This is a genomic window from Streptomyces sp. GB4-14 (genome assembly GCF_022696125.1).
GTDB lineage: Bacteria > Actinomycetota > Actinomycetes > Streptomycetales > Streptomycetaceae > Streptomyces > Streptomyces werraensis.
The window spans coordinates 4320668-4377970 of the sequence record NZ_RZHO01000002.1 but is presented as its reverse complement, the minus strand read 5'-3'; the positions used below and the strand labels follow the sequence as shown (position 1 = coordinate 4377970).

At 72.4% G+C, this 57303-nt stretch carries 49 protein-coding genes and 2 tRNA genes (2 of these 51 only partly in view); 26 read left to right on the top strand and 25 right to left on the bottom strand.

Features of this window, described 5'->3' with window-relative positions; genetic code table 11:
* The 3 genes from folC to ELQ39_RS21310 form a co-directional block, all read right to left on the bottom strand.
* Positions 1-918, bottom strand: the 5' portion of a protein-coding gene (gene folC / locus ELQ39_RS21320) for a bifunctional tetrahydrofolate synthase/dihydrofolate synthase (protein WP_242593451.1). 603 nt of this gene lie to the left of the window's left edge; the window shows 918 of its 1521 coding nt (coding positions 1-918); it begins with the start codon at positions 916-918; the stop codon falls past the left edge of the window.
* Positions 919-972: 54 nt separating this feature from the next.
* Positions 973-2013 (bottom strand): acyltransferase, encoded by a 1041-nt coding sequence (locus ELQ39_RS21315; protein ID WP_225643786.1) that lies wholly within the window; start codon positions 2011-2013, stop codon positions 973-975.
* A 145-nt stretch (positions 2014-2158) separates the two neighbouring features.
* On the bottom strand, positions 2159-4783 hold the full coding sequence (locus tag ELQ39_RS21310) for a valine--tRNA ligase (protein ID WP_242593450.1): 2625 nt from the start codon (positions 4781-4783) through the stop codon (positions 2159-2161).
* 136 nt (positions 4784-4919) lie between these two features.
* Between ELQ39_RS21310 and ELQ39_RS21305 the strand changes: the two genes are divergently transcribed.
* Together ELQ39_RS21305 and ELQ39_RS21300 are read left to right on the top strand one after the other, a co-directional pair.
* Positions 4920-5921 (top strand): hypothetical protein, encoded by a 1002-nt coding sequence (locus ELQ39_RS21305; protein ID WP_242593449.1) that lies wholly within the window; start codon positions 4920-4922, stop codon positions 5919-5921.
* 37 nt (positions 5922-5958) lie between these two features.
* Positions 5959-6903, top strand: a complete 945-nt coding sequence (locus tag ELQ39_RS21300) for a hypothetical protein (protein WP_242593448.1) — start codon at positions 5959-5961, stop codon at positions 6901-6903.
* Between the two features lie 65 nt (positions 6904-6968).
* Here ELQ39_RS21300 and clpX read toward each other — a convergent pair whose 3' ends face one another.
* The 5 genes from clpX to ELQ39_RS21275 form a co-directional block, all read right to left on the bottom strand.
* Positions 6969-8255, bottom strand: coding sequence for an ATP-dependent Clp protease ATP-binding subunit ClpX (clpX, locus tag ELQ39_RS21295; RefSeq protein ID WP_019527658.1), 1287 nt, complete (start codon positions 8253-8255; stop codon positions 6969-6971).
* Between the two features lie 183 nt (positions 8256-8438).
* A complete protein-coding gene (locus ELQ39_RS21290) occupies positions 8439-9146 on the bottom strand; it encodes an ATP-dependent Clp protease proteolytic subunit (protein WP_337662526.1) in 708 nt (235 codons plus the stop codon).
* 109 nt (positions 9147-9255) lie between these two features.
* Positions 9256-9861, bottom strand: a complete 606-nt coding sequence (locus ELQ39_RS21285; protein ID WP_006133589.1) for an ATP-dependent Clp protease proteolytic subunit — start codon at positions 9859-9861, stop codon at positions 9256-9258.
* 300 nt (positions 9862-10161) lie between these two features.
* A complete protein-coding gene (tig, locus tag ELQ39_RS21280; protein ID WP_225628031.1) occupies positions 10162-11547 on the bottom strand; it encodes a trigger factor in 1386 nt (461 codons plus the stop codon).
* A gap of 164 nt (positions 11548-11711) precedes the next feature.
* Positions 11712-11788: transfer RNA gene (locus ELQ39_RS21275), tRNA-Pro, on the bottom strand.
* Between the two features lie 166 nt (positions 11789-11954).
* Between ELQ39_RS21275 and ELQ39_RS21270 the strand changes: the two genes are divergently transcribed.
* Positions 11955-12025, top strand: a tRNA-Gly gene (locus ELQ39_RS21270).
* A gap of 143 nt (positions 12026-12168) precedes the next feature.
* On the opposite strand, the gene ELQ39_RS21265 is transcribed toward ELQ39_RS21270, so the two are convergent.
* Entirely contained in the window at positions 12169-12363 is a 195-nt protein-coding gene (locus ELQ39_RS21265; RefSeq protein ID WP_006133597.1) for a hypothetical protein, read from the bottom strand.
* A gap of 624 nt (positions 12364-12987) precedes the next feature.
* Between ELQ39_RS21265 and ELQ39_RS21260 the strand changes: the two genes are divergently transcribed.
* Positions 12988-14181 carry an acyltransferase family protein gene (locus ELQ39_RS21260; RefSeq protein ID WP_242593447.1) on the top strand — a complete coding sequence of 398 codons (1194 nt, stop codon included), beginning with the start codon at positions 12988-12990 and terminating at the stop codon, positions 14179-14181.
* Here ELQ39_RS21260 and ELQ39_RS21255 read toward each other — a convergent pair.
* The gene (locus ELQ39_RS21255; RefSeq protein WP_190000955.1) at positions 14178-14621 is read right to left on the bottom strand and encodes an HD domain-containing protein; all 444 of its coding nucleotides are present in this window, start codon (positions 14619-14621) and stop codon (positions 14178-14180) included. The genes ELQ39_RS21260 and ELQ39_RS21255 overlap by 4 nt on opposite strands.
* A 41-nt stretch (positions 14622-14662) precedes the next feature.
* Positions 14663-15841: a PP2C family protein-serine/threonine phosphatase gene (locus tag ELQ39_RS21250; RefSeq protein ID WP_190000626.1), complete on the bottom strand. Its 1179-nt coding sequence runs from the start codon at positions 15839-15841 to the stop codon at positions 14663-14665.
* Between the two features lie 165 nt (positions 15842-16006).
* On the opposite strand from ELQ39_RS21250, the gene ELQ39_RS21245 reads away from it, so the two are divergent.
* Complete coding sequence (locus ELQ39_RS21245; RefSeq protein ID WP_242593446.1) at positions 16007-17254, top strand: GNAT family N-acetyltransferase; 1248 nt, start codon at positions 16007-16009, stop codon at positions 17252-17254.
* A 49-nt stretch (positions 17255-17303) separates the two neighbouring features.
* Here the strand turns inward: ELQ39_RS21245 and ELQ39_RS21240 are convergent, their stop codons facing one another.
* Positions 17304-18125, bottom strand: a complete 822-nt coding sequence (locus tag ELQ39_RS21240) for an Fpg/Nei family DNA glycosylase (RefSeq protein WP_190000628.1) — start codon at positions 18123-18125, stop codon at positions 17304-17306.
* A gap of 37 nt (positions 18126-18162) precedes the next feature.
* Entirely contained in the window at positions 18163-18648 is a 486-nt protein-coding gene (locus tag ELQ39_RS21235) for a ribose-5-phosphate isomerase (RefSeq protein WP_190000629.1), read from the bottom strand.
* Positions 18649-18852: 204 nt separating this feature from the next.
* Between ELQ39_RS21235 and ELQ39_RS21230 the strand changes: the two genes are divergently transcribed.
* Complete coding sequence (locus tag ELQ39_RS21230; protein ID WP_242593445.1) at positions 18853-20325, top strand: amino acid permease; 1473 nt, start codon at positions 18853-18855, stop codon at positions 20323-20325.
* Between the two features lie 88 nt (positions 20326-20413).
* Here ELQ39_RS21230 and ELQ39_RS21225 read toward each other — a convergent pair whose 3' ends face one another.
* Positions 20414-20998, bottom strand: coding sequence for a biotin transporter BioY (locus ELQ39_RS21225; RefSeq protein WP_242593444.1), 585 nt, complete (start codon positions 20996-20998; stop codon positions 20414-20416).
* A gap of 302 nt (positions 20999-21300) precedes the next feature.
* On the opposite strand from ELQ39_RS21225, the gene ELQ39_RS32720 reads away from it, so the two are divergent.
* From ELQ39_RS32720 to ELQ39_RS21185, 9 genes are all read left to right on the top strand, one after another.
* The gene (locus ELQ39_RS32720; protein WP_356803470.1) at positions 21301-21384 is read left to right on the top strand and encodes a putative leader peptide; all 84 of its coding nucleotides are present in this window, start codon (positions 21301-21303) and stop codon (positions 21382-21384) included.
* 81 nt (positions 21385-21465) lie between these two features.
* Positions 21466-22674 (top strand): ROK family transcriptional regulator, encoded by a 1209-nt coding sequence (locus ELQ39_RS21220; RefSeq protein ID WP_242593443.1) that lies wholly within the window; start codon positions 21466-21468, stop codon positions 22672-22674.
* Positions 22675-22896: 222 nt separating this feature from the next.
* Positions 22897-23961, top strand: coding sequence for an ABC transporter substrate-binding protein (locus ELQ39_RS21215; protein ID WP_242593441.1), 1065 nt, complete (start codon positions 22897-22899; stop codon positions 23959-23961).
* 5 nt (positions 23962-23966) lie between these two features.
* Positions 23967-24815 (top strand): ABC transporter permease, encoded by an 849-nt coding sequence (locus ELQ39_RS21210; RefSeq protein ID WP_242593438.1) that lies wholly within the window; start codon positions 23967-23969, stop codon positions 24813-24815.
* Positions 24791-25510 (top strand): ABC transporter ATP-binding protein, encoded by a 720-nt coding sequence (locus ELQ39_RS21205; RefSeq protein ID WP_242593436.1) that lies wholly within the window; start codon positions 24791-24793, stop codon positions 25508-25510. Before ELQ39_RS21210 ends, ELQ39_RS21205 begins: the two co-directional genes overlap by 25 nt.
* Before the next feature lie 65 nt (positions 25511-25575).
* Complete coding sequence (locus ELQ39_RS21200; protein WP_242593434.1) at positions 25576-26946, top strand: LLM class flavin-dependent oxidoreductase; 1371 nt, start codon at positions 25576-25578, stop codon at positions 26944-26946.
* A gap of 16 nt (positions 26947-26962) precedes the next feature.
* Entirely contained in the window at positions 26963-27874 is a 912-nt protein-coding gene (locus tag ELQ39_RS21195; protein WP_242593432.1) for a TauD/TfdA dioxygenase family protein, read from the top strand.
* A 139-nt stretch (positions 27875-28013) separates the two neighbouring features.
* Positions 28014-29393 (top strand): amino acid permease, encoded by a 1380-nt coding sequence (locus tag ELQ39_RS21190; RefSeq protein WP_242593430.1) that lies wholly within the window; start codon positions 28014-28016, stop codon positions 29391-29393.
* A 168-nt stretch (positions 29394-29561) separates the two neighbouring features.
* A complete protein-coding gene (locus ELQ39_RS21185; protein ID WP_225643810.1) occupies positions 29562-29717 on the top strand; it encodes a hypothetical protein in 156 nt (51 codons plus the stop codon).
* A gap of 6 nt (positions 29718-29723) precedes the next feature.
* Here the strand turns inward: ELQ39_RS21185 and ELQ39_RS21180 are convergent, their stop codons facing one another.
* A complete protein-coding gene (locus ELQ39_RS21180) occupies positions 29724-30371 on the bottom strand; it encodes a mycothiol-dependent nitroreductase Rv2466c family protein (RefSeq protein WP_190000638.1) in 648 nt (215 codons plus the stop codon).
* Positions 30372-30508: 137 nt separating this feature from the next.
* On the opposite strand from ELQ39_RS21180, the gene pepN (ELQ39_RS21175) reads away from it, so the two are divergent.
* Both pepN (ELQ39_RS21175) and ELQ39_RS21170 read left to right on the top strand, forming a co-directional pair.
* On the top strand, positions 30509-33085 hold the full coding sequence (gene pepN, locus ELQ39_RS21175) for an aminopeptidase N (protein WP_242593428.1): 2577 nt from the start codon (positions 30509-30511) through the stop codon (positions 33083-33085).
* A gap of 258 nt (positions 33086-33343) precedes the next feature.
* Positions 33344-34396, top strand: coding sequence for a hypothetical protein (locus tag ELQ39_RS21170; RefSeq protein ID WP_190000640.1), 1053 nt, complete (start codon positions 33344-33346; stop codon positions 34394-34396).
* 76 nt (positions 34397-34472) lie between these two features.
* Here the strand turns inward: ELQ39_RS21170 and ELQ39_RS21165 are convergent, their stop codons facing one another.
* Positions 34473-35630 (bottom strand): serine hydrolase domain-containing protein, encoded by a 1158-nt coding sequence (locus ELQ39_RS21165; RefSeq protein WP_242593426.1) that lies wholly within the window; start codon positions 35628-35630, stop codon positions 34473-34475.
* A 122-nt stretch (positions 35631-35752) separates the two neighbouring features.
* Complete coding sequence (locus ELQ39_RS21160; protein ID WP_242593424.1) at positions 35753-36211, bottom strand: NUDIX hydrolase; 459 nt, start codon at positions 36209-36211, stop codon at positions 35753-35755.
* Between the two features lie 294 nt (positions 36212-36505).
* Here ELQ39_RS21160 and ELQ39_RS21155 point away from each other — a divergent pair, with 294 nt between their 5' ends.
* Positions 36506-39823 (top strand): S8 family serine peptidase, encoded by a 3318-nt coding sequence (locus tag ELQ39_RS21155; RefSeq protein ID WP_242593421.1) that lies wholly within the window; start codon positions 36506-36508, stop codon positions 39821-39823.
* 80 nt (positions 39824-39903) lie between these two features.
* Here ELQ39_RS21155 and ELQ39_RS21150 read toward each other — a convergent pair whose 3' ends face one another.
* Positions 39904-40725, bottom strand: a complete 822-nt coding sequence (locus tag ELQ39_RS21150) for a hypothetical protein (RefSeq protein ID WP_242593419.1) — start codon at positions 40723-40725, stop codon at positions 39904-39906.
* Position 40726: 1 nt separating this feature from the next.
* Positions 40727-41260: an RNA polymerase sigma factor gene (locus ELQ39_RS21145; protein ID WP_190000644.1), complete on the bottom strand. Its 534-nt coding sequence runs from the start codon at positions 41258-41260 to the stop codon at positions 40727-40729.
* Positions 41261-41593: 333 nt separating this feature from the next.
* Here ELQ39_RS21145 and ELQ39_RS21140 point away from each other — a divergent pair, with 333 nt between their 5' ends.
* On the top strand, positions 41594-42610 hold the full coding sequence (locus tag ELQ39_RS21140) for an aspartate-semialdehyde dehydrogenase (protein ID WP_225628047.1): 1017 nt from the start codon (positions 41594-41596) through the stop codon (positions 42608-42610).
* An 81-nt stretch (positions 42611-42691) separates the two neighbouring features.
* Here ELQ39_RS21140 and ELQ39_RS21135 read toward each other — a convergent pair whose 3' ends face one another.
* Entirely contained in the window at positions 42692-43174 is a 483-nt protein-coding gene (locus ELQ39_RS21135) for a DUF1203 domain-containing protein (protein WP_242593417.1), read from the bottom strand.
* A 172-nt stretch (positions 43175-43346) separates the two neighbouring features.
* On the opposite strand from ELQ39_RS21135, the gene pepN (ELQ39_RS21130) reads away from it, so the two are divergent.
* Positions 43347-45926: an aminopeptidase N gene (gene pepN / locus ELQ39_RS21130; protein WP_242593415.1), complete on the top strand. Its 2580-nt coding sequence runs from the start codon at positions 43347-43349 to the stop codon at positions 45924-45926.
* Between the two features lie 55 nt (positions 45927-45981).
* Here pepN (ELQ39_RS21130) and ELQ39_RS21125 read toward each other — a convergent pair whose 3' ends face one another.
* Positions 45982-46587 (bottom strand): TetR/AcrR family transcriptional regulator, encoded by a 606-nt coding sequence (locus ELQ39_RS21125; RefSeq protein WP_242593414.1) that lies wholly within the window; start codon positions 46585-46587, stop codon positions 45982-45984.
* 71 nt (positions 46588-46658) lie between these two features.
* Here ELQ39_RS21125 and ELQ39_RS21120 point away from each other — a divergent pair, with 71 nt between their 5' ends.
* Complete coding sequence (locus ELQ39_RS21120; RefSeq protein WP_242593411.1) at positions 46659-47552, top strand: NADP-dependent oxidoreductase; 894 nt, start codon at positions 46659-46661, stop codon at positions 47550-47552.
* 74 nt (positions 47553-47626) lie between these two features.
* Here ELQ39_RS21120 and ELQ39_RS21115 read toward each other — a convergent pair whose 3' ends face one another.
* Entirely contained in the window at positions 47627-48655 is a 1029-nt protein-coding gene (locus ELQ39_RS21115) for an EamA family transporter (protein ID WP_242593409.1), read from the bottom strand.
* 108 nt (positions 48656-48763) lie between these two features.
* Here ELQ39_RS21115 and ELQ39_RS21110 point away from each other — a divergent pair, with 108 nt between their 5' ends.
* From ELQ39_RS21110 to ELQ39_RS21095, 4 genes are all read left to right on the top strand, one after another.
* Complete coding sequence (locus ELQ39_RS21110; RefSeq protein ID WP_225628052.1) at positions 48764-49276, top strand: MarR family winged helix-turn-helix transcriptional regulator; 513 nt, start codon at positions 48764-48766, stop codon at positions 49274-49276.
* A gap of 149 nt (positions 49277-49425) precedes the next feature.
* Positions 49426-50304, top strand: coding sequence for a CPBP family intramembrane glutamic endopeptidase (locus ELQ39_RS21105; RefSeq protein ID WP_242593407.1), 879 nt, complete (start codon positions 49426-49428; stop codon positions 50302-50304).
* A 26-nt stretch (positions 50305-50330) separates the two neighbouring features.
* Positions 50331-51551, top strand: coding sequence for a sensor histidine kinase (locus ELQ39_RS21100; RefSeq protein WP_242593405.1), 1221 nt, complete (start codon positions 50331-50333; stop codon positions 51549-51551).
* Between the two features lie 4 nt (positions 51552-51555).
* Entirely contained in the window at positions 51556-52248 is a 693-nt protein-coding gene (locus ELQ39_RS21095) for a response regulator (protein WP_242593403.1), read from the top strand.
* Between the two features lie 122 nt (positions 52249-52370).
* Here ELQ39_RS21095 and ELQ39_RS21090 read toward each other — a convergent pair whose 3' ends face one another.
* The 3 genes from ELQ39_RS21090 to ELQ39_RS21080 form a co-directional block, all read right to left on the bottom strand.
* Positions 52371-52646: a hypothetical protein gene (locus ELQ39_RS21090; protein ID WP_190000655.1), complete on the bottom strand. Its 276-nt coding sequence runs from the start codon at positions 52644-52646 to the stop codon at positions 52371-52373.
* Positions 52647-52713: 67 nt separating this feature from the next.
* Positions 52714-54840 carry a 4-alpha-glucanotransferase gene (malQ, locus tag ELQ39_RS21085; RefSeq protein WP_242593402.1) on the bottom strand — a complete coding sequence of 709 codons (2127 nt, stop codon included), beginning with the start codon at positions 54838-54840 and terminating at the stop codon, positions 52714-52716.
* Position 54841: 1 nt separating this feature from the next.
* Positions 54842-55138: a hypothetical protein gene (locus ELQ39_RS21080; RefSeq protein ID WP_242593400.1), complete on the bottom strand. Its 297-nt coding sequence runs from the start codon at positions 55136-55138 to the stop codon at positions 54842-54844.
* 266 nt (positions 55139-55404) lie between these two features.
* Here ELQ39_RS21080 and ELQ39_RS21075 point away from each other — a divergent pair, with 266 nt between their 5' ends.
* Positions 55405-57303, top strand: partial view of a beta-N-acetylglucosaminidase domain-containing protein gene (locus tag ELQ39_RS21075; protein WP_242593398.1) — the 5' portion only. It continues 981 nt past the right edge of the window; only the first 1899 of its 2880 coding nucleotides appear in the window; the start codon lies at positions 55405-55407; its stop codon lies off the right edge, out of view.

Genomic DNA, 57303 nt, shown 5'->3' with positions numbered 1-57303 from the left:
CAGCGTCATCAGCTGGCCGCCGACGGCGACCTGCCGGTCCAGGACGCCGAACTCCAGGCCTTCACGGGCCACGGTGGCGCCCACCTCGACGGCCTTCCGCAACAGCACCTGCGCCGCGTCCACCGGCTGCTGCGCCATGATCACCGTCGCGTCCTGCTTGACGATGCCGGCCTTCTCGGTGGCGATCTCGGCGGGCGTGGTGCCCAGCCGGTCGGTGTGGTCCAGGTCGATCGGCGTCACCACGGCGACCCCGGCGTCGATCACGTTCGTCGCGTCCCAGGTGCCGCCCATGCCGACCTCGACGACGGCCACGTCCACGGGCGCGTCGGCGAAGGCGGCGTAGGCCATGCCGGTCAGCACCTCGAAGAAGGACAGCCGGTACTCCTGCGCGGCGTCGACCATCTCCACGTACGGCTTGACGTCCTGGTACGTCTCGATGAACCGCTCGGCGGAGACGGGCGCCCCGTCGAGGCTGATCCGCTCGGTGACCGACTGGACGTGCGGGGAGGTGTAGCGGCCGGTGCGCAGGTCGAAGGCGCCGAGCAGCGCCTCGATCATCCGGGCGGTGGAGGTCTTGCCGTTGGTGCCGGTGATGTGGATCGAGGGGTACGAACGCTGTGGCTCGCCCAGGACGTCCATCAGGGCGGAGATACGGTCCACGGAGGGCTCGAGCTTGGTCTCGCCCCAGCGGGTGGCGAGCTCCGCCTCCACCTCGCGCAGGGCCTTGTCGACCTCGGGGTCGGCGGGGCGCGCCGGGACGTCCGCCTGCGGCGGCCCGCCCTGGGTGCGCAACGTACGGCTGCCGGCCTCGATCACCGCCAGGTCGGGGTCGCGGCGGGTCTCCTCCTCCACGAGCTCCGCGAACTCGTCGAAGGTGTCGTCCGGGTCGGGACCTGCTGAATCTGGGCGCTCGCTCACGGTCCCCAGTCTACGGAGCGGCGCGGGTGGCCCCCCGCACACCCCGCTGCCGGCTCAGCCGAGCCAGGGGCGCCACCCCAGGCGCCCCCACAGCAGGCTCACGGCGAAGGACAGCGCGGCCGCCGCCACCGTGGTCACGGCGAGCGCCACCGGGGCCCAGGGCCCTGCCGGCAGGTGCCCGGCGACCGGCCCGGCCAGCAGCGTCACGAACACCAGGTGCACCAGGTACGTCCCGAACGACGCGTCCGACAGCCGCGCCAGCAGCGGCCGGGCCCGCTCCGGCACCCGCACCCCGGCCACCGTCCCGAGCACCGCGAACGTCACCGCGGCCACCGCGGCGCTGCCGTACGCGGCGGGGTGGCGCACCGTGAGCTGGTACACGGCGAGGACGACGAGCGTCACCGCGGCGGCCGCCGCCCACAGCGCGCGCGGGCCGCGGCGCGGAGCGGCGAGCAGCGCGGCGCCGGCCACCGCGTACACCACCGAGGACAGCGGCACCGACCACGCCCAGTCGGGCGGCGCCCACCCGGTGAGCGTCGTCATGTCCCCGAGGAGCGCCGGTGCGACGGCCAGGGCGGCCAGCAGCACCGCCGAACGGCGGGGCAGGGCACGCCCCCGCACCACCAGCACCACGACGCCGAGCAGCAGGAGCAGGGGGACGTAGGCGTACAGGTACCAGAGGTGGAAGGCCGCCTCCACGGACCCGAAGAGGGCCCGCACGGCCTCCTCGCCCGCCTGGCCCCGGTTCCCGCCGAACACGTAGGACGCCAGCAGGTAGAGGGCCGTCCAGAGGGCCATCGGGCGCAGGATCCGGCCCAGCCGGGCCAGCAGCCGGGCCTCGTCCCGCACCGGCGCACCGGACAGCGCGGCCCAGCCCGCCATCGCGAAGAACGCGGGCACGGCGTACCGGCCCGCCGTGTCCCCGAGGATCCCGGTGGTGCGGTGCCCGGCGTCGATGAACTCGGCGGAGGCGTGCACCAGGACGACGGCGGCGGTGCACAGCACCCGCAGCAGGTCGATGTCGTACCGCCGCTCCCGGCCGGTGGCGCGGTCCGGCGCTTGCGGTGCGGCGGCGGGGGACGTGGCTGAGGACATCGGCGGGGCGCTCCTGGCGGCGTCGGCCTGTGGGCGGGCGGAGCCGACAGGTTCCCCCCGCCGGGTTACGGGGCCGCCACCACGACGTGAACGGCCCCCGGCCGGGAGGTACCGGTCGGGGGCCGTACGGACTGCGGGCCGGGCGTCAGGCCTGGGGCAGCCGCTCGAGCTGGGTGCGGATGCGGACGATGTCCTCCTCCGCCTTGGCGAGCCGCGTGCGGATCTTGTCGACCACGTGGTCCGGGGCCTTCGCCAGGAACGCCTCGTTGCCGAGCTTCGCGGTCGCCTGGGCCTGCTCCTTCTCCGCGGCGGCGAGGTCCTTGGCGAGCCGCTTGCGCTCGGCGGCGACGTCGATCACGCCGGACAGGTCCAGCGCGACCTCGACACCGGCGACGGGCAGGGTCGCGGTCGCCGTGAAGGAGTCGCCCTCCGGCTGGAGACGCAGCAGCTGGCGGATGGCCGGTTCGTGCGCGGCGAGGGCGGTGCCCTCCAGCGTCAGCCGGGCCGGGACCCGCTGGCCGGGCTGGAGGCCCTGGTCGGCGCGGAACCGGCGGACCTCGGTGATCACCGACTGGAGCGTCCCGATCTCCCGCTCGGCGGCCTCGTCGCGGAAGCCGCTGTCGGCCGGCCAGTCGGCGATGACGACGGACTCGCCGCCGGTCAGCGTCGTCCACAGCGTCTCGGTGACGAACGGGACGACCGGGTGCAGCAGCCGCAGCGTGACGTCGAGGACCTCGCCGAGGACGCGCTTGCTGACCTCGGCCGCCTCGCCGCCCGCCTGGAACGTCGTCTTGGACAGCTCCACGTACCAGTCGAAGACCTCGTCCCAGGCGAAGTGGAACAGCGCGTCCGAGAGCTTGGCGAACTGGTAGTCGTCGTAGTACGCGTCGACCTCGGCGACCACCGAGTTCAGCCGGGACAGGATCCAGCGGTCGGTGGGCGACATCCGGGAGGCGTCCGGCAGCTCGCCCTCGACCGTCGCACCGTTCATCAGCGCGAAGCGCGTGGCGTTCCAGATCTTGTTGGCGAAGTTCCGCGAGCCCTGGACCCAGTCCTCCCCGATCGGCACGTCCACGCCGGGGTTGGCGCCGCGCGCCAGGGTGAAGCGGAGCGCGTCGGAGCCGTACTTGTCCATCCAGTCCAGCGGGTTGACCACGTTCCCGAAGGACTTGGACATCTTCTTGCCGTTCTGGTCACGGACCATGCCGTGCAGGGCGATGGTGTGGAACGGCGGGGTGCCGTCCATCGCGTAGAGGCCGAACATCATCATCCGGGCGACCCAGAAGAAGAGGATGTCGTAGCCGGTGAGCAGGACGGAGTTCGGGTAGAACTTCGCGAGCGACTCGGTCCGCTCGGGCCAGCCCAGCGTGGAGAACGGCCACAGGCCCGAGGAGAACCAGGTGTCGAGGACGTCGGAGTCCTGGCGCCAGCCCTCGCCGCTCGGCGGCTCATCGTCCGGTCCGACGCAGACGACCTCGCCGTCCGGCCCGTACCAGACGGGGATGCGGTGGCCCCACCACAACTGGCGCGAGATGCACCAGTCGTGGAGGTTGTCGACCCAGTCGAAGTAGCGCTTCTCCATCTCCTGCGGGTGGATCTTGACGCGGCCGTCGCGGACCGCGTCACCGGCGGCCTTGGCGAGCGGGCCGACCTTGACCCACCACTGCATGGACAGCCGCGGCTCGATGGTGGTGCTGCACCGCGAGCAGTGGCCGACGGAGTGGACGTAGGGGCGCTTCTCGGCGACGATCCGGCCCTCGGCGCGCAGCGCGGCGACGATGGCGGAGCGGGCCTCGAGGCGGTCCAGGCCCTGGAAGGGGCCGTGCGCGGTGATGACGGCGTGTTCGTCCATCACGGCGATGGACGGCAGGTCGTGGCGCTGGCCGATCTCGAAGTCGTTCGGGTCGTGGGCGGGCGTCACCTTGACGGCGCCGGTGCCGAACTCGGGGTCGACGTGCTCGTCCGCGACGACCGGGATGGAGCGGTCGGTCAGCGGCAGCTTGACGAGCTTGCCGACGAGGTGCTTGTAGCGCTCGTCCTCGGGGTGGACGGCGACGGCCGTGTCGCCGAGCATCGTCTCCGCGCGGGTGGTGGCGACGACGATGGTCTCGTCGCCCTCGCCGTACTTCATGGAGACGAGCTCACCGTCGTCGTCCTGGTAGTTGACCTCGATGTCGGAGATCGCGGTCAGACAGCGCGGGCACCAGTTGATGATGCGCTCGGCGCGGTAGATCAGCTCGTCGTCGTAGAGCCGCTTGAAGATCGTCTGGACGGCCCTGGACAGGCCCTCGTCCATGGTGAAGCGCTCACGCGACCAGGCGACGCCGTCGCCGAGGCGGCGCATCTGGCCGCTGATCTGGCCGCCGGACTCCGCCTTCCACTTCCAGACCCGCTCGACGAACGCCTCGCGGCCCAGGTCGTGGCGGGACTTGCCCTCCTTGGCGAGCTCACGCTCGACCACGTTCTGCGTGGCGATGCCGGCGTGGTCCATGCCGGGCTGCCACAGCGTCTCGTAGCCCTGCATGCGCTTGCGGCGGGTGAGGGCGTCGATCAGCGTGTGCTCGAAGGCGTGGCCCAGGTGCAGGCTGCCGGTGACGTTCGGCGGGGGGATGACGATGGTGTACGGAGGCTTGTCGCTCTTCTCGTCCGCCTCGAAGTAACCCCGCTCCACCCAGCGCTCGTACAGCGGCCCCTCTACGTCGGCCGGCGCGTACTGGGTCGGCAGTTCGGTCGTGGGCGCTGGTGGCTGCTGCTGAGCGTTGTCGGTCACGCGCCCAGTTTAGAGGCGTCACGGTGGTGTCCCGAAACGCGTTTCCTTTGTAACGGTGCGACCCCCGCCGGTCTGGAGTCGTCGGCTCTGAGCCAGGATGTCAGCAGAAGCTGAGCGTCTCGAGGGGAACCGAGTCATGAGTCACCACCAGCCGGGGCCGTACGGCGGGCAGCCGCAGCAGCCCGGTCCGTACGGACAGCAGGGACCGTACGGCGGACAGCCGCAGACCCCGCAGCCCGGTTACGGCTACCCCCAGCAGACGCCCCCGCCGGCCCAGCCCGGCTACGGCTACCCGCAGCAGCACCCCGGAGTGCCGCCGCAGCAGCCCCCGTACGGCCGGCCGCAGTACGGACAGCAGCCGCCGTACGCCCAGCCCCAGTACGGCATGCCGTCCCAGCCCCCCGCCTCCGGCCGCGGTGGCGGCGGCAAGGTGGCCGCGATCGTCGTCGGCGCCGTCGCGGTCGTCACGGCCATCGGCGTCGGCGCGTACCTCCTCATGGGCGGCGACGGCGGCAGCACCGCGGCCGGCCTGACGGACGACGGCCCGCACAAGCTGACCGTGCCGAAGACCGTGCTGGACGAGTACCAGCGATTCGGCGACGGCTCCGAGGAGAGCGGCTCGGAGACCGCGCAGGACATGGAGAAGAGCGGGGTCGAGAACGGCACCGCCATCCTCGGCCAGTGGTCCACCGCCGACTTCGGCAACTACGACCCGGCCGACCCCAGCACCGCGGGCGACTTCCCCGACCAGTCGGAACTGCTGACCGCCAAGGGCATCACCATGGTGGGCGGTTACGGCGAGATCGCCGACCCGCAGAAGACGCTGGACAAGTTCTTCGCCAACATCCAGGAGCAGGTGGAGAAGAGCTCGGAGCAGAACACCGGGGGCATGGAGAACGCGGAGCTCGTCGGCGAGCCCGAGGAGGTCGAGATCGCCGGTACGGTGGCCAAGTGCCAGTCGACGAAGAGCACGAACGCGCTCACCAAGAAGGAGTCGACGGACTGGTTCTGCGCCTGGGCCGACCACAGCACGGTCGGCATGGTCTCGCCCGGCGACAACGCCGGCACGGGGGTGGGCAAGGACACGGCGGTCGACCTGACCACCAGGCTCCGCGAGCAGATCCGCGTCAAGGTCTGACGGCACCGCAGCAGCGAACACGAGGGGGAACCCAGTCATGAGCTTCAACCAGCCGGGCCCGTACGGCGGGCAGCCCCAGCAGCCCGGCCCGTACGGCCAGCAGCCGGGACCGTACGGCCAGCAGCCGCAGACCCCGCCCCAGCCGCAGCCCGGCTACGGCTACCCCCAGCAGACGCCCCCGCCGGCCCAGCCCGGCTACGGCTACCCGCAGCAGCCGGGACACCCGGGTGTCCCGCCGCAGCAGCCGCCCTACGGCCAGCAGCCCCAGTACGGCACGCCGCCCCAGCCCCCGACGTCCGGCTCAGGCGGCAAGAAGGCCGGGATCATCGTCGGCGCGGTCGCGGTCGTCGCGGCCATCGGTGTGGGCGCCTACTTCCTGATCGGCGGCGGCGGGGGCGCCGGCGGCCTGGAGGACGACGGCCCGCACAAGCTGACCGCGCCCGCGTCGGTCCTCTCGGACAAGTACGACCGTCAGGGCCCGGCGCAGGAGGAGTCGGCCAGCTCCAGCGACGAGAAGGATCTGGCGAAGGCCGGGGTGAGCGACGCCACCTCGGTGGGCGCCGTCTACTCCACCACCGACCTCACGAAGCTGGACCCCGAGGACCCGGCCGACCTGGCGAAGCTGCAGAGCGCGGAGAACATCACCTACTTCGGCGTCTACGGCAAGGTCGAGGACCCGGAGAAGGCCCTCGACGTGATGTTCACGCAGATGCACAAGAACACCGACGACGAGAAGGTCACGCTGGTGGGCGAGCCCAAGTCGGTGTCCCCCGACGGGCTGGACGGCGCCGTGATGAAGTGCCAGGAGGCGGAGACCCAGCACCCGGTCACCAAGAAGGAGCAGACGACCTTCATGTGCGTGTGGGCCGACTACAGCACGCTCGCCGTGGTCGAGCCGACCGCCACCGGCAAGACCTACTCGCTCGACGAGTCCGCCGGGATGGCCGCCGACGTCCGCAAGGACGTGCGGGTCGCCAAGTAGGCGGCTGAACACACGGAAAGGGCGTCCGGCGCAGTGCGCCGGACGCCCTTTCCGTGTGCCAGGGGCTACGCCGTCTTCTGCTCGCCCGAGCCGCGGCCGCGCGAGTCGCGCGGGATGAGCGTCGGGTTGACGTTGGAGAGCACCACGTCCGCGGTGATGACCACACGGGCCACGTCCTTGCGGGACGGCACCTCGTACATCACGCCCTGGAGGACCTCCTCCATGATGGCGCGCAGGCCGCGGGCGCCGGTCTGGCGCAGGATCGCCTGGTCGGCGATGGCCTCCAGCGCCTCACGCTCGAAGTCCAGCTCCACACCGTCGAGTTCGAACAGCCTTTGGTACTGCTTCACCAGGGCGTTGCGCGGCTCGACGAGGATCTGCAGCAGCGCCTCACGGTCGAGGTTGTGCACGCTGGTGATGACGGGGAGCCGGCCGATGAACTCGGGGATCATGCCGAACTTGACCAGGTCCTCCGGCATGACCTCCTCGAACTGGTCCTTGGACTCCATCTCCCGCTTGGAGCGGATCGTCGCGCCGAAGCCGATGCCCTTGGCGCCCGCCCGGCCCTCGATGATCTTCTCAAGACCGGCGAAGGCGCCGCCCACGATGAACAGCACGTTCGTCGTGTCGATCTGGATGAACTCCTGGTGCGGGTGCTTGCGCCCGCCCTGCGGCGGCACGGAGGCGGTGGTGCCCTCGAGGATCTTCAGCAGCGCCTGCTGCACGCCCTCGCCGCTCACGTCCCGGGTGATCGACGGGTTTTCGCTCTTCCGGGCGACCTTGTCGATCTCGTCGATGTAGATGATCCCGGTCTCGGCCTTCTTGACGTCGTAGTCGGCCGCCTGGATCAGCTTGAGCAGGATGTTCTCGACGTCCTCGCCGACGTAGCCGGCCTCGGTGAGCGCCGTGGCGTCGGCGATCGCGAAGGGGACGTTCAGCATGCGGGCGAGGGTCTGCGCCAGCAGGGTCTTGCCGGAGCCCGTGGGGCCCAGCAGCAGGATGTTGGACTTCGCCAGCTCGATGGCGTCGTCACGGCCCTGGGCGCCGCCGTTCTCGCCGGCCTGGACGCGCTTGTAGTGGTTGTAGACCGCCACGGAGAGCGCCTTCTTGGCCGCCTCCTGGCCCACCACGTACCCCTCGAGGAACTCGTAGATCTCGCGGGGCTTGGGGAGCTCCTCCCAGCGGACCTCGCTGGTCTCTGCGAGCTCCTCCTCGATGATCTCGTTGCAGAGGTCGATGCACTCGTCGCAGATGTACACACCGGGCCCTGCGATGAGCTTCTTGACCTGCTTCTGGCTCTTGCCGCAGAACGAGCACTTGAGCAGATCGCCGCCGTCACCGATGCGTGCCACGGTGTGCTTCCCCTTCGCCTGGGAGACGACCGGACGTCCGTGTCCGGCGGCTCCTGGTGCTGCCTTATGTCCGACGGTACCTTGCCTGGCCCCCCGTTCGGGCCCCCCTTGGCACGGTTCACTTTGACGTGGACCGTGCCAAACCGTGCCAAGGGGCGGCAGACGTTACACCCCAGCCCCGCATCAGCGCAGGCTGGAGTTGTCCATCTTCCGGGTGGTGATGATCTGGTCGATCAGGCCGTACTCCAGCGCGTCCTCGGCCGTGAGGATCTTGTCGCGCTCGATGTCCTCGCGGATCTTCTCGATCGGACGGGTGGAGTGCTTGGCCAGCATGTCCTCCAGCTGCGTGCGCATACGGAGGATCTCGTTGGCGGCGATCTCCAGGTCGGAGACCTGACCGCGGCCGGTCTCGCTGTACGGCTGGTGGATCAGCACCCGGGCGTTCGGCAGCGCCATGCGCTTGCCGGGCGTGCCGGCGGCGAGCAGGACGGCGGCGGCCGAGGCCGCCTGGCCCATGCACACCGTCTGGATGTCCGGCTTCACGTACTGCATCGTGTCGTAGATCGCGGTGAGCGCGGTGAAGGAGCCGCCGGGGCTGTTGATGTAGACCGAGATGTCCCGGTCGGGGTCCATCGACTCCAGGCACAGCAGCTGCGCCATGACGTCGTTGGCGGAGGCGTCGTCGATCTGCACGCCGAGGAAGATCACGCGCTCCTCGAAGAGCTTCGCGTACGGGTCGTACTCGCGGATGCCCTGGGAGGTGCGCTCGACGAAGCGCGGAATGACGTAACGGGACTCGGCCTGCGGACCGGTGTAGCGGCCCTGCGAGCCGGTCATGTCCTGCACGGCCTGCATACGGTCGTAGATCCCGCTGCCGGGGAATGCGTTCACGGTGTCTCCTGAAAGGGGCTGAGGCGGTCGGCTGGGGCTGCTGGGGCCCCGGGCTCGGTCACGGGCCCGGGCGGGGTCCTACGGGGCTCGTGGAGCCTCGCAGCACCTCTCAGGCCCCGGTGCCGCCGCCGCCCGGCATGCCGGCGGCCGTGGCGATCACGTCGTCGATGAGGCCGTACTCCTTGGCCTCGAAGGCGTCGAACCAGCGGTCGCGGTCCGAGTCACGGGTGATCTGCTCGACCGTCTGGCCCGTGTGCTGGGCGGTGAGCTCGGCCATGCGCCGCTTGGTGTGCAGCAGCCGCTCGGCGTGGATCTTGATGTCCGAGGCGGAGCCGGCGAGGCCTGCGGAGGGCTGGTGGATCAGGATCTCGGCGTTGGGCAGCGCGAAGCGCTTGCCGGGCGTGCCCGCGCTGAGCAGGAACTGCCCCATGGACGCCGCGAGACCCATGGCGATCGTCACCACGTCGTTCTTGATGTACTGCATGGTGTCGTAGATCGCCATGCCGGCCGTGATCGAACCGCCGGGGCTGTTGATGTAGAGGTAGATGTCCTTGTCGGGGTCCGAGGCAAGGAGCAGCAGCTGTGCGGTGATCTTGTTCGCGATGTCGTCGTCGACCGGCTGGCCGAGGAAGATGATCCGCTCGCCGAGCAGCCGGTTGTAGACCTGGTCGCCGAGGCCACCACCGATGGAAGGCTCGCCGGCGGCTGAAGGCATCAGATTCGTCACGTATCCACCTGCTCGTCTTACGACGGCGCCGGGCCGTCTCACGTGTTCCCTGCGGGGCGGGAGCCGTATCGGAGACTCCACTGCCCTGGTATTCATGGACCCTAACGCGCGGGTCCCTTCGGGGAATCCCGGAGATGGGAGTGTTCGCCGGGGGCGTAGTCGGGTGCGGGTGCGCCGTGGTTGCCCGCGCGGTTCTCCGCGCCCCTGGGGCGTGCCGCCCCGGCGGTGGCGAGAAGGCCCCGGGGCTGGCGCCCCGGGGCCTTCTCACATGATCACCGCTGCCGGGGCTCAGCCCTCGGTCTTCTCCTCGGCCTTCTCGTCGGCCGCGGCCTCGGAGGTCTCGGCCTCGGCGGCCTCGTCCTCGTCGTCCTCGAGGTCGACGATCTCGCCGTTGGTGTCCTTGACCGTGGCCTTCTCGACCACGACGGCCAGCGCCTTGCCGCGGGCGACCTCGCCGACGAGCAGCGGGACCTGGCCCTGCTCGACGACCGCCTGGGCGAACTGGTCGGGCGACATGCCGGAGGAGGCCGCACGCCGCATGAGGTGCTCGGTGAGCTCCTCCTGGTTGACGTTGAGCTTCTCCTGCTTCACGAGCTCGTCGAGCACGAACTGGGTCTTGATGCCCTTGATCGCGGCCTCGCGGGTCTCGTTCTCGAACTCCTCCTCGGTCTTGCCCTGGATCTCCAGGTACTTCGCGAGGTCCAGGCCCATCTGGCCCAGCTGGTGGTGCTCGAGGTTGTGCTTGCGGGTGTTGATCTCGTCCTCGAGCAGCTTCTCGGGGACGGGCACCTCGACCAGCTCGAGCAGCTTGTCCAGGACGCGCTCCTGGGCCTGCGTGGCCTGGTCGTACTGCTTCATGTTCTCGAGACGCTTGCGGCTGTCCGCCTTCAGCTCCTCGAGGGTGTCGAACTCGGAGGCGAGCTGGGCGAACTCGTCGTCCAGCTCGGGCAGCTCACGCTTGGCGACCTGGGTGACCTTGACGGTGACCTCGGCCTCCTTGCCGGCCGCCGAGCCGCCCTTCAGCTCGGAGGTGAAGGTGGCCTCGCCACCGGCCTCCAGGCCCTTCACGGCGTCGTCGATGCCGTCCAGCAGCTCACCGGAGCCGATCGTGTAGGAGACGCCGCTGGCGACGCCGTCCTCGAGGACCTCTCCGTCGACCTTGGCCTCGAGGTCGATGGTGACCACGTCGCCGTCCTCGGCGGCCCGCTCGACCGGGGTCGTGGAGGCGAAGCGCTCACGGAGCTGCTCCACCGACTTCTCCACGTCCTCGTCGGTGACCTCGACGGCGTCGACCTCGACCTCGATGCCGGAGTAGTCCGGGATCTCGATGGCCGGGCGGATGTCGACCTCGGCGGTGAAGTTCAGCGTCTCGCCGTCCTTCAGCTCCGTGATGTCGACCTCGGGCTGGCCCAGAGGGCTCAGCTCCGCCTCGTTCACGGCGTCGGTGTAGAACTTCGGGAGGGCGTCGTTGACCGCCTCCTCCAGGACCGCACCACGGCCGAAGCGCTGGTCGATGACCCGGGCCGGGACCTTGCCCTTGCGGAAGCCCTTCACCGTGACCTGCTGGTTGATCTTCTTGTACGCCGCGTCGAGGCTGTCCTTGAGCTCCTCGAAGGGCACCTCGACAGTGAGCCGAACCCGGGTCGGGTTCAGGGTCTCCACGGCGCTCTTCACGGTTCGGTCTCCTTGTGGCTGACTTCTCGGGTTCTGCCGGGACCAGAGCGGTCCGGCCGATTCGCCGCCCGGAGGACTTTCAGAGACACACGGGCGTGCAGCTTGCATAGTAACGGCAGCGGCTGCGGCACCCAAAAGGCGTTCACCGATGGTGAGCAGGTGGCTGGTCGGGGTGGCGGGATTTGAACCCACGGCCTTCCGCTCCCAAAGCGGACGCGCTACCAAGCTGCGCCACACCCCGTCTGGTGCGATCCGTAGGGTACATGCACGCGGGCGAAAGGGCCGCCGCCTTTACGGGCCGCGGAGCACCGCCCGGCGGCCGGCAGGACACGGGGTGTGCGGCGAGGGCGCACGACCCGCTACGATGCCTGTCGGTGCCGCGGTCACGGACGCGCGGCGCGCACCGTGCGGGCGTAGCTCAATGGTAGAGCCCCAGTCTTCCAAACTGGCTACGCGGGTTCGATTCCCGTCGCCCGCTCTGAACGGCCGAAGGCCCAGGTGAGAGGGTGTACGCCCACTCCCTGGGCCTTCGTCGTCCCTCGGGACCGGCCGCCTCGGGCGGCCCCGTACCGCCGGGCGGGACCGGGCGCCTCCCGCGCGGAGCTCTGCCGTGGGGCGGGGTCAGAAGCTGATGGAGTTGATCATCTCGGCTATCGAGTCCAGGAAGCGCTGGATGTCGTCGGCCATGCCCGTCGAGGCGAGGAAGAAGCCGAAGAGGACGGCGACGATCGCCGGCCCGGCCTTGATGGAGCCACCTCTCAGCAGCACCACCAGGATGATCGCCAACAGCAGCACCACTGACAGTGAAATGGCCACAACTGATCACACCCTTGGTCGGTTCGGCTTCCCCGGCCCGGGCGACGCATCCCCGCGCACCCCGCCAGAACCATCGTGCCACCAACACGCCCGCCCTAACCGGCGGCTGACACATCGTCCGTCCCGCCGTCCCGTCGCCGTCGCCGCCGTACCGGACACGAAGGGGCAACACCTGTTTCCCGTACGGCAATTCGAGGGAACACCCGAACGAGTAATTGGACGTCCCCGTCAGCACTTGCCCAGGAATTACGGACGCCTTCTCCTCCCCGCCCTCACATTGTGTTCGCAGACCATTCGAATAACCCCTGTTCCACCCCCACAAAGGGACATGTCACCGGAGTCCCCACCCGCCCCCATGACCGGACTGATCCGGAACAATCCTGACAAGGACGGCCCGCATGAGGGCCAGCACAGCACGTCTTCACCTGTGTTGCCCATCACGCCCACGCCATGCACGCATTACCGATTCCGGGGTACTCGAACGCGATAACCAGGAATGACGTCGGGCGTTTTACGGATTCCCGAAGACGACGCTAGGGTGCCTGAGATGTTCCACGCTGCCTCGTCCCCCGAAAGCGCAGCGAGCTCCCCGACCGCCTCCCCGTTCCACCACCGGGAGGGCCAGTGACGAACTCGCAGCGACCGTACGGCAACAGCAGGACGCCGCTCCCTCCGGTGCAGACGCCGGCGGACGGAGTGCCGACCCCGCGCACCCGGACCCCGGAGGGTTCCCGGCCCGCCCCGGGAGGCAGACAGCGCGACGCCTTCTTCGACAACGCCAAGTACCTGGCGATCGTGCTGGTGGCCGTCGGCCACGCCTGGGGGCAGCTCCTGGACGACGGTGCGGTCGAGACGGCCTACCGGGTCGTCTACACCTTCCACATGCCGGCGTTCATCCTCATCTCCGGCTACTTCTCGCGCAGCTTCGACCTGCGCCCCAAGCACGTCCGGCGGCTGATCACCGGAGTCGTCGTCCCCTACGTGGTCTTCGAGACCGCGTACTCCCTCTTCCAGCGCTACGGCAACGACGAGCCGGGGCACGGCATCACGCTGCTGGACCCCACCTACCACCTGTGGTTCCTGTGCGCACTGTTCGTGTGGCGGATCACCACACCGGTGTGGAAGGCGGTCAAGCACCCGCTGCCGGTGTCGCTGGTCCTCGCCGCGCTGGCTTCGGTGTCCCCCCAGATCGGCGACGACCTGGAGCTCCAGCGGGTGCTGCAGTTCCTCCCCTTCTTCGTGCTGGGCCTGACCCTGCGTCCCGAGCACTTCCGGATGGTCAAGCGCCGCTCGGTGCGCCTGGCGTCCGTGCCGGTGTTCGTCGCGGCGGCGCTCACGGCCTGGGCGACGATGCCGTACCTGCGGCTCGGCTGGCTGTACCACAGCGACTCCGCCCAGGAGTTGGGCACCGCCTGGTGGACCGGCCCGGTCATGGTGTGGGCCACGCTCGGCTGCTCCCTGGTGACGACCGTCTGCTTCTTCGCCTGGGTGCCGCGCCGCCGCATGTGGTTCACGTCCCTCGGCGCGGGCACCGTCTACGGCTACCTGCTGCACGCCTTCCTGGTGCGCGCGGGCAACTACACGGACTTCTACGACCGGCCCACGCTGCACGAGCCGCTCGGTGTGCTGGGACTCACCGTCTTCGCGGCCGCCGCCGTGACGCTGCTGTGCACCCGGCCGGTGCAGCGGGCCCTGCGCTGCGTGGTGGAGCCGCGCATGGAGTGGGCGTTCCGCCGGGACGCGGGCGAGGCGGCCCGGATCCGTGAGCAGTACCGGCCCGTCGAGGTGCGGGTGCCGGGCGAGAAGGTCTCCGTCTAAGTTCCCGCGTCCAGGCCCAGAAGGGCCCGCATCCGCGCGTACTTGTCGGCCAGCCGGGCGCGGGTGGCGTCGTCGAGGACGGCGAGGCGGTCCGGGTCGGCGTTGTGCGCCAGGTCCGCCTCCTTCACCAGCAGCGCGCCCGGCGTGGACAGGATGCGGGCCGCGTACTCCTCGGGCGGCTCGCCGGACCGCTTGGTCACGGCGAGGACGATGTCCTTGGTGCGCCGGGTGAGCGCCGCCTCCTCCAGCCACGCGGGGCTCAGCCTGTCGTCCTCCACGGCGTCGTGCAGCCAGGCCGCCGCGATCTGCTCGTCGTCGCCGCCCCGCAGCCGTACGCCCTCGGCGACCGCGTGCAGGTGCTCGGCGTAGGGGCGCCCGGCCTTGTCGGTCTGGCCGGCGTGCGCGGCGCGGGCGGTGGCCTCGACCTCGGCCAGGTCCATGATCGGTGTCCGGTTCACGCGAACAGTGTGCCCGGCGCGGCTCAGCGGGCCGCGGCCGCGGTGGGGCCCTCGCGGCAGATCAGCAGCAGCGCCCGGTCGTCGTTGACGTCCTTGGCGACGGCCTCGATGAGGTGCCAGGCGGCGCCGTGGAAGCCGCCGGCGACATAGCGGTCGGCCTCGCCGGTGAGCCGGTCGATGCCCTCGACCATGTCCCGGTCGGAGGTCTCCACCAGGCCGTCCGTGAACAGCATCAGCACGTCGCCGGGGCGCAGCGAGCCCTTCACCGGGTCGAACTGGGCGCCGTCGTACACGCCCAGCAGGGGCCCGTCGGCGGCCTTCTCCTCCCAGCGGCCGCTGCCCGCGCTGAGCTGCAGGCCGGGCGGGTGTCCGGCGGAGTAGAGCTCGTAGTCGCCGGAGTCCAGGTCGAGGACCAGGTGGATGGAGGTGGCGAAGCCCTCGTCCCAGTCCTGGCGGAGCAGATAGCCGTTGGCGGCAGGGAGGAAGTCGTGCGGGGGCAGGCTGCCGAGCAGGCCGCCGAAGGCGCCCGACAGCAGCAGGGCGCGCGAACCGGCGTCCATGCCCTTGCCGGAGACGTCGGTGAGGACGACCTCCAGGGTGCGTCCGCCGTTGGTGCGTGCCGCGACCACGAAGTCGCCGGAGAAGGACTGGCCGCCCGCGGGACGGAGCGCCATCTCCCGGTGCCAGCCCGTCGGCAGCTTGGGCAGCTTGCTCTGCACGCGGATGCGTTCGCGCAGGTCGAACAGCATGGTGCCGCCGCGCCGCCAGGGCACGCCGACCCGGCTGCGGAACTGGGCGACGAGCAGCCCGAAGAAGCCGCAGGCCGCGACGACCAGCACCACGCCGGGGGTGACCCGGGCCACACCCTCGGTGTACGGGCCGAGTTGCACCGCCTCCACGATCAGCGCGGTGGCCGCCGCCGCGTAGAGCCCGAGCAGGCTGGCCGGGCGCAGCAGCAGGCCGCCCGCGACGATCGGGACGCACAGGGCGGACGGCGCGCACCACACGGAGTTGGCGAGGGTGCCGGCCGCGATCAGCGGGACGGTGAGGAGCAGTCCGGCGAGCGCGATCCAGTCCGAGCCGTCGCCGCGGAAGTAGTCGACGGCTGCCCGGCGCACGCCGACGCGGGCCCGGTGCCACTGCTTCTTCAACCGGGCCGTGAACGTATCGGCCGCCGCGCGCCGCTCTCGTCCTGCTGCCATCAGTTCGGGACCCTATCCATCCAACCGGCCGCTTGGCACGGGAGGTCCAGCTTGTCCCCTCTGACGGGGACCGGACTCACAGTGAACTTCACCCGGGGCCGTCCCGGGGCCCGGGCGGCGGAAATTGCCTCGACCCGATTCCGGAGCCCTGGTAGGCATGACCCCATGGTCGATCACACGGGCCCGGCGCCCGAACTGCGCAGCCTGCAGCCGGACGAGTGGGACAGCGCGTACGGGAACCTGCTGCGGGCCTTCGGCGGGCTGCCGGAGGCCGACGAGGAGCGGCAACTGTGGCGCGCCCTGACCGAGTTCGGCCGTTTCCTGGCCGCCTGGGACGGCGACCGGTGCGTGGCGTCCGGGGGCGCCTTCTCCTTCCGGCTGACCGTGCCCGGCGGGGCGTCGGTTCCGGCCGCGGGCGTGACGATGGTGAGCGTGGCCGCCACCCACCGGCGGCGCGGGCTGCTGACCGCGATGATGCGCCGGCAGCTGGACGACATCCGATCCTGGGGCGAGCCGCTGGCGGTGCTGACGGCGTCGGAGCCGGCGATCTACGGCCGGTTCGGCTACGGAGCGGCGACCTTCCAGCTCGACGCGGAGATCGACACCCTGCGCGCCGGTCTGTCGGTGCCGGCCGGTACGGACGACGTACGGCTGCGGTACGCGGACCCGGCGGAGGTGCTGGACGCGTGCGAGGCGGTCTACGCACAGCTGGTGCCGGGGCGGCCCGGGATGCTGGCGCGGCGGCCCGGCTGGGAGAAGGTGGGGGTGCTGGACCCGGAAAGCGAGCGGGGCGGGGCGTCGCCGCTGCAGTGCGTGGTCGCCGAGCGCGACGGCGCGACGGTCGGGTACGCGCGGTTCCGGGTGAAGCCGTCCTGGGGTCCGGGCGGGCCCGACGGAGAGGTGGCGCTGAGCGCCCTGGACGCGCTGGACCCGGCGGCGGCCGCGGCGCTGTGGCGGTTCCTGTTCGACCTGGACCTGACGTCGTCGCTGCGGGTGCGGGGGCGGCCGGTGGACGATGCCTGGCAGTACCTGGTGAAGGACGTGCGGCGCTGCCGCCCGGCGTTGCGGGACGCGCTGTACGTGCGTCCGGTGGAGGTGGATGCGGCGCTCGCGGCGCGCACGTACCGGACGCCGGTGGACGTGGTGCTGGAGGTGGAGGACGCCTTCTGCCCGTGGAACGCGGGGCGGTGGCGGCTGAGCGGGGACGCCAAGGGGGCGGTCTGCGAGCCGACCCGGGACGCGGCCGACCTCGCCCTGTCGGTGCGGGAGCTGGGCGCCGCCTACCTGGGCGGGGTGAGCCTGACCGCGCTGGCCGCGGCCGGGCGGGTGCGGGAGCTGCGGGGCGGGGCGCTGGCCGAGGCGTCCGCGGCGTTCGGCGGCGACCCGGCGCCGTGGCTGCCGCACGGCTTCTGATCTGCGGCGGGCCTTCGGCCGGCGTGCCTCACAGGCCGCGCGTCCGTGGTCAGGCCCGCTGGCAGCCCGGGCACCAGAAGAGGTTGCGGGCGGCGAGGCCGGCGGTGCGGATCTCGCCGCCGCAGATGTGGCAGGGCCGGTTCGCCCGGCGGTAGACGTAGACCTCGCCGCCGTGGTCGTCGACGCGCGGCGGGCGGCCCATGGCCTCGGGGGTGTGCTCGGGGCGGACGGTGTCGATGCGGTTGGTGCGGACGCCCTCGCGCATCAGCGCGACCAGGTCGTCCCAGATCGCGTCCCACTCGGCGCGGGTGAGGTCCTTGCCGGCCCGGTAGGGGTCGATGCCGTGCCGGAAGAGGACTTCGGCGCGGTAGACGTTGCCGACGCCCGCGACGGCCTTCTGGTCCATGAGGAGCGCGGCGATCGTCGTGCGGCTGCGGCTGATCCTGCGCCAGGCGCGCTCGGGGTCGGCGTCGGGCCGGAGCGGGTCCGGGCCGAGCCGGTCGTGTATCGCCCGCTTCTCGGGCTCCGTGATCAGGGCGCAGGTGGTCGGCCCGCGCAGGTCCACGTAGGCGGCGGTGCCGGTCAGGCGCAGCCGCACGGTGTCGGTGGGCGGCGGCGCCGGGGCGGGGCCGAAGGTGACCTTGCCGAACAGGCCGAGGTGGATGTGCACCCACTCCGGGTGGCCGGGGTCGCCGAAGCCCAGGAAGAGGTGCTTGCCGTGGGCGTCGGTGGTGCGCAGCGGGGTGCGGTCGAGGAGGGCCGCGGCGTCGCTGAACTTGCCCTGGGGGCTGGTGACGCGCAGGGAGGAGTCCGCCCGGAAGGCTTTGGCGTAGTCCTCGGCCAGCCGGTGGATGGTGTGTCCCTCGGGCACGGTCCCCCTCGCTCGCTCCGCTGTCTGTGTCCGGTCGTTACTGCTGCGGGTGGTGCGCCGGGATCGGCGGGAGGTCGCCGGTGGTCTCGTAGGAGGAGAGCATGTCGATCCGGCGGATGTGGCGCTCGTCACCCGAGAACGGGGTGTTGAGGAAGATCTCGACGAACTTCGTCGCCTCCTCCTGGCTGTGCATGCGCGCGCCGACGGCCACCACGTTGGCGTCGTTGTGCTCGCGGCCCAGCGCGGCGGTCTGCTCGCTCCACGCCAGGGCGGCCCGTACGCCCTCGACCTTGTTGGCGGCGATCTGCTCGCCGTTGCCGGAGCCGCCGATCACGATGCCGAGGGAGCCGGGGTCCGCGGCGGTCCGCTCCGCGGCGCGGAGGCAGAACGGCGGGTAGTCGTCCTGGGCGTCGTAGATGTGCGGGCCGCAGTCGACGGGTTCGTGCCCCGCCTCCTTGAGCCACTCGACGAGGTGGTTCTTCAGTTCGTAGCCCGCATGGTCGGAGCCGAGATACACGCGCATGCGTCGAGTGTGACACGGCCCCCGTGGGGAAGCGGCGCGGGGTGGGGCGCGTGAAAAATGTGAGCTGTTCCATAGGACCTCAGGAAAAGCTCAAGTAACGATTGGAAATCAAAGGTTCCTGTATAAGTTCACCTCCGTTTCACTGGTGCAGCTCGTGCAGCTCACGTACGGGTACCGCTCAACCGGCTCAAAGGAAGACCCCACATGACTTCGCAGCCGACCCTCACCAAGGCCGGTAACAACGGCCCCGAGGGCCCCGGAGGCCCGTCCACGGGCTCCGGGCTCCAGGCCGGTCTCAAGAACCGGCATCTGTCGATGATCGCCATCGGCGGTGTCATCGGCGCCGGACTCTTCGTCGGTTCCAGCACCGGCATCGCCACCGCCGGTCCCGGCATCCTCCTGTCGTACGCGCTCGTCGGCACGCTCGTGGTGCTGGTGATGCGGATGCTCGGTGAGATGTCCGCGGCGAACCCGACCTCCGGCTCCTTCTCCGCGCACGCCGACCGGGCTCTCGGCCCCTGGGCCGGATTCACCATCGGCTGGCTGTACTGGTTCTTCTGGGTCGTCGTGCTCGCCGTGGAGGCGACCGCGGGCGCCGCCATCCTCGAAGGGTGGATACCCGCCGTCCCGCAGTGGGGCTGGGCGCTCATCGTGATGGTGGTGCTGACCGCGACGAACCTGGCGTCGGTCGGCTCCTACGGCGAGTTCGAGTTCTGGTTCGCCGGCATCAAGGTCGTCGCCATCGGCGCGTTCATCGTCGTCGGCGGGCTGGCCGTGTTCGGCCTGCTGCCCGGCGTCGACAGCGAGCAGGCGGGCCTGTCCAACCTGACCGGCCACGGCGGCTTCCTGCCGAACGGCGCGGGCGCCATCCTCACCGGCATCCTGCTCGTGGTGTTCTCCTTCATGGGCAGCGAGATCGCCACCCTGGCGGCCGGCGAGTCGGAGGACCCGCAGCGGGCCGTCACCAAGGCCACCAACAGCATCATCTGGCGGATCGGCGTCTTCTACCTCGGCTCGATCCTCGTCGTGGTCTGCCTGCTCCCCTGGGACAGCAAGGCCATCGCCGAGGACGGCTCGTACGTCGCCGCGCTGGACTCGCTGGGCATCGCGCACGCGGGTCAGATCATGAACTTCATCGTGCTGACGTCCGTGCTGTCCTGTCTCAACTCCGGGCTCTACACGGCCTCCCGGATGGCCTACTCGCTCGGTGAGCGCGGGGACGCGCCGAAGTCGTTCGCCCGGACCACCCACCGGGGCGTGCCGCGTGCCGCGATCCTCGTGTCGGTCGTGTTCGGCTTCGTGGCGGTCTTCTTCAACTACAAGTTCCCCGACTCCGTCTTCCTCTTCCTGGTCAACTCCTCGGGCGCGGTCGCGCTGTTCGTGTGGCTGGTGATCTGCTTCTCGCAGCTGCGGATGCGGAAGATCATCCAGGCGGAGGCGCCGGAGAAGCTGGTCGTGCGGATGTGGCTGTACCCGTACCTGACCTGGCTGAGCATCGGGTTCATCGTGTTCGTGCTGATCTACATGCTCACCGACACCGAGCACGACGGCCGGTCCACGATGCTGCTGACGATGCTGGTCGCGGCCGTGGTGCTGGCGATCTCCCTGGTCCGGCAGCGGCTGGCCGGCCGGCGCGCGGCCGCCGCACCGGAGCGGGACGAGGTGGGGGCGGGCTGACCCGCACTCCCGGACATGACACGCCGAAGGGCTGGGCGGGCGCCGTGAACGGCGCCCGCCCAGCCCTTCGGCGTGTGCGGTGGAGTCGTCAGCGCTTGTCGACGAGCTTCCAGGCAGTCGGCAGCAGGCCCATCGCGAGCGCCGCCTTGAGCGCGTCACCGACGAGGAACGGGGTCAGGCCGGCCGCGATCGCCGCGGAGGCGGACATCCCGGTGGCCAGGGCCAGGTACGGCACGCCGACGGCGTAGATGACCGCCGAGCCGAGCAGCATGGTGCCGGCCGTGCGCCAGGCGGAGCGGTCGGCGCCGCGGCGGGCGAGCGCGCCCACGACGACGGACGCCAGCAGCATGCCGAGGATGTAGCCGAACGACGGCATGCCCATCCCGGACCTGCCCTCCGCGAACCACGGCACGCCCGCCATGCCGACCAGCGCGTACACCGCGAGCGAGGCGAAGCCGCGGCGGGCGCCGAGGGTGGTGCCGACGAGGAGCGCCGCGAAGGTCTGGCCGGTCACCGGCACCGGGGAGCCGGGGACGGGCACCGCGATCTGGGCGGCGAGACCGGTGAGGGCGGCGCCCCCGAGCACGAGGGCCGCGTCCCGGACACGGGAGGCGGGGACGAGGTCGGCGAGGACCTGTCCGGGCCGGGCGGAGGTGACGGTGGCGGTGCTCATGGGGACTCCCCGGGGTGAGGGCAAGTGGGAACACGGCGACGCTATACCGGCGCCCCCGTGCCGATCACCAGCAGCGCTCGACAAAGGCTCCGTCAGGGAGTTGGTGGGCTCCGGACAAAGGAGGGGGGTCACACCTCACCCGAGGTGACACGGGTCACTGAGGTGGCGTGGTGTCGCCGACACGGACGCGTGCGGCGGCGGCTGTAGGGATCCACCAACGCGGACGGGCGTGCCCGGGCGGGCCGTCTCGCCCGTCGGTCACGGTCTGGGCAGCGGGCGAGGCCGTTTGCTAGCTTCGGGCCATGGTCGCCCAGTCCCGGAACTTCACCTCGCGTCGCCACGTCGATCTGCGACGCGTGGGCACGGCCGCCTGTCGCCTCCTCTGACGAGGCGTGCGGAGCGGATCCGGCGCGCCTCGACTCCCGTACGACGGCGCAGTGTCGGACCCGTTCCCGAGGAAGTTCCCCATGCTTCGTACCGTGGCACCCCCGCCCCGTTCCCCCGCCCGCCCGGCGCGCGCCGCCGATCCCGACCGGCGGCGCACCAGTGCCCGTACCGTGCTGCGGTGCGTGCTGGAGCACGGTCCGGTGGCCCGCAGCACCATCGCGCGGCTCACCGGCCTGTCCCCTGCCTCCGTCACCGACCACTGCGCCCGCCTGACGGAGCTCGGCCTGGTCCGCGAGGCCACGGCGCCGCGCCGCTCCGGCGGGGTGGGACGCCCGCACCTGCCCCTCGACGTGGACGGGGCCCGGCTGGTGGTCGGCGGGGTCCATGTGGCGGTGCCGTACACCACGGTGGCGCTGCTGGACCTGCGTGGCCGGGTGGTGGCCGAGCGGAGGCTGCCGCACCCGGGCGCCGAACCGCTGCGGGTGCTGGCGCGGGCCGCCGACGGTCTCGCCGAGCTGCTGGAGCGGGTGCCGGAGCGGCGGCCGCTCGGGGTCGGCTTCGCGGCCGGCGGCTGGGTGGACCGCGCGGCCGGCACGGTCGTCGACCATCCGCTGCTGGGCTGGCGGGAGGTCCCGGTGCGGGAGGCGCTGCGCGCCCGTACCGGACTGCCGGTCCATGTGGACGGGCACGCACGGGCGTTGGCGGACGCGGAGCGGCTGTTCGGCCGGGCCGCGCGGGGCAGCGGGAGCGCGCTGCACCTGTTCGCCGGGAACATCGTCGACGCGGCCTTCGCCACGCATGACGAGGTGCATCACGGGCCGCGGTCCCAGGCGGGCGCGATCGCCCATCTCCCGCTGGCGGGCGGCACCGAGCGCTGCCCGTGCGGCCGGACCGGCTGCCTCCAGGCCGAGTTGAGCGAGCGCACCCTGTGCCGGCGGGCCCGTGAGGCAGGCGTCTGCGACGGGCGCGACCCGCTGCACGTCGTCGACGCGGCGGCGGCCGGGCATCCGGTGGCGGGGCGGCTGCTGCGGGAGCGGGCCCGCATGGTGGGGCGCGCGGTGGGTCTGCTGACGGACGTCCTCAACCCGGAGAGCGTCGTCGTCACCGAGATCGGCGTCATCCACCGGCCGGACTGTCTCGCGGCGCTGCGCGGCGAGCTGGACCCGGCGCGTGCGGCCACCGTGACACCGACGAGTTTCCCGGAATCCGTGCTGGCCGTCGCCGGTGGAGCGGTCGCTCTCGACGTGCTCTACCGGGATCCGCTGAGCGTGTCACCAGAGCGTATTTAATTCAGAAACTCCGAATATTGACAGCCCTCTTCAGGGACGAGGAACATGCTGGTCATGAGCTGTCGCACCCTCTGTTGCTGACACGTTGACGCGCGATCTCCCGCAGCGTCCCCCCTTTCTCACGCGCTTTTTCTTCCGGGCATTTTCCGCCCGGTAATTCAGCCTGCCTTCCGTCCCCGCGCACACCCTTGTGCGCATTCCCCCATCCCCGGGAGTTCTCTCATGCCCGCACCACCGGCGGCCGGCCTCGACCGGCGTCTCTTCCTCACCTCCCTGCTCGGCGTCACCGCCGCCGCGGCCGGACTGAGCGGCTGCGCCGAGGCCGGGGCCGCGGCCGACGAGGCCGCGCTGAAGGCCCCGCTGGCCGGCAAGGTCCCGCCCGGCACCCGTCTGAAGATCTCCTCGTTCGAGAACTTCCAGCAGATCCAGCTGAAGCTCGCCGGCCTGGACGACCTGCCGTTCGAGGTGGCGGAGTGGCTGAACATCGGGGCCGGTCCGGACGTCATCAACGCGTTCCGCGCCAAGTCCCTGGACCTAGCCAACAACGCGGGCATCCCGCCCATCCAGGCCTTCTACCAGGGCTTCGACGCGCGGATCGTCGCCATCAACGTCACCCGCAAGCCCAACTACCTGTTCGCCACGAAGCCCGGCAGCGACATCCGCACGGTCGCCGACTTCAAGGGCAGGCGGCTGGCGTTCTCGCAGGGCCAGGCCCAGGGCGTGGTGCTGCTGCGCGCCCTCAAGGAGGCCGGCCTGGACCACGACGACGCCGAGCTGGTGCCGCTGACCAGCAACCAGTTCCTCACCGCCCTGCAGTCCGGGCAGGTGGACATCGCCCCGCTCGGCATCAGCCAGGCACCGGCCTACCTCACGCAGTACGGGTCGAAGGGCGCCCGCACCATCCCCACCGACGTGGTGGACCTGCTCAACCTGCTGTGGGCGCCGGCCGAGGTGCTCGCCGACCGGGCCAAGGCCGCCGCGGTCGCCGCGTACATCCCGTACTGGGCCCAGGGCGCGGTGTGGCAGTACGAGCACCCGGACGTGTGGAACCGGGAGTACTACGTCAAGACGCAGAACCTCACGCCCGCCCAGGCCGAGTCCATCACGGCACTCGCCAACAAGCCCTGCTTCCCGCCGCGCTGGGACGAGGCGATCGCGTGGGAGCAGGAGACCGCCGATCTGCTCGCGGAAGGCGGCTACGTGAACAAGTTCGAGGTCGGCGTCCTCTTCGACCGGCGCTTCGAGTCGCTCGCCGCGCGCGCCGTGCCCGCGGAGTACCGGAGGTGACCGCCGTGACCACGACCACGACCACGACCGCGCCCGCACCGCCCGCCGCCGTCGCGGAGGAGCACCAGGTACGGCGACGACGACGGCTGTCCCCCGGGAAACGGCTGCCCGCCACCCGGATCACCGGCCCGCTGCTGGTGCTGGCGCTGTGGGCCGCCGCCTCCGCCACCGGACGGCTGGACCCCGGCGCGATCCCCGCGCCCTGGACCGTGGTGGAGACCGGGGTCCGGCTGTGGACCGAGGGCACCCTCCCCCGCGACGTCCTCACCTCGCTGCAGCGCGCCGGGGCCGGGTTCGCCATCGGTCTCACGGCGGGCATCGTGCTCGCCCTGGCCTCGGGGCTCAGCCGGATCGGCGAGGCGCTGATCGACGGCAGCGTGCAGCTCAACCGCGCGGTGCCCACGCTGGGTCTGATCCCGCTGTTCATCCTCTGGCTGGGCATCGGCGAGACCTTCAAGATCGCGATCATCGCCATCGTCGTCTACGTCCCGATCTACCTGAACACCCACGCCGCGCTGTCGGGCATCGACCACCGGTTCGTGGAGCTGGCGGAGGTGCAGGGCCTGTCCCGGTTCGCCTTCGTCCGGCAGGTCGTCGTGCCGGGCGCGCTGCCCGGCTTCTTCGTCGGGCTGCGGCTCGGCGTCACCGGGTCCTGGCTGGGCCTGGTCGTCCTCGAGCAGATCAACGCCACCAGCGGACTCGGCTACATGATGTTCCAGGCGCAGAACTACGGCCAGACGGACGTCATCCTCGTCGGTCTGGTCGTCTACGGCCTCTTCGGCCTGGTCTCCGACACCGCCGTCCGCGCGATCGAACGGAGGGTGCTGTCATGGCGCCGCACACTGAGCAGCTGACCCGGCCGGCCGTACGGCTGCGCGGCCTGACCCGGTCCTTCGAGGGGCGCACCGTCCTCGACGGCGTCGACCTGGACCTGCCCGCCGGTCAGTTCACCGCGCTGCTCGGGCACAGCGGCTCCGGCAAGAGCACGCTCCTGCGGGCGATCGCGGGCATCGACCACGGGGTGGCCGGCAGCGGCACCCTGACCGCGCCCGGGCGGGTGTCGGTGGTGTTCCAGGACTCCCGGCTGCTGCCCTGGCGCCGGGTGCTGCCCAACGTGCTGCTGGGCCTGGACGGCGAGGACGCCGAGGAGCGCGGCCGGGCCGCGCTCGCCGAGGTCGGTCTCGGCGGCCGGGAACGCGCCTGGCCGACCGAGCTGTCGGGCGGCGAGCAGCAGCGGGCCGCCCTGGCCCGGTCTCTTGTGCGGGAGCCCGAACTGCTGCTGGCGGACGAGCCGTTCGGGGCGCTGGACGCGCTGACCCGGATCAAGATGCACGCGCTGCTGCGGCGGCTGTGGGAGCGGCACCGGCCGTCGGTGCTGCTGGTCACGCACGACGTGGACGAGGCGATCGTCCTCGCGGACCGGGTGCTGGTGCTGGAGGACGGCCGGATCGGGCTCGACCTGACGGTCGACCGTGACGGCCCGCACGCCCACGGCGGGTACCGGACCCGGCTGCTGAAGGCGCTCGGCGTCTTTGAGGACGCCCCGTGACGGCCCTTCGCCCGCACCGCGCCCGACGCACGCCTCAGCAGCCCCGCACCGAGAAGGGATCCCGCATGCCCAGACAGCTCCATCTGAACGCCTTCCTCATGAACACCGGGCACCACGAGGCGTCGTGGCGGCTGCCCGAGAGCGACCCGTACGCCCATGTCGACCTGGACCATCACGTGCGGCTGGCCCGGACCGCCGAACGGGGCACGTTCGACTCGCTGTTCCTCGCCGACGGTCCCCAGCTGTGGAGTTCCGTGGCACAGCGTCCCGCCGGGGCGCTGGAGCCGCTCACCCTGCTCACCGCGCTGGCGACCGCGACCGAGCACATCGGGCTGATCGCGACGGCGTCCACGTCCTACAACTCGCCCTACAACCTGGCCCGGAAGTTCTCCTCCCTGGACATCGTCAGCAAGGGCCGGGCCGGGTGGAACATCGTCACCACCGCCGGCGCCGGGGCGGCCCGCAACTTCGGCCTGGACGCCGAGCCCGCGCACGCCGAACGGTACGCGCGTGCCGCCGAGTTCCTGGACGTCGCCCGTCTGCTGTGGGACAGCTGGGAGGACGACACGGTCGTCGCCGACAAGGCGGCCGGGGTGTGGGGCGACGACGCCAGGATCCACCCGCCGCGCCACCGGGGCACGTACTTCCGGGTCGAGGGCGCGCTCAACGTGCCGCGCACCCCGCAGGGATATCCGCTGCTGGTGCAGGCCGGGTCGTCGGAGGACGGCAAGCGGTTCGCGGCGCGGTACGCGGAGGCCGTGTTCACGGCCCAGCAGACCCTGGCCGACGCGCGGTCCTTCTACGCCGACCTCAAGGCCCGTACGGCGCGGGCCGGACGCGACCCCGACCACATCAAGGTGCTGCCCGGCATCGTGCCGGTCATCGGCTCCACCGAGGCCGAGGCGCGGCGTCTGGAGCGGGTGCTGGAGGAGCACATCGTGCACGAGCACGGGGTGGGCCGGCTGGAGGAGCTGCTGCGCCTCGCCCCGGGGACGCTCGACCTGGACGGCCCGCTGCCCGACGACCTGCCCTCGGAGGACGAGATCGAGGGCGCCAAGAGCCGTTACACGCTGATCGTGGAGCTGGCCCGGCGCGAGCGGCTCACCGTGCGGCAGCTCGTCGCGCGGCTGGGCGGCGGGCGCGGGCATCTGACCTTCACCGGCACCCCCGAGCAGGTCGCCGACACCATCGGCCGGTGGTTCGCCGAGGGCGCCGCCGACGGCTTCAACATCATGCCCCCCGTACTGCCGTCCGGGCTGGAGACCTTCGTCGACGAGGTCGTCCCGATCCTGCGCGCCCGCGGCCTGTTCCGCACCGAGTACGGCCCCCGGCGCACCCTGCGCGAGCGCTACGGCCTGCCGCGCCCCGCCAACCAGCACGTCACCGCGCGCACCCCCGAGGCGGCCCCCGCGGCCGCGCTCGTCCGACACCCCTGAAGGAAGGAACACCCTCATGTCCGACCTCCGGATCACCAAGGTCACCGCGAACATCGGCGCCCGCGTCTTCGGCGTCGACCTCTCCCGGCCGCTGGACGACGCCACCGTCACCGCGCTGCGGGACGCCCTGAACGAGCACAAGACGCTCCTCTTCGACGACGTCCACCTGGACGACGCCGGGCAACAGGCCTTCGTGCGGCACTTCGGCGAGATCACCGGCGCCCATCCGACCGTGCCGGCCGTCGAGGGCGCACCCGGCGTGCTGCCCGTCGACAGCGGGCGCGGGCGGGCCGCCAACAACTGGCACACGGACGTCACCTTCGTCCTCAACCCGCCGCAGGCGACCTCCCTGCGCAGCATCACGATCCCGCCGTACGGGGGTGAGACGCTGATCGCCAACGCGGCCGCCGCCTACCGCGACCTGCCCGAACCGCTGCGCCGGCTGGCCGACACCCTGTGGGCCGAGCACACCAACGACTACGACTACGCCGTGCCCGAGGAGGCGGTCGACGAGGACGAGGCGGCCCGGCGCGCCCAGTTCACCTCCGTGAAGTACCGCACCGTCCACCCGGTGGTGCGGGTGCACCCCCTCACCGGGGAGCGCGGGCTGTTCATCGGCGGCTTCGCCCAGCGGATCGTGGGGCTGTCGAGGGGCGAGTCGCGCAAGGTGCTGAATCTGCTCCAGGCGTACGTCACCCGGCCGGAGAACGTGGTGCGCTGGCGCTGGGAGCCGAACCAGTTGGTGCTGTTCGACAACCGCATCACCCAGCACTACGCGATCGACAACTACGACGGTCTGCCCCGCCGCCTGCACCGGGTCACGGTCGCCGGTGACGTGCCGGTCGGCATCGACGGCAAGGAGTCCTACGTGATCGAGGGGGACGCCTCGCACTACACGAGCGTGGCGAAGGTGCCGGCCGCGGCCTGACGGTCACCCCGCAGTGAGCGGACTGTAACCCTCCGCTTGACTGTCGTCCACATGCTGGGCGGCCGCCCCGGGACCGCCGGGCGGCCGCCCAGACTGGGGGCGTTTTTGTCGTCTTCCCCCCATTGGACGAGCCGCGCCCATGCCCCTCACCACGGTCGAGACGCCCGCCGACAGCGACGGCGTCTCCCTCTCGCACGGCCTCAAGCAGCGCCACCTGTCGATGATCGCCCTCGGCGGGGTGATCGGCGCCGGACTGTTCGTCGGCTCCGGCGCGGGCATCGCCGCCGCAGGCCCCTCCATCGTGATCGCCTACGCCCTCTCCGGCCTGCTGGTCATGCTGGTGATGCGGATGCTGGGCGAGATGTCGGCCGCGTATCCCTCCTCCGGGTCCTTCTCCTCGCACGCCGAGCGGGCCATCGGCCCCTGGGCCGGGTTCACCGCCGGCTGGGCGTTCTGGGTGCTGCTGTGCACCGCGGTCGGCCTGGAGGGCATCGGCGCCGCACAGATCGTCCACGGCTGGCTGCCGGGCACACCCGAGTGGGCGTGGGTGGCGCTGTTCATGGTGGTGTTCTGCGGGACCAACCTCGCGGCGGTGAAGAACTTCGGCGAGTTCGAGTTCTGGTTCGCCGCGCTGAAGGTCGGCGCGATCACCCTGTTCCTGGTGCTGGGCGTGCTGGCACTGGCCGGTGTGCTGCCGGGCACCGACTCGCCGGGCGGCTCCAACCTCACCGAGCTGATGCCGGGCGGCGGCGAGGGCCTGGTCATCGGCCTGCTCGCGTCCGTCTTCGCCTACGGCGGCCTGGAGACGGTGACCATCGCGGCCGCCGAGTCCCAGGACCCGGTCCGCGGCGTGGCGCGCGCGGTGCGCACCGCGATGTGGCGGATCGCCGTCTTCTACGTCGGCTCGATGGCGGTCATCGTCGCCCTCGTCCCCTGGGACTCCCCGCAGGTGGTGGAGGACGGCCCCTACGTCGCCGCCCTCGACCGGCTCGGCATCCCCGGCGCCGGGCAGCTGATGAACGTGGTCGTGCTGGTGGCGCTGCTGTCCGCGATGAACGCCAACATCTACGGCGCCTCCCGCATCGGCTACTCGCTGGTGGCACGCGGCCAGGGCCCCAAGTGGCTGGGCCGGGTGTCGGGCGGGGTGCCGCGCGTCGCCGTGCTGGCGTCCTCCGTCTTCGGCTTCCTGTGCGTGCTGCTGAGCTACTGGCGGCCGGACGACGTCTTCGCCTGGCTGCTGAACATGATCGGCGCGGTGATCCTGGTCGTGTGGATCTTCATCGCCGTCTCCCAGCTGCGGCTGCGCCGCCGCCTGGAGCGCGAGACGCCGGAGAAGCTGACCGTACGGATGTGGGCGTTCCCGTGGCTGACCTGGGTGGCGCTGGCCGGCATGGCGGCGGTCTTCGTGCTCATGGCCCGCGAACCGGACACGCGGGTGCAGCTCTACTCCACCGGCGCGATGACGCTGGCGCTGGCGGCGGTCGGCTACGCCTGGCAGCGGGCGCGCGAGCGCCGCTGACGCGCCCTTCCATCGGAAGCCCCCGCGAGGTGCGACTCGCGGGGGCTTCCGGTATACGGCATTCCGGGCCACCGTGGCGCAATGGCGACACCCAGAAGACTGACGCTGCAATGCTCAACGTGCCGCGACCGGCATCCTCACCGCCTGCTGAGCCGCGAGGAGGAGGCTGTGGCCAAGCGACAGCTGGGCCTCAGGGCCGTGCACGACTTCTGGATCTGCGAAAACGTGGTGGACACGGAAACCGGCGGACAGTGCCGGACGTTGCGCCGGTGGGCGCAGATCAGACCGTTCCCCAAGCCGGTCAAACTGCTGCCTCCGGACTGACGTCCGTCACAGGTTGCTGAAGTCCGGCCCCTTCGTGCGGGTGCGCTTGATCTCGTAGAAGCCGGGGACCGAGGCGACCGCGAGGGTGCCGTCCCAGAGGCGGACGGCCTCCTCGCCCCGGGGGGCCGGGGTGACGACCGGGCCGAAGAAGGCGATCTCCTCGCCGTCGGGGCCGGGGACCGCGATCACCGGGGTGCCGACCTCCTGGCCGACCTTGTCGATGCCCTCCTTGTGGGAGGCGCGCAGCTGCGGCTCGTACGGGGTGGAGTCCCAGTGCTCCATGAGGGAGTCGGGCAGCCCGACGTCCTTCAGCGCCGCCGCGACCGTCTCCTTGCCCGGGCCCTCCCCCTTGTTGTGGATGCGGGTGCCGAGCGCGGTGTAGAGGTCGCCGAGGACCTGCGGCCCGTGCTCCTCCTGTGCGGCGATGACCACCCGGACGGGGCCCCAGGCCTTCACCTCGAGCATCTCGCGGTACTCCGCGGGCAGCTCGTCCAGCTTGTCCTCGTTGAGGACGGCGAGGCTCATCAGGTGCCAGCGCACGTCCAGGTCGCGCTGCTTCTGCACCTCCAGCACCCAGCGGGAGGTCATCCAGGCCCACGGGCACAGCGGATCGAACCAGAAGTCGACGGGCGTGGCGTGAGACTTGTCCGACATGTCGCTCCTCGAGAAGGCAGTGTTCCACCCTGGCAACGCCGTGGCTCGCCCCGGCCATTCCCGGCTGACCCGCGTCAGGGGCGCATGGCAGGATCGGTGCTGTCCATCCCTGTCGACGACGCATGAGGAGTCCGCCCGTGCCCGGTGAGAACCTGACCCGTGACGAGGCCCGGGAGCGGGCAGCGCTGCTGTCCGTCGACGGGTACGAGGTGTCCTTGGACCTGCGGTCCGCGACCGGCGAGCACGACGGCGACGGACCGCGCACCTTCCGGTCGGTCACCACCGTGCGGTTCCGCTGCGCCGAGCCGGGGGCGAGCAGCTTCGCCGACCTGATCGCGCCCGCCGTGACGTCCGTGTCCCTCAACGGACGGGACCTCGACCCGGGCCAGGTCTTCGACGGCAGCCGCATCCTCCTGGAGGACCTGGCCGCCGAGAACGAGCTCGTGGTGGACGCGCAGTGCGCCTACTCCCGCACCGGCGAGGGCATGCACCGCTTCGTCGACCCCGAGGACGGCGAGGTGTACCTGTACACCCAGTACGAGCCGGCCGACGCCCGCCGGGTCTTCGCGAACTTCGAGCAGCCCGACCTCAAGGCCCCGTACCGCTTCGAGGTGCGGGCGCCCGAGGGGTGGACGGTGTGGAGCAACGGCGTGGGCGACCTGGCCGACGGCGTCTGGCGGTTCGCGGAGACCAAGCCGATCTCGACGTACATCACGTGTGTCGTCGCGGGTCCGTACCACTACGTGACCGATCACTACGAGCGGGTCTTCGAGGACGGCACCCGGCTGGAGATCCCGCTCGGCGCGATGTGCCGCAAGGGCCTCGCCCCGCACTTCGACGCCGACGACGTCTTCCTGGTCACCAAGCAGGGCCTGGACTTCTTCCACGACCACTTCGACCACCCGTACCCCTTCGGGAAGTACGACCAGGCGTTCGTGCCCGAGTACAACCTGGGCGCGATGGAGAACCCGGGGATGGTGACCTTCCGCGAGGAGTTCATCTTCCGGGGCAAGGTGACGCAGGCCTCCTACGAGGGCCGGGCCAACGTGATCCTGCACGAGATGGCGCACATGTGGTTCGGCGACCTGGTCACCATGGAGTGGTGGGACGACCTGTGGCTGAAGGAGTCCTTCGCCGACTTCATGGGCGCGTTCGCCCTGGTCGGCGCGACCCGCTTCACCGACGGCTGGATCACCTTCGCCAACCGCCGCAAGGCGTGGGCCTACCGCGCGGACCAGCTGCCCTCCACGCACCCCGTCACCGCCGACATCCGCGACCTGCAGGACGCCAAGCTCAACTTCGACGGCATCACCTACGCCAAGGGCGCCTCGGTGCTCAAGCAGCTGGTGGCGTACGCCGGCCAGGACGCGTTCCTGGAGGGCGCCCGCCGCTACTTCAAGCGGCACGCCTACGGCAACACCCGGCTCGGCGACCTGCTGTCGGTGCTGGAGGAGACCAGCGGGCGGGACATGGCCGCGTGGTCGCGGGCGTGGCTGGAGACCGCCGGGGTCAACTCCCTCACCCCGCAGGTGCTGTTGCGTGCGGACGGCACGGTCGACGAGCTGGCCGTCGTGCAGGAGGCCGCCGAGTCACATCCCGAACTGCGTCCGCACCGGGTCGCGGTGGGCCTGTACCGGCGCACCGCCGCGGGCACGCTCGAGCGGTACGCGCAGGCCGAGACGGACGTCGAGGGCCCGCGGACGGTCGTCGCGGAGCTGGCGGGCGCGGACGCGCCGGAGCTGGTGCTGGTCAACGACGACGACCTGACGTACTGCAAGACGCGCTTCGACGACACCTCGCTGGCCACGCTCCGAGAGGCCCTCGGCGACCTCACGGACCCGCTGGCCCGCGCGCTGTGCTGGTCCGCGCTGTGGAACATGACGCGCGACGCGCTGCTGCCGGCCCGCGACTTCATCGGGCTGGTGCTGCGGTTCGCGGGCCGGGAGACCGACATCGGCGTGCTGCAGATGCTGCACGCCTGGGCGGAGTCGGCGGCCGTGCACTACACCGCGCCGGAGCGGCGCGAGGAGGCCGGGCGGCGGCTCGCCGAGGGCGCGGCGGAGCAGCTGCGCGCGGCCGGCGAGGGCAGCGAGCAGCAGCTGGCGTGGGCGCGGTTCGTCGCCCGCGTGGCGTGCGCCGAGGCCGACTTCGAGCTGCTGGCGTCGCTGCTGGACGGCACGGAGACGCTGCCGGGTCTCGAGGTGGACCAGGAGCTGCGCTGGGCGTTCCTGGAGCCGCTGGCCGCGCACGGGGCGGCGGACGAGAAGCGGCTGGACGAGGAGCTGGCGCGGGACGACACCGCGTCCGGCCGCCGCCACCACGTCCGCTGTCTGGCGGCCCGCCCGTCGGAGGCGGTCAAGGCGCAGTGCTGGGCGCAGGTCGTGGAGTCGGACGCGCTGTCCAACGCGCTGGTGGAGGCGACGATCGCGGGTTTCGCCCAGCCGTCCCAGCGGGAGCTGCTCGCGCCGTACGCGGAGAAGTACTTCGCGGTGATCGAGCGGGTGTGGACGGAGCGGTCGATCCAGATCGGCATGGACGTGGTCCGCGGTCTGTTCCCGTCCTACGAGGACTCCGAGGAGACCCTGGACGCGACCGACGCGTGGCTCGCGGCGCACGAGGACGCGGCGCCTGCGCTGCGGCGTCTTGTGCTCGAGGCGCGGGACGACTTGGCGCGCGCCCTGCGGGGCCAGGCGTGTGACGCCGCGGCGGGCTGAGACTCCCGCGTCTCATCTGCCCCGGGGCCGCGCCCCGGACCCCGCTCCTCGGACGCCGGAGGGGCTGACATGTCAGCCCCTCCGTGCAACCACCGTTACCGAACGCGGGCATTCGGCCCCGTAACCCCACCCCTCACCCGAACGGACCAGCGGCTTTCGGTATCCGAACAAGCGTCCTTTAGTGCGGGCTTGTCCGGGTTCGTCGACGGACGTGTAACAGGGGTTCGGAGGGCGGCCGGAGGCGGGAAATTGCCGGTCATGAACCACAACACCCCCCTCTCCCCGCGCCCCTTGCACCACCTCGCCACCGGCACCGGACGCCGCGTGCTGACCCACACGCAACTGCGGGCGCACGGCGTCTCCGCCGCGGAGGCCGGAGAGCAGTGCCGTCCCGGCGGGCCCTGGCAGCAGCTCCTGCCCGGTGTGGTCCTGCTGCACCCGGGGCCGCCGACCAGCGAGGAGCGGCTGCACGCGGTGCTGCTCTACGCGGCCCGGGAGCGGACCGTGAGCGTGCCTGTGCAGCCGGGCCGGGACGAGCCGCCCGCCTCCCCCTACGGCGAGGCGATGATCACCGGGCTGGCCGCGCTGACCCTGCACGGCTTCACGTCCGCTCCCCCGCTGCCGTCCCAGGAGACGTTCGACGTGCTGGTGCCGCGCCTGCGCCGGCTGCGGTCGACGGGCTGCGCCCGGGTCGTGCGGGCGGCCGCGCTGCCGGTCCCGGAGCAGGTCACGGGCCTGCCGGTGGCCCCGGTCCCGCGCGCGCTTGCGGACGCGGTGGCGGGCCTGAAGGACGCGGTCGTGGTGCGCCGGCTGCTGACGGAGGCGGTGCGCGGCGGACACTGCGAACCTGCGGCGGTCGTCCGGGAGCTGACGGCCGCGAAGCTGCTGAACCGCCCGCACGTGGTGGACGCGGTGGACTCGCTGCTGGCCGAGGGGCGGGCGCTCGCGGAGTCCCGGCTGTACCGGATGGTCCGCGAGTACGGCCTGCCGGACCCGTGCTGGAACGTGGACCTGCGTCTGCCCGGCGGCCCGCACCTGGGCGGCCTGGACGCGTACTGGCCGGAGCAGGCGGTGGCGGTGGAGCTGGACACCCGCGCGCCCCGGCCGGGCGGGCGGCCGGAGGACGACGCCGAGTGGGAGGAACACGCCCGCAAGCGTGAGCACCTGGAGCGCCTGGGCATCACGGTCGTGCACATCACCCCGCGCAAGCTGCGGGACGCGGCGGAGCAGCAGGCGGCGGTGGTCCGCACGGCCCTGATGGCGTCGGCGGACCGCGACCCGGCGGCGTACGTCGTCGTGCTGCCCCGCTAGTGCGGCGGCCTGACGCGTCGAAGGGGGAGGGCGGACCGCCGGGGAGCAGAACGCGCCCCGGCGGCCCGCCCCCAGGTCAGTCGCCGCAGTACTCCGCCTCGATCACCGCCTCGGGGTCCCCGGCCCAGTCGCCGTTGAAGTTGAAGGCCACGGAGTGGCGCCCGTCGCGGGTCGTGACGGCGTCGGAGGTGGAGCCGTGGATGCCGCCGCCGTGGCCCCAGACGGTCACCCCGCAGCTCAGCTCGGTGCTCATCAGGCCCAGCCCGTAGCCGTTCCTGTCGTTCACGGCCACCGTGTCGGTCATCTCCTCCAACTGCTCCTCGGGCAGCAGCCGGCCGGTGAGCAGGGCACGGTAGAAGCGGTTGAGGTCCTTGGAGTCGGAGATCATTTCGCCCGCCGAGGAGGCCATGGACGGGTTGAGCCGGGTGACGTCGTGGACCGGACCGCTGCCGTCCTCGGTGAGCTTGCCGTAGGCACGGCTGCTGGGCCCGGGCACGCCGGTGCGGGTGCCGGGGACCGAGGTGCCGGTGAGGTGCAGCGGCGCGATGACGCGCCGGCGGATCTCCTCGCCGTAGGGGCGGCCGGTGGACTTCTCGATCACCAGTCCCGCCAGCACGTAGTTGGTGTTGGAGTAGTTCCATCCGGCGCCGGGCGCGAAGTCCGGCTCGTGGGACATCGCGACGCGCACCAGGTCCTCGGGCGCGAGGGTGTCGTAACGGTGCTTGAAGAAGCCCTCCTCGAGGAAGTACGTGCGGCCGAAGTCCTCGTCGGCCGTGTAGTCGAAGATCCCGCTGGTGTGGTTGAGCAGCTGACGCACGGTGATCCGGGTGCCGTCGTGGCCGTTGCCGGTGACCAGGCCGGGCAGCCAGGAGTCCACGGTGTCGTCCAGCGACAGCCTGCCCTCGGCCTCCAGCTGCAGCAGCACCGTCGCCACGAAGGTCTTGGTGATGCTGCCGACCCGGTAGCGGTCGTGCGGGGAGCGCGGACGCTCCGTGCGCAGGTTCCCCACCCCGGCGGTGGTCGTCCACACGCCGCGCCGGTCCTCCGCCCGCAGCGTCACGCCGGGCACCCCGCCCTCGACCGCGGCCCGCACCGCCCGGGCGGTGGCCCGGTGGTCGCCGCTGTCCCCCGTGCGGTCCCCACCGGGTCCCGCCGCGACCGCGGGGGCCGCGAGGGCCGCCGAGAGGGCCACCGCCACCGCTGTCACCGCCGTCGTCCGCATCCGCTTCCGCATGCCCGTGCCTCCCCTGTCCGTCGTGCGTGGTCGCGGGGAGGGACCGCGCCGGGGTGCGGCGGGGTTGCCACGGCTCGTGGCGGTTGACCGGGTTTCGGCCGTTCCGCGCGACCGCGTGGGCGTCACCCCAGGCCGGCTTTCGGATGCCCCGACGCGGGGCGTTCGCGCCACAGCCGCAGGGCGGTGTCGATCAGGCCGACACGGGCGAGGCCGGGGACGGCGTCGAGGCGCTGCCAGGCGGCGAGTTCGGTGGAGCCGTCCACCTCGTTGCGCAGCTCCCCGCCGGCGATCCGGGCCTCGTAGACCAGCCGCAGGCCGTGGTGGTCGACCGGGCGGCGGAAGCGGCCGGGCAGGGTGCGGCGGCTGGAGTCGATCCCCAGGAAGCCGGTGACCTCGACGAGGTAGCCGGTCTCCTCCTCCAGTTCGCGCCGCACGGTGTCGTAGGGGTCCTCGCCGTGTTCCATGCCGCCTCCCGGCAGCACCCACTCGGGGGCGCCGTCGTCGTCCCGAGATTGGGCGAGCAGGAGGTGTCCGTCGCGCACCACCACGGCGTAGGCCGCCACCCTCAACGTCCGTCGCATCGCCGGACGGTAACCCGGGCGGCCGGGGTTGCGCAGGGGAGTATTCGGGCGGGTCCGCACTGTGGACACCCACCCTGCATGAGCATGACGGACTTGCCCGCTTCGGGCGTGATCTCCCCATACGGGCATCGGGGGTTTTCCCCACACCTCTCCCGGCCTTCCGGCCAACCCTCGCCAAACATCGGCCCTTTACGCGAAGCTCATCGATCGTCCGGTAGTGCATTCCGGACCCCCACGACCAGGACCGATCACCCCTGGCCGCTCCCGATCGTTCGCTCCTTGCAAGGGATGCCGATGACCAACTCCCCGCAGCGCGCCCCCATATCGGGCACCAGACGTGCGGTCCGCATAGCCGTCGCCGCCGGTCTCGTCGCCGCGCTCTCCGCGGCCGGGCCGGTCCCGCTGGCACTCGCCGCCGACAGCCCGGCCGCCGCCCCGGCCGACGCGGACGTCAAGTCCGCCCACGACAAGCTCGGCTCGCACGACGCGGAACTGCTCGCCGAGGCCAAGGCCGAAGGCACCAAGCACGTCACGATGATGATCGCGACGGCCCCCGGGAAGACCGCCCAGGTCACCGACGAGATCGAGTCCGTCAAGGGCGCCTCGGTCGGCCGCTCGGACGACAAGCTCGGCTACGTCCGCGCCACCGTGCCCACCGGCAAGGCGGACGCGGCCATCGCCGCCGCCACCAAGCTCTCCTCCGTGCACGGCGTCGACCTGCGGGACGAGATCCCGCTCGACGACCCCACGCCGGCCGGCGACACCACGAAGGCCGCCAAGGGCAAGGGCGGCAGCGCCAAGAGCTACCCCGCGCCCGACCGGAAGACGCCCGCGAAGAACCCGTACAACCCGTCCTTCGAGACGGGCGCCGTCGACTTCGTGAAGAAGAACCCCAAGGCGGACGGCCGCGGCGTCACCATCGGCATCCTCGACTCCGGCGTCGACCTCGGCCACCCCGCACTGCAGAAGACGACCACCGGCGAGCGCAAGATCGTCGACTGGGTCACGGCGACCGACCCGATCGTGGACAGCGACCAGACCTGGCGCCCCATGGTCAACGCGGTCTCCGGCCCGGCCTTCACCTACGGCGGCGCCACCTGGAAGGCCCCGCAGGGCTCCTACCAGGTCAGCCTCTTCCGCGAGTCGTACACCACGGGCGGCGACGCGGCCGGCGACGCCAACCGCGACGGCGACACCACCGACGTCTGGGGCGTGCTCTACGACCCGGCCGCCGGCACGGTCCGCGTCGACCTGAACAACAACCAGGACTTCTCCGACGACACCCCGATGAAGCCGTACAAGGACGGCTTCCAGATCGGGTACTTCGGCACCGACGACCCGAAGACCGACGTCGCCGAGCGCCAGCCGTTCGTCGTGGAGATCCGCAAGGACGTCCCGATGGACCCCTACGGCGGCGACTGGGTCGGCAAGAAGGCCGACTTCGTCAACATCGGCGTCATCGAGTCCGAGCACGGCACCCACGTCGCCGGCATCACCGCCGCCAACGGTCTGTTCGGCGGCAAGATGAACGGCGCCGCGCCCGGCGCCAAGCTGGTCTCCTCCCGCGCCTGCACCTGGTCCGGCGGCTGCACCAACGTCGCCCTGACCGAGGGCATGATCGACCTCGTCACCAAGCGCGGCGTCGACATCGTCAACATGTCCATCGGCGGTCTGCCGGCGCTGAACGACGGCAACAACGCCCGCGCCGAGCTGTACACCCGCCTGATCGACACCTACGGCGTCCAGCTGGTGATCTCCGCGGGCAACTCCGGCCCCGGCGCCAACACCATCGGTGACCCCGCCCTGGCCGACAAGGTCATCTCGGTGGGCGCGTCCGTCTCCAAGGAGACCTGGGCCGCCAACTACGGCTCCGAGGTGAAGACCTCGTACGCGATGATGCCGTTCTCCTCGCGCGGCCCGCGTGAGGACGGCGGCTTCACGCCGACCCTGACCGCGCCCGGCGCGGCGATCAACACCATCCAGACCTGGCTGCCGGGAGCCCCGGTCGCCGAGGCGGGCTACTCCCTGCCGGCCGGTTACGGCATGCTGCAGGGCACCTCGATGGCCTCGCCGCAGGCCGCCGGCGCCTCCGCGCTGCTGCTGTCCGCCGCGAAGCAGCAGCGCATCGATCTCACCCCGGCGACGCTGCGCACCGCCCTCACCTCCACCGCCGAGCACATCAAGGGTGTGCAGGCCTACGAGGAGGGCGCGGGCCTGATCGACGTCGTGGACGCCTGGAAGGCGATCCGCAAGGGCGCGACCGCGCACGAGTACACGGTGAAGGCGCCGGTCGACACCGCGATCGACCAGTTCCTCAAGACCCCGGGCCACGGCACGGGTCTGTACGACCGTGAGGGCGGTCTGAAGGCCGGCCAGAAGAAGACGTACGACATCACCATCACCCGTACGACCGGCCCGGACCGCGCCGTCCGCCACGAGCTGGACCTGGCGAACAACGCGGACCGCACCTTCCGCGTCGTCGGCGGCGACACCGTCTCGCTGCCGCTGAACAAGCCGGTGACCGTCAAGGTCCAGGCGCAGCCCCGCTCGGCGGGCATCAAGAGCGCGATCCTCGAGGTCGACGACCCGCGCACCGAGGGCGTGGACCGGCAGATCCTCACCACCGTGGTGGTCTCCACCCCGCTGAAGTACACCTACTCGGCGAAGGGCACCGCCCAGCGCAACAGCACCACCTCCTACTTCGTCACCGTGCCCGAGGGCGCGAAGACGCTGGAGGTCGCGATGAGCGGGCTGAAGGCGACGAGCCAGACCCGGTTCATCTCCATCCACCCGTACGGTGTGCCGTCCGACCCGACCTCGACGGTCAACTGCTACCCGAACTACAGCAACCCGGCGAACACCTGCCGGCCCGACGTGCGCTCGTACGCGGACCCGCAGCCGGGCGTGTGGGAGATCGAGGTCGAGGCGCGCCGCACCTCGCCGCTGCTCGACAACCCGTACACGCTGGACGTCGCCGCGCTCGGCGCGGCCTTCGACCCGGAGACCGTCACGGTGCCCGAGGCGAAGGTCGGCACCCCGGCCGGCGTCGACTGGACGGTGACCAACGAGGCCGCCGCGATCGACGGCAGGCTGGTCGGCGGACCGCTCGGCTCGTCGAAGACGGCCCGTCCGTCCATCGGCACCGGTGACGTCCACACCACCACGGTGGAGGTGCCCGAGGGCGCCGCGTCCCTGGACGTGTCGATCGGCAACGTCTCCGACACCGCCGCCGACCTGGACCTGTCCGTGTACGACGCCTCCGGCACCCGGGTCGCGCAGTCCGCGGACGGCGACTCGGAGGAGTCCGTCTCCATCGCCTCCCCGAAGCCCGGCACGTACACCGTCAAGGTGGACGGCTACTCGGTCCCGGCCGGCACGACGGAGTACGACTACCTGGACGTGTTCTTCTCCGCCACGCTCGGCGCCGTCACCGTCGACGAGTCCGCGCCGGTGAAGCTGGGCACGGGCGCCAAGGCCACCGTCTCCGGCGAGGTCACCGTCGCCGCCGCGGCTCCCGAGGGACGTGCGTTCTTCGGCCGTGTGCAGCTGGTGAACGCGCGCGGCACGGTCGCGGGCGTCGGCAGCGTGGCGATCGAGAAGGTCGTCCCGTAGCGGACCGGTAGGCACAGGATCACCCACGAGGGGCGGGCGTCCGCAGGGGCGCCCGCCCCTCGCCGTGCCGGCCCGGCGTCTCAGCCGCAGGCGAGGCCGCGCGACTCGGACGCGGCGACGGCGAGCCCGGCCCGCAGGAGGGCGATGTCCTCCTCACCGGTCACCACCGTGTCCGGGTAGGGGCCCCCGTCCGTCGTGCCGACCAGCACCCGGTCGCCCGGGCGCAGCGGGACCTCCCCGGCGTCGCGCAGGAACGCCACCGGTCCGTCGCCCTTGTAGTACCGGGTCGCCCGCACGGTGATCCGGGACGTTCCGGCGGCTCCCGGCACCCGCTCCACCGCCGTCACCTCACCCTCGGCGACCAGACGCGCGCAGGCGAGGTAGCCGGGGGTGCCGAAGGCGCGGGATCCCGCGTCCTCCTTGGCGTCCGCCCCACTTCCGGCGTCCGAGGCGACGCCCCGGTCCGCCGAGCCGGCCGTCGTGCCGTTCTGCGACACCAGCCAGCCCAGTCCGAGGACGAGACTCGCGGCGGCAGCGGCGGCGAGCCCGCCGAGCGCCGGCTTCAGCGGCCGGAGCCGGGGCCTTCGCCCGAGCGGCGTGGCGGGCGCGGTCCGTGCGGGGCGCGGCCCGGCCGCCCCGGCGTCCTCGGCCGGCCGCTCCCCGGCAGGAGCGGCCTCTTCTCGCCCCGCCAGCGCGTCCCCGATCAGCGTGAGCTGCTCCCGGAGCACCGCGAGGTCGGCGAGCGCGGCGTCCCGCGCCGCGAGGAACCCGGCGTCCTCCCGGACCCCCTCGGGCGGCGGCTCGTCGAACAGGGCCGCCGCGAGCGCGTCGTGCCCCTGGCTTCCGTGCCCGGCGTCCTCCCGGAACGGGTCCTTGTCCCCGCTGTTGTCGTGGGCGGTCACGTCACACCACCTCGTCCTCGTGCAGGCGGGCGCGCAGGGCCCGAACCGCCGTGTGCAGCCTGCTCTTGACCGTGCCCTCCGGGACGCCGAGCTGCTCGGCTATCGAGCGCACCGGCAGGTCGGCGTAGAAGCGCAGGACGACGACCTGACGCTGCGCGTCGGGCAGCGCGTCCAGGCCCCGCGCGACGGCCAGCGACAGCACGCTGGTCTCCTCACCGGACGGGGCCTGAGCGGGCCGCAGCGCGGCCAGCCGCTCCCCCACCCGTTCCTGCCGCCGTTTGGCCCGGTGCCAGTCCATGGCGAGGTTGGAGGCGACGACCGCCGCCCACGCCGAGACGTCCCGGGGCGCCTCCCTGCCGCTCGCGGCGCGTTCCAGCAGCCGCAGGCGGACCTGCTGCACCCCGTCCGGCAGGTCCGCCTGCGGCACTCCCCCGAGTGCGAGCACCGCCCGCACCCGGCGCTCCTGCGCCGCGTCCAGCGGGTCGTCGTCGGCGACGTACGGCCCGCGGCCGCGCCGGGTTCTTCCGCGCAGCACCGCTCACCCCCCTCACGCTGTTTCTCCTACGACGCGGCGGGCCTGCGGAACGTTCGGACGGATCCGCTGGGCCGGCCGAGGCGTACGTCACACCTTCGTGTGGACGGGGTCGGCCTGGGCAGGGGTCCTTGCGGCCGACGGCCCGCGCGGGGGGAATTTCTGCAGCTCAGATGGGTTGACGCCGAAGGTCCGCAACCGGCGCCCGGAGCGCGTTCGTCCCACTGTGCGGGCGGTCGTGGCAAAGAATTGGACAGCCGGGGCGTGGTCGGCCGCATGATGGAACTGCCCCGTCCAGGCACATCAGGTACGCGTGAGACGCAGTAGGGAGTCGTCGTGAGGGTCGGAATCGTCGGAGCCACCGGTCAGGTGGGCACGGTCATGCGCAGGATCCTCAAGGAGCGGAACTTCCCGGTCACGGAGCTGCGCCTGTTCGCCTCGGCCCGTTCCGCGGGCACGGAGCTGGACGGTGTGACGGTGGAGGACGCCTCCACCGCCGACTACAGCGGCCTGGACATCGTGCTGTTCTCCGCGGGCGGCGCGACCTCGAAGGCGCTGGCCGAGAAGGTCGCCTCGCAGGGCGCCGTGGTGATCGACAACTCCTCCGCCTGGCGCAAGGACCCCGAGGTCCCCCTGGTCGTCTCCGAGGTCAACCCGCGCGCGATCGCGAACCGCCCCAAGGGCATCATCGCCAACCCGAACTGCACGACCATGGCCGCGATGCCGGTGCTGCGTCCGCTGCACGCGGAGGCGGGCCTGGAGGCGCTGGTCGTCGCCACGTACCAGGCGGTGTCCGGTTCCGGTCTTGCGGGCGTCGCGGAGCTGCACGGCCAGACGCAGAAGGTGGTCGACGAGGCCGACAAGCTGACGCACGACGGCGCGGCGGTCGACTTCCCCGAGCCCGGCGTCTACAAGCGCCCCATCGCCTTCAACGTGCTGCCCTTCGCCGGCAACCTCGTCGACGACGGTCTGAACGAGACCGACGAGGAGCAGAAGCTGCGCAACGAGTCCCGCAAGATCCTGGACATCCCCGGGCTGAAGGTCTCGGGCACCTGCGTGCGCGTCCCGGTCTTCTCCGGCCACTCGCTGCAGATCAACGCCCGGTTCGCCCGCCCGATCAGCCCGGAGCGCGCGACCGAGCTGCTGGCCGAGGCGCCCGGCGTGGTCCTCACGGACATCCCGACCCCGCTGCAGGCCGCCGGCCAGGACCCGTCGTACGTCGGCCGCATCCGCCGCGACGAGACGGTGGAGAACGGTCTGGCGCTGTTCGTCTCCAACGACAACCTGCGCAAGGGCGCGGCCCTGAACGCGGTGCAGATCGCGGAGCTGGTGGCGCAGGAACTGAGCGCCTGACCGGCGCACCGGCACGAGGAGAGGCGGGCGTCCCCGGAGGGCGCCCGCCTCTCGCCGTTCCGCCGGCCGGGTGAGCGGCGGTCAGCCCCGCCGGACCTCGTAGAGGAAGCAGCCGTACTCCACGGCCCGTACGTGGACCAGCGCCACGGCCGGGTCGGCGAACGCCTCGCGCAGGGCGGGTACGAAGTCCTCCGATGCCTGCACCAGCAGCCCGCCGAGGATCCGCCCGTCGGTGGAGTAGCGGCGCAGGACGCGGTGCGCCGAGGTGAAGGGCAGGCCCTCGTCCTCGGGTCCCGCGCACCCGTCCGCGTGGACGAAGACGGGCCCCTGTTCGTCGTACGCGCCCGGGTCGACGCCCGTCTCCGACGCCCAGCGGCGCAGGGGCGCGTAACTCACGAGGGCGATCCGCTCCCCCGGACGGCTGCGGCGCAGACAGCAGCGCAGGGGGGAGCCGCCCTCGCCGTCGGTGAGGGGAACGGCCGGACGGCCGGCGTCGTCACGGACCAGCAGCTCCTTCACGACCTGCGGCGGAACGGCCCGTACCAGCGATGTGTGGGTGCTCATGCCCCCACCTTCGCCCGCCCTTCCCTCTCCCCGCTGGCGGCGATCGGACGTCGAGCCCGACACGTCCCCCTTCCGACACAGGGGTATCCCCATGCCTGCGGTTTCGTCATCGCGTGATGCCGATCCCGCGTGGAAGGATGGCGCAACCCACACATATCGAGGAGATGACCGCGTGCCTGGCACAAACCTGACCCGCGAAGAGGCGCAGCAGCGGGCGAAGCTGCTGACCGTTGACTCGTACGAGATCGAGCTCGATCTCTCCGGCGCGCAGGAGGGGGGCACCTACCGCTCCGTGACTACGGTGCGCTTCGACGTCGCCGAGGACGGCGCGGAGTCCTTCATCGACCTGGTGGCCCCCGCCGTCCACGAGGTCACCCTGAACGGTGACGCGCTGGACCCCGCCGAGGTCTTCGCCGACTCCCGCATCGCCCTGCCCGGCCTGCTGAGGGGCCGCAACGTGCTCCGGGTGAGCGCCGACTGCGCGTACACCAACACGGGTGAGGGCCTGCACCGCTTCGTCGACCCGGTGGACGGCCAGGCGTACCTGTACACGCAGTTCGAGGTGCCGGACGCCCGCCGGGTGTTCGCGAGCTTCGAGCAGCCGGACCTGAAGGCGACGTTCCAGTTCACGGTGAAGGCGCCGGAGGGCTGGACGGTCGTCTCCAACTCCCCCGCGCCGGAGCCGAAGGACAACGTGTGGGTCTTCGAGCCGACCCCGCGCCTGTCGACGTACGTCACGGCGCTGATCGCCGGCCCGTACCACTCGGTGCACAGCGTGTACGAGAAGGACGGCCGGTCGGTGCCGCTCGGCATCTACTGCCGGCCCTCGCTCGCCGAGTACCTCGACGCGGACGCCATCTTCGAGGTGACCCGGCAGGGCTTCGACTGGTTCCAGGAGAAGTTCGACTACGCCTACCCGTTCGAGAAGTACGACCAGCTGTTCGTGCCCGAGTTCAACGCGGGCGCGATGGAGAACGCGGGCGCGGTCACCATCCGCGACCAGTACGTGTTCCGTTCGAAGGTGACGGATGCGGCGTACGAGGTGCGCGCGGCCACGATCCTGCACGAGCTGGCGCACATGTGGTTCGGCGACCTGGTCACCATGGAGTGGTGGAACGACCTGTGGCTGAACGAGTCGTTCGCCACCTTCGCGGAGGCCGCCTGCCAGGCCGACGCGCCCGGCTCCAAGTGGCCGCACTCGTGGACGACGTTCGCGAACCAGATGAAGACCTGGGCCTACCGCCAGGACCAGCTGCCGTCCACGCACCCGATCATGGCGGACATCCGCGACCTGGACGACGTCCTCGTCAACTTCGACGGGATCACGTACGCCAAGGGCGCCTCCGTGCTGAAGCAGCTCGTCGCCTATGTCGGCGAGGACGAGTTCTTCCGGGGCGTGCAGGCGTACTTCAAGCGCCACGCGTACGGCAACACGCGCCTGACCGACCTGCTGGGCGCCCTGGAGGAGACCTCCGGGCGCGATCTGAAGACCTGGTCGAAGAAGTGGCTGGAGACGGCCGGCATCAACGTCCTGCGTCCCGAGATCGAGACGGACGACGCGGGCGTCATCACCTCCTTCGCCGTCCGCCAGGAGGCCCCGGCGCTGCCCGCCGGCGCGAAGGGCGAGCCGACCCTGCGCCCGCACCGCATCGCGATCGGCCTGTACGACCTGGACGAGGCGACCGGCAAGCTGGTCCGCGGCGACCGGGTCGAGCTGGACGTCGACGGCGAGCTGACCGCCGTGCCGCAGCTCGCGGGCAAGCGCCGCCCGGCGGTGGTCCTGCTCAACGACGACGACCTGTCGTACGCCAAGGTCCGCCTGGACGAGCAGTCCCTCGCCGTGGTCACCGAGCACCTGGGCGACTTCGGGTCGTCGCTGCCGCGGGCGCTGTGCTGGGCCTCCGCCTGGGACATGACCCGCGACGGGGAGCTGCCCGCCCGCGACTACCTGTCGCTGGTGCTGTCGGGCGTCGGCAAGGAGTCCGACATCGGTGTCGTGCAGTCGCTGCACCGGCAGGTGAAGCTGGCGCTCGACCTGTACGCCGACCCGGCCGCCCGTGAGACCCTGCTGGCCCGCTGGACCGACGCCACGCTGGCCCACCTGCGGTCCGCCGAGCCGGGCAGCGACCACCAGCTGGCGTGGGCGCGCGCGTTCGCGGCGACCGCCCGCACCCCGGAACAGCTTGACCTGCTGGAGGCTCTGCTCGCCGGCACGCAGACCGTGGAGGGCCTGGCCGTCGACACCGAGCTGCGCTGGACGTTCGTGCAGCGGCTGGCGGCGGTGGGCCGGTTCGACGAGGCGGAGATCGCCGCCGAGTACGAGCGGGACAAGACGGCGGCGGGCGAGCGGCACGCGGCCACCGCGCGGGCGGCCCGCCCGACGGAGGAGGCCAAGGCGGCGGCGTGGGCCTCGGTCGTCGAGTCCGACAAGCTGCCCAACGCACTCCAGGAGGCCGTCATCGCCGGCTTCGTGCAGACCGACCAGCGCGAGCTGCTGGCGCCGTACACCGACAAGTACTTCGAGGCGCTGGCGGACGTGTGGGCGTCCCGCTCGCACGAGATGGCCCAGCAGATCGCCGTCGGCCTCTACCCGGGCATCCAGGTCTCCGGCGAGACCCTGGACAGGACGGACGCCTGGCTGGCCTCCGCCGAGCCGGGCGCGGCCCTGCGCCGCCTGGTCTCGGAGTCCCGCGCGGGCGTGGAACGCGCTCTGCGCGCGCAGGCGGCGGACGCGGCGGCGACGTCGGCGTAACGCGGTCCTGACAACGAGAAGGGGCGCCCGGCTTCCCGGCCGGGCGCCCCTTCCGTCATGTCGCGGATTGGACCGGCGCGCCCGCCTCGGCGGCCTCCCAGGCAGCCTCGGCCATCCGGAAGATCTCGTCCACCGCGGTCTCCGGGTCGTCCGCCTCCCGGGCCAGTGCGAAGGCGTCCACCACGAACCGGGCGAGCGCCCGGCAGGCGACGGCGCCGCGCGGCGCGCCCGGTTCCGCGGCGAGGGCGGCCGCCAGGGTCTCCGCGTGCCGCAGCCGCATGGAGCCCTCGTACTCCCGCAGGGCGGGCGAGGCGTCGATCATCCGCCACACGGGGGCGGCCTCGTCGGCCAGGCAGTGGCGCACCAGGGCGTGCGTCTCCCGGCGCAGGGCGGGCACGAGCGGTGCGCCGGGCGCGCGGTCGGTCACCGCGCGGGCGAGGCGCCGCTCGAAGTCCGCGTCCCGCTCGAACACCAGGGCCTCCTTGGAGGCGAAGTGGGAGAAGACGGTGGTGACGGCCACGTCGGCCTCGGCGGCCACGTCCCGGATGCCCACCGCGTCGTACCCGCGCTCCAGGAAGAGCCGCAGGGCGGTGTCGGCGATCTTCTGACGTGTGGCGGCCTTCTTGCGCTCTCGACGTCCGGACGGCGGCTGCTCGGGCATGTTTCAAACGCTAGCAGATACAAAACCCTAACGACTCCAATGAGCTAACCGTTAGTGTTACGGTCGACGGCATGAAGAAAGTGAGCTACGCCGAGTTCGGCGGCCCCGACGTCCTTCGCCTCATCGACGCCGACAAGCCCCACGCGGGCCCGGGAGAGATACGCATCGCCGTGCGCGCGGCCGGGGTGAACCCCGTCGACTGGAGGATCCGGGAGGGCCAGATGCGTCCGGCCCTCCCGGCGTCCCTGCCCTCGGGCGTCGGACTGGACGCGGCAGGTGTGGTGGACGAGGTCGGCGAGGGCGTCACGGACGTGGCGGCCGGTGACCGCGTCTTCGGCGAAGGCACCGACACCTACGCCGAGTTCGCGGTGCTGCACGCCTGGGCCCGGATGCCCGAGGGCCTCCCCTTCGAGGAGGCGGCCGGCTATCCGTCGGTCATGGAGACGGCCCTGCGCGTCCTGCGCGAGTGCGGCATCCGCCCCGGACAGACGCTGCTGGTCAGCGGCGCGTCGGGCGGGGTCGGCTCGGCGGTGCTGCAGATCGCCCGCGACCGCGGCATCACGGTGGTCGGCACCGCGGGGGCGGCCAACCTGGCGTACCTGCGCGGCCTCGGCGCGCACGCCACGACGTACGCGGAGGGCTGGCCGGAACGGGTGCGGGCGTTCACGTCGGTCGACGCGGCCCTCGACCTGGCCGGCGCGGGCGTCGTCCGCGAGCTCGTGGAGCTGACCGGGGAGCCGGCCAGGGTGGTCTCCATCGCGGACCGCACCGCCCCCGAGCTGGGCGTCCGCTTCTCGAACGTCGCGGGCAGCGTCCCGGACGCCCTGAAGGAGACGGTCCGCCTCCTCGAACAGGGCAGGCTCCACATCCCGGTGGAGAAGGCCTACTCCCTCGCCGAGGCGGCCGCCGCCCACACCGACAGCCGGGCGGGGCACACGAGGGGACGGCGGGTGATCGTGATCTGACCGCGCGGTGAGCCCTGCGCGTGCGATGGTCGCGGACCGGCGTCCCGCTGATCGGGGCGTGGGACGCCGATCCCTCACCTCCCGCCCCTCCCCGGCCCTTCACGCCGGACCTCGACCGGCAGGACGGGCGAGGGCCGGCGCCGGTGCGGGCCTGTGCCGATGTGCGGGGCCGGCAGCCGCTGACCAGGGAGGGCAGCCGGGGCAGGATCGTGTGGTGCGAGCCGGCTTCGGGCCGGCCCGGCTGACGGCCCCCTCAGCTGGCCCGCCACCGTCGCGCCGAAGGCCAGGGCCATACCGGCGAGTTGGAGAGCGGTCAGGCTCTCGTCCAGGACCGCCCAGCCCAGCACCGCCGCCGTCAGCGGGGACAGCGGGCCCAGCAGCGTGGCCTGGGTGGCGGTGAGGCGGCCGATGCCGCGGAACCACAGGCAGTACGCGACGGCCGTGTTGACCAGGGCCAGGTAGGCGTAGCCTCCGGCCGCGCCGGCGTCCAGGGCGGGCGGGGCGCCCTCGGCGAGAAGGGCGAGCGGGGCGATCAGCAGCCCGCCCGCGGTCAGTTGCCAGCCCGTGAGGGCGAGCGGGCCGACGCCCTCGGGGCGGCCCCACTTCTGCGTCAGCACCGTGCCCGCGGACATCGACGCCGTGGAGGCGAACGCCGCCGCCACGCCCAGCGCGTCCAGCGCCCCCGCAGCCTTCAGCACCACCATGCTCACGCCGAGCCCGGCGGCGGCCCCGGCCAGGACGTCCCGAAGCGCGGGCCGCCGCCCCAGCAGCAGCGCCGACAGGCCCAGCACCAGCAGCGGACCCACGGAGCCGACGACCGCCGCCAGTCCGCCAGGCAACCGGTACGCGGAGAGGAACAGCAGGGGGAAGAAGGCGCCGATGTTCAGCGCGCCCAGCACCGCCGCCTTCCACCACCACGCGCCGCGCGGCAGCACCCGGGCGACCGCGAGGAGCAGCAGCCCGGCGGGCAGGGCGCGGACCAGGGCCGTGAACAGGGGGCGTTCCGGCGGCAGGAACTCGGTGGTGACGACGTAGGTGGTGCCCCAGGAGACGGGGGCGAGGGCGGTGAGCGCGGCGACGGCGGCGCGACGGTGCGCGGGCATGGACACCCCTTCCGACAAGTGAGTGAGCCACAAGTAGCTTAGCTTTAAGCTACTTATCCGCAAGATACTTTCTTGCGGGCAACCCCTGCCGCGCGGATACTCCCGGCTATGAGTGCACGCCCCGAGCCGCGCCCCGCGGACCCCGTCGACGCGATCATCGAACAGTGGGCCCGGGTGCGGCCCGACCTGGACACCGCCGGGATGGAGGTCTTCGGGCGCATCTACCGGCTCGCGCGCGCCATGGGCGACCGGCACGAGCAGGTGTACGCCCCGTTCGGCATCTCCCGGGGCGAGTTCGACGTCCTCGCCACCCTGCGCCGCGCCGGGGAGCCGTACACGCTCTCGCCCCGGCAGCTCTCGGCCACTCTGATGCTCACCACCGGAGGGATGACGGGCCGTCTCGACAAACTGGAGCGCGCGGGGCTGCTGCGCCGCTCACCCGACCCGCACGACCGGCGCGGACTCCAGGTCACGCTGACCGAGGAGGGGCTGCGGCTGATCGACGAGGCGGTGGTCGCGGGCGTCGCCGAGCAGTCGCGGGCACTGGCCGCCCTCGGCGAGGAGCGGGCGGCCCAGCTGGCGGACCTGCTGCGGGAGTTGCTGCTCGCCACGGAGCGATAGGCGGCGCCGCCCCGGAACACCTGGGAGCCGGTCGCGCATCCCCCGTGCGAGCTACAGGAGCTGTCCCTGCCCGGGTGATTCGCGGGCGGCGGCGGATTCCTAGCGTGGTCCCAGGTCGCAGCGGGTGCGGCCACGACGGGAAGGCCGCCATGCGTACGACATCCGAGACACCGCACGCCACCGACTCCGGTCCGGACAAGGACCACGACTCCGGCGGCGGCCGTCTCCGCCGGATCGCGCGCTCCCCGCTCGGCTGGATGCTCGCCGGCCTGGCCGGCGTCGGCCTGGTCTCGGGCCTGACGGCGACCGGCCCCGGCCCGGTGCCGGTGCTGGGCGCGGCCGCCGCGGTCGCCGTCTACGCGTGGGTCATGCGCCGTGCGGCGGGCCGCTCCGTGCCGGAGATCGCCCGGTCCGGGGCCGGCCGGGAGGCGCTGCTGGGCGGCGCGATCGGCCTGGGCTTCGTCCTCGTCTCCGCCCTCCTCATCACGGCGTTCGGGGGTTACTCCTTCTCCTGGGCCGGCGACGGCGTCGTGTCGGTCGTCGCGACCGCGGTCATGGTGCAGGCCGGCGCCGCGGTGACCGAGGAGCTGATGTTCCGCGGTCTCGCCCTGCAGGCCCTGGAGCGGCTGTGGGGCAGCCGGGCCGCCCTCGTGATCACCTCGCTGTTCTTCGGTGTCGCCCACCTGGGCGCCGAGGGGGCGAGCGCGTGGAGCGCGCTGGCGATCGCCGTCGAGGCGGGCGTCCTGCTCGGAGCGGCGTTCCTGTGGCGGCGTAGCATCTGGTTCGTCGTGGGGCTGCACTTCGTCTGGAACACCACGGTGGAGTTGCTCGGCATCCCGGTCTCCGGGCACACCTCCGACGGTCTGTTCACCGCCGACGTCCACGGCTCCGATCTGCTGACCGGCGGCGCCTTCGGCCTGGAGGCGTCGGTCGTGCCCGTCCTCCTCGGCGTGGCCCTCGCGGTCCCGATGCTCGTCCTCGCCCGCCGGAGCGGCAGGTTCACCACCCGCCGGCGCGCGAACCGTTGAGACAGGCCGACCGAAGGAGAACGGACATGACGGCCCGTCGGGAACTGTGGGGCGCCCCCTCGCTCCGTGCTCCGCTCGACCGGTGGCGGGAGCGGGACGCCCTCCTCAAGGACGGCGTTCTCGCCCTGGCCCTCACCCTGCTGTCCTTCGTGCCGACCCTGTCCGGCGTCGGCGCGCAGATCGGCGACCTGCCCGAGCGGCCGGCGGACGCGCTGGGTGTCGGACTGGTCCTGGCCCAGACTCTGCCCTCGGCGTTCCGCCGCAGATCACCGGCGGCCTGTCTGGCGGTCGTCGCGGTCGCGTTCGCCGTGCACCAGGCCCTCGGCTACGCGACGACGTTCGGGAGTGTGGGGCTGTACCTGGCCCTGTACTCCGCCGGCGCCCACCAGGTCCGCTTCCGCCGCGGGCTCGCCGTCCTGGCGTGTGCCGGATACGCCGTGCTGGCCGTCGTCCTGGACCGCCTCGGCTCACCGCAGTCGCTGCCGGACTACCTCGCGTTCGGGCTGGTGCTGGCCGCGGTCCGGCAGGTGGGAAGCACGGTGCGCGCACGGCGCACGGAGGAGGCGGAACGACGGCGGCTGACCGCCGAGGCGGCGACGGCCGCCGAGCGGGCGCGGATCGCCCGGGAGCTGCACGACGTGGTGACCCACCACGTGACGGCCATGGTGGTCCAGTCCGACGCGGCGCAGTTCCTGCTCACGTCGGCGCCGGACCGCGCCGCCGGTTCCCTGACGGCCGTCAGCGACACCGGACGGCGGGCGCTGACCGAACTGCGGTATCTGCTCGGCGTCCTGGAGGCGACCGGTGAGGCGGCGTCCGCGGACCTGGAGCGCGCGGAGAGGGCGCCGGCCCGGGGGCGGCTGGAGGATCTGGTCGAGCAGGCCCGCCGGTCGGGCCAGCCGGTCGAGTTCGACGAGACGGGCGAGCGGCGGCCGGGCGGCGTGGAGGTGGAGCTGGCCGCGTACCGGGTGGTGCAGGAAGCACTCACCAACGCCATGAAGTACGCGGCGGGGCAGACGACCCGGATCCTGCTCCGGCACGGCGACGAGCACCTCGGGATAGAGGTCACCACCGACGGGCCGGTCTCCGCACCGGTCCTGCGGGAGCCCGGCCCGGCGGGCGGACGGGGACTGGCCGGGCTGCGTGCACGCGTGCGGATGCTCGGTGGTGAACTGAACGCCGGCCCCCGGCCCGAGGGCGGGTTCGAGGTCCGCGCCACGATTCCGTCCCGACCCGTCCAGGAGTGATCCCGTGAACGATGCGCCGCCACCTGTCCGTGTGCTCGTGTGCGACGACCAGGCGCTGGTGCGGACCGGCTACGTCACCATCTTCTCCGCGCAGCCCGACATGGAGGTCGTCGGGGAGGCCGAGAACGGCCACGAGGCGGTGCGGGAAGCCCGGCGGCTGCGCCCCGACGTGGTCGTGATGGACGTCCGCATGCCGCTGCTCGACGGCATCCGGGCGACGCGTCAACTGGCGGGCCCGGACTCCGAGGACGCGCCGAAGGTACTGGTCGTCACCACGTTCAACGTCGACTCCTACGTCTACGACGCGCTGCGCGCCGGAGCGAGCGGCTTCCTCCTCAAGGACGCGCCCCCGGCGGAGCTGGTCAACGGCATCCGCACGGTCGCCCGGGGCGAGGCCCTGCTGGCGCCCGCCGTCACCCGCCGCCTCATCGGCCACTTCGCCCAGCATCTGCGTCCGGCCGACGCCTCCCGGCCGGGCCGGCAGGACGTCGTGGGCGCGCTGACCCCGCGCGAGCTGGAAGTGCTCCGGCTGATCGCCGAGGGACTGTCGAACGCGGAGATCGCCGCGGCGATGTTCATCACGCCCGAGACCGTCAAGACGTACGTGTCGCGGATCCTCGCCAAACTCGGCCTGCGCGACCGGGTCCAGGCCGTCGTCCTCGCCTACCGGGTCGGACTGGTGCCCGGCACGACGTGAGCCGGCCGCCGTGCGTGAGCCGGCCCGGCGGCACGGGCCGTACGCACGCGACGCAGGGCGCCGGCGGAGGCCGGCGCCCTGCGGGAAGCGCGCGTGGACCGCTCGGGCGAGCGGGCCCCGGGTCAGGCGTTGGCGTCCGCCTTGGTCCGGATGTTGGAGCTCGTCGGGTCCTTCTTCTGGTGGGACTTGTCGAGCGCCATCACCAGACCGGCGATGACCACGAAGAGCCCGATCGGGAGCAGGACGTAGAGACCCAGCGTCTCGATGACGCTCAGGCCCGTGCCGGGGTCGTCGCCGTCGTCGCGGGTGAGGGCGAGCGCGGGGGACGACATGAGCAGCATCATCAGCGTCGTACCGGCTGCCAGGGCGCCGGCGCGCAGGGCGTTCTTCTTGTCCACGGTCCCCAACGTATCGAACGCGGTCGGGGGCCGCGCGCCCGGGGTGCCGTACGGGCGCGCGGGCCGGTCAGGGGCCGGGCGGGGCGGACCCGTCGGGGGCCGGCGGGGCGCCGGCGCGCAGCACGTCGACCAGGGCCCGCAGCCGGGGGGACGCGGCCAGGTCCTCCAGTGTCACCGGGCGTCCCTCGGCGTCGGCGACGGGCAGCCGCCAGTTCGGGTACTGGTCCCAGGTGCCGGGCAGGTTCTGCGGACGCCGGTCCCCGACCCCGTCCGGCAGCCACACGCCGACCATGCGGGCGGGGGTGCGCAGCAGGTAGCGGTACACCGCCTGGATCCCGGCCTCCTCCCGGGAGGGGCCACCCGGACCGCCCTCGTCCGTCCCGGGCGGCAGCAGCCCCAGCCCTTCCAGCCGCTCCAGCCACTCCCCCACGTCCGCGGCGGCCTCCGCCCGCTCCTCGGCGAGCGGCCGGGTGAGCAGGCCCAGCCGGTCGCGCAGCTCCACGTGCTCGCCGGTGAGACGGGCGGCGGTGGACGGCAGGTCGTGGGTGGTGGCCGTGGCCAGGCAGTCGGCGCGCCAGCGCTCCGGCGGCAGCGGGCGGCGGTCGCCCTCCCAGTCCCGCTCGAACCACAGCACCGACGTGCCGTACACTCCCCGTTCGCGCAGCGCCTCGCGCACCCCGGGCTCGACCGTCCCGAGGTCCTCGCCGATCACCAGGGATCCGGCGCGGGACGCCTCCAGGACGAGCACGGCGAGCATGGCCTCGGCGTCGTAGCGGACGTACGTGCCTTCCGTGGGCGGGCGGCCCTCGGGCACCCACCAGAGCCGGAACAGACCCATCACATGGTCGATGCGCAGGGCGCCCGCGTACCGGAAGAGACCCCGCAGCAGGTCGCGGAACGGCGCGTACCCGCTCTCGGCGAGGCGGTCGGGGCGCCAGGGCGGCAGTCCCCAGTCCTGGCCGCGCGCGTTGAAGGCGTCCGGGGGCGCGCCGACGGACATGCCGGGCGCGAAGTGGTCCTGCTGTGCCCAGGCGTCCGCGCCGGTGGGATGCACGCCGACGGCCAGGTCGTGCACGATCCCCACGCCCATCCCGGCCTCCCGCGCGGCCCGCTGGGCGGCGGTGAGCTGGGCGTCGGTGAGCCAGACGAGCCAGGCATGGAAGTCGACGCGGTCCCGCAGCTCCTCGCGTGCGCGGGCGGTCTCCGCCGAGCGGGGGTCACGCAGCGCGGCGGGCCAGCGGCGCCAGTCGGGGCCGTGCGCCTCGGCGAGCGCGTACCAGGTGGCGTGGTCCTCCAGGGCCTGGCCCTGTTCGGCGCGGAAGGCGCGCAGGGCGGCGGCGCGGCCGGGGCCGAGCGGGACCGTCCGCACCAGTTCGAGGGCCTCCCGCTTGGCGTCCCAGACGGCGTCCCGGTCGATCAGCTCGCCCTTGCCGAGCACCGCCTCGCGCAGCCGCGCCGCCCGCTCCAGCAGGGCGTGCAGCCGCTCGCGGTCCCCGACGTACGCGAACTCGGGCACGGCCTCGACCCGCAGGTGCACGGGGTCGGGGAAGCGGCGCGAGGAGGGGCGGTACGGGGAGGGGTCGGTCGGGGGTCCCGGGACGGCCGCGTGCAGCGGGTTCACCTGCACGAACCCGGCGCCCAGGTCGCGTCCGGCCCATCCGGCCAGCTCAGCGAGGTCGGCGAGGTCGCCCATGCCCCAGGAGCGGCGGGACAGCAGCGAGTACAACTGCACCAGCAGCCCGTGCGAGCGGCCCTCGACCGTGGGCAGCCGGGGCGGCGCGACGATCAGGTGGGCGCGGGCCGTGCGGCCGTCGGGGGCGGTGGCGGTGAGCAGGTGCACGCCGGGCGGGAGGTCCTCGGCGGACGCGCGGGTGCCGCCGTCCTCGGTGCGGATCTCCAGCCGGGCGCCCTCGGGCAGCGCGGCGAGCGCCTCGGGCGGGCGGGCGCCCCAGCCGACGACGGTCGGGGGCAGCAGCCGCTCGGCGATCTCCTGTTCGCGCACGGCCAGGGCGGCGCGGACGGCCTCGTCGGTCGACGCGTCGACGCCGAGGGCGGCCAGGGCGCGCGTGACGGCGGCGGCCGAGGCCGGGACGGTGATGTCCGGGGAGGGGCGGTAGGAAGTGGCGACCCCGTGCAGGCCGGCGAGCCGGGACAGCGCCTCGGAGGGGGTCCCGTCCGGCCGTGGCGCGGTCACGCTAGGGCTCCGGGTGGTACTGGGCCGGGAAGGCGTCGGGTCCCGCGGAGTCCGAGGGGTCGGAGAAGGTGTCGGACTCGCTGGTCAGCCGGGTGGCGTCGGCGAGCGGCGGTTCGCTGGTGAGGGGTTCGGCGTCGGGCAGCGGGGGTTCGCTGGTCAGCGGCGCCTCGGCGCCGGTGCCCTCGGCGCCGAGGAAGCAGTCGTGCGGGTCGCAGGCGGAGTGCTCCGCCTCGGGCGCGGAGTGCTCCGCCACGGGTTTGGACAGGACCGGGGGAAAGACGTATGCCGCTGTAGCCACCGAGGGCCTCCTCGTCGAGCCGGACGTGCGGGTCATCTCGCAGCCCTACCCAGTGGACGCGAGCGCAGACGCACAAAGTCGTTCAACGTGAACGTGGTCACATTCTCTCCCTTCACTCTCACTCCACAGGGGGACAAATGCGCCACAACACCCCCTCTGATTGACACGTTCAGTCCAGGAGTGGTGGGCTCGGGGCGTCTCGGTAACGGAATGGACACGGCCGCCGGTCGTACGCCGGCCGGTCCCGGGGGATCAGGAGGGGCCTCGTGCAGCTGTGGCGTGGCAGAACGGCGTCCGCACGGAGGACGGCACTCGCACTCGCCGTACTCGCCGGATCCCTGGGCGTCGCACCCGCCGCGACGGCCGCGCCCGCCCCGGATCCTGCCCGGTCGCCCGCCGCCGGCCCGGCCGGGACGACCGCCGCGGACGTCCCGGCGGTGTGGCCGCGCCCGCACTCCCTGCGCGCGAACGGCGCTCCGGTCCGGGTGACCGAGGAGGTCGCCCTGGTCGCCGAGCGGGGAGCGGATCCGTACGCCGTGGAGGCGCTGAAGGACGTGCTGCGGGAGGCCGGCGCGCGCCGGTTCACCGACCCGGGCGCACCGGTGCCCGAGGGGGCGCTCGTGGTGCGCGCCGGCAGCGAACACGCCTCCGCCGACCCCCGTCACGCCCTTCCGGCGGGCGGCTACACGCTCACCTCCGGCGACGGCTCCGTGACCCTGACCGGGGCGGACGGCGACGGCCTCTTCCACGCCGTGCAGACCCTGCGCCGCCTGGTCCGCCCGGACGGCACGCTCGCCGCCGCCGTCGTGCGGGACTGGCCCGCCACCGCCGTGCGCGGCATCACCGAGGGTTTCTACGGCACCCCCTGGACGCACCGGCAGCGGCTCGGCCAGCTCGACTTCATGGGACGCGCCAAGCTGAACCGGTACCTGTACGCACCCGGCGACGACCTGTACCGGCAGGCCCGCTGGCGCGAGCCCTACCCGGCCGAGCGGCGCGCGGAGTTCCGCGAGCTGGCCGGGCGGGCCGCCCGCAACCACGTCACCCTCGGCTGGGCCGTGGCGCCCGGACAGGCGATGTGCTTCTCCTCCGACGACGACCTGCGGGCGCTGACCCGCAAGCTGGACGCCATGTGGGCGCTGGGCTTCCGCGCCTTCCAGGTGCAGTTCCAGGACGTCAGCTACAGCGAGTGGCACTGCGGGGCGGACGCCGAACGGTTCGGCTCCGGACCCGAGGCGGCCGCCCGCGCCCAGGCGCACGTGGCCAACGCGGTGGCCCGGCACCTGGCGAGGCGGCACGCGGGCGCCCCGCCGCTGTCCCTGATGCCCACCGAGTACTACGAGGACGGCTCGACCGCGTACCGGCGGGCGCTCGCCCGGGAGCTGGACGACGGCGTCGAGGTGGCGTGGACCGGCGTCGGCGTGGTGCCGCGCACCATCACGGGCCGTCAGCTGTCCGAGGCCCGCGAGGTGTTCGCCCACCCGCTGGTGACGATGGACAACTACCCGGTCAACGACTACGCGCCCGAGCGCCTGTTCCTCGGCCCCTACCAGGGCCGGGAGCCCGCCGTGGCCGCCGGTTCCGCCGCGCTGCTCGCCAATGCGATGGAACAGCCCGAGGCGTCCCGCATCCCCCTCTTCACGGCCGCCGACTTCGCCTGGAACCCGCGCGAGTACCGCCCCCAGGAGTCCTGGCGGGCCGCGATCGCCGACCTGGCAGGCGGTGACGCCCGGCGCGGGAAGGCGCTGACCGCCCTCGCCCGCAACACCGCCTCCTCGGTGCTGGGCGGCACGGACGCGGCGTATCTGCGGCCGCTGCTCGAGGAGTTCTGGCGTACCCGGCCCGCCGCGCGCGGTGAAGGCGACACGGCGGCGGCAGGGCGGCTCCGCGCCGCCTTCACCGATCTGCGCGAGCTGCCCGGCCGGCTGTCCGGCACCTCCCTCTCCGACGAGATCACCCCCTGGACCGGACGCCTCGCCCGTTACGGCGAGGCCGGCACGGCCGCGCTGGACATGCTGCGCGCCCAGCAGGCGGGTGACGCGGGCGAGGCCTGGGCCGCGTACCGGCGGCTGGAGGCGCTGCGTACGGAACTCCGGTCGGCGCGGGTCACGGTCGCGGAGGGCGTGCTGGATCCGTTCCTGGCCCGGGCGCGCACGGCGTACGAG

Bases quoted from the DNA above. Each gene is read 5' to 3' on its own strand.
- ELQ39_RS21315 (WP_225643786.1), bottom strand. From the start codon at position 2,013: ATGTCCTCAGCCACGTCCCCCGCCGCCGCACCGCAAGCGCCGGACCGC.
- ELQ39_RS21305 (WP_242593449.1), top strand. From the start codon at position 4,920: ATGAGTCACCACCAGCCGGGGCCGTACGGCGGGCAGCCGCAGCAGCCC.
- ELQ39_RS21300 (WP_242593448.1), top strand. From the start codon at position 5,959: ATGAGCTTCAACCAGCCGGGCCCGTACGGCGGGCAGCCCCAGCAGCCC.
- ELQ39_RS21285 (WP_006133589.1), bottom strand. From the start codon at position 9,861: ATGCCTTCAGCCGCCGGCGAGCCTTCCATCGGTGGTGGCCTCGGCGAC.
- ELQ39_RS21255 (WP_190000955.1), bottom strand. From the start codon at position 14,621: ATGGACCTGGCCGAGGTCGAGGCCACCGCCCGCGCCGCGCACGCCGGC.
- ELQ39_RS21250 (WP_190000626.1), bottom strand. From the start codon at position 15,841: ATGGCAGCAGGACGAGAGCGGCGCGCGGCGGCCGATACGTTCACGGCC.
- ELQ39_RS21245 (WP_242593446.1), top strand. From the start codon at position 16,007: ATGGTCGATCACACGGGCCCGGCGCCCGAACTGCGCAGCCTGCAGCCG.
- ELQ39_RS21235 (WP_190000629.1), bottom strand. From the start codon at position 18,648: ATGCGCGTGTATCTCGGCTCCGACCATGCGGGCTACGAACTGAAGAAC.
- ELQ39_RS21230 (WP_242593445.1), top strand. From the start codon at position 18,853: ATGACTTCGCAGCCGACCCTCACCAAGGCCGGTAACAACGGCCCCGAG.
- ELQ39_RS21225 (WP_242593444.1), bottom strand. From the start codon at position 20,998: ATGAGCACCGCCACCGTCACCTCCGCCCGGCCCGGACAGGTCCTCGCC.
- ELQ39_RS32720 (WP_356803470.1), top strand. From the start codon at position 21,301: ATGGTCGCCCAGTCCCGGAACTTCACCTCGCGTCGCCACGTCGATCTG.
- ELQ39_RS21220 (WP_242593443.1), top strand. From the start codon at position 21,466: ATGCTTCGTACCGTGGCACCCCCGCCCCGTTCCCCCGCCCGCCCGGCG.
- ELQ39_RS21215 (WP_242593441.1), top strand. From the start codon at position 22,897: ATGCCCGCACCACCGGCGGCCGGCCTCGACCGGCGTCTCTTCCTCACC.
- ELQ39_RS21205 (WP_242593436.1), top strand. From the start codon at position 24,791: ATGGCGCCGCACACTGAGCAGCTGACCCGGCCGGCCGTACGGCTGCGC.
- ELQ39_RS21200 (WP_242593434.1), top strand. From the start codon at position 25,576: ATGCCCAGACAGCTCCATCTGAACGCCTTCCTCATGAACACCGGGCAC.
- ELQ39_RS21195 (WP_242593432.1), top strand. From the start codon at position 26,963: ATGTCCGACCTCCGGATCACCAAGGTCACCGCGAACATCGGCGCCCGC.
- ELQ39_RS21190 (WP_242593430.1), top strand. From the start codon at position 28,014: ATGCCCCTCACCACGGTCGAGACGCCCGCCGACAGCGACGGCGTCTCC.
- ELQ39_RS21180 (WP_190000638.1), bottom strand. From the start codon at position 30,371: ATGTCGGACAAGTCTCACGCCACGCCCGTCGACTTCTGGTTCGATCCG.
- ELQ39_RS21170 (WP_190000640.1), top strand. From the start codon at position 33,344: ATGAACCACAACACCCCCCTCTCCCCGCGCCCCTTGCACCACCTCGCC.
- ELQ39_RS21165 (WP_242593426.1), bottom strand. From the start codon at position 35,630: ATGCGGAAGCGGATGCGGACGACGGCGGTGACAGCGGTGGCGGTGGCC.
- ELQ39_RS21160 (WP_242593424.1), bottom strand. From the start codon at position 36,211: ATGCGACGGACGTTGAGGGTGGCGGCCTACGCCGTGGTGGTGCGCGAC.
- ELQ39_RS21155 (WP_242593421.1), top strand. From the start codon at position 36,506: ATGACCAACTCCCCGCAGCGCGCCCCCATATCGGGCACCAGACGTGCG.
- ELQ39_RS21135 (WP_242593417.1), bottom strand. From the start codon at position 43,174: ATGAGCACCCACACATCGCTGGTACGGGCCGTTCCGCCGCAGGTCGTG.
- ELQ39_RS21125 (WP_242593414.1), bottom strand. From the start codon at position 46,587: ATGCCCGAGCAGCCGCCGTCCGGACGTCGAGAGCGCAAGAAGGCCGCC.
- ELQ39_RS21120 (WP_242593411.1), top strand. From the start codon at position 46,659: ATGAAGAAAGTGAGCTACGCCGAGTTCGGCGGCCCCGACGTCCTTCGC.
- ELQ39_RS21115 (WP_242593409.1), bottom strand. From the start codon at position 48,655: ATGCCCGCGCACCGTCGCGCCGCCGTCGCCGCGCTCACCGCCCTCGCC.
- ELQ39_RS21110 (WP_225628052.1), top strand. From the start codon at position 48,764: ATGAGTGCACGCCCCGAGCCGCGCCCCGCGGACCCCGTCGACGCGATC.
- ELQ39_RS21105 (WP_242593407.1), top strand. From the start codon at position 49,426: ATGCGTACGACATCCGAGACACCGCACGCCACCGACTCCGGTCCGGAC.
- ELQ39_RS21100 (WP_242593405.1), top strand. From the start codon at position 50,331: ATGACGGCCCGTCGGGAACTGTGGGGCGCCCCCTCGCTCCGTGCTCCG.